Origin of the sequence: Streptomyces sedi, from assembly GCF_006335015.1 — a bacterium.
Taxonomy (GTDB): Bacteria; Actinomycetota; Actinomycetes; order Streptomycetales; family Streptomycetaceae; genus Streptomyces; species Streptomyces sedi.
In genome coordinates this window covers 168,139-225,809 of record NZ_VDGT01000010.1, presented here as the reverse complement: position 1 = coordinate 225,809, position 57,671 = coordinate 168,139, and the positions used below count along the sequence as shown (strand labels likewise).

The 57,671-nt window shown below is 73.1% G+C and carries 48 protein-coding genes and 1 tRNA gene (2 of these 49 only partly in view); 38 read left to right on the top strand and 11 right to left on the bottom strand.

From position 1 onward, the window contains the following. From trpC to FH715_RS15555, 9 genes are all read left to right on the top strand, one after another. Positions 1-144, top strand: partial view of an indole-3-glycerol phosphate synthase TrpC gene (gene trpC / locus FH715_RS15595; RefSeq protein ID WP_139645628.1) — the 3' portion only. It extends 663 nt beyond the left edge of the window; 144 of the gene's 807 nt are visible here — the last part of the coding sequence; its start codon lies off the left edge, out of view; its stop codon occupies positions 142-144. Between the two features lie 6 nt (positions 145-150). Further along, positions 151-369: a tryptophan biosynthesis modulator TrpM gene (gene trpM / locus FH715_RS29545; protein WP_139645626.1), complete on the top strand. Its 219-nt coding sequence runs from the start codon at positions 151-153 to the stop codon at positions 367-369. 223 nt (positions 370-592) lie between these two features. Beyond that, positions 593-1,834 carry a tryptophan synthase subunit beta gene (gene trpB / locus FH715_RS15585; protein WP_139645624.1) on the top strand — a complete coding sequence of 414 codons (1,242 nt, stop codon included), beginning with the start codon at positions 593-595 and terminating at the stop codon, positions 1,832-1,834. Continuing rightward, the gene (trpA, locus tag FH715_RS15580) at positions 1,831-2,667 is read left to right on the top strand and encodes a tryptophan synthase subunit alpha (RefSeq protein WP_139645623.1); all 837 of its coding nucleotides are present in this window, start codon (positions 1,831-1,833) and stop codon (positions 2,665-2,667) included. Before trpB ends, trpA begins: the two co-directional genes overlap by 4 nt. Positions 2,668-2,719: 52 nt before the next feature. After that, the gene (locus tag FH715_RS15575; protein WP_139645621.1) at positions 2,720-3,937 is read left to right on the top strand and encodes a DUF1266 domain-containing protein; all 1,218 of its coding nucleotides are present in this window, start codon (positions 2,720-2,722) and stop codon (positions 3,935-3,937) included. 184 nt (positions 3,938-4,121) lie between these two features. Beyond that, positions 4,122-5,162, top strand: a complete 1,041-nt coding sequence (locus tag FH715_RS15570) for an NAD-dependent epimerase/dehydratase family protein (protein ID WP_139645619.1) — start codon at positions 4,122-4,124, stop codon at positions 5,160-5,162. Between the two features lie 299 nt (positions 5,163-5,461). Beyond that, positions 5,462-6,136, top strand: coding sequence for a glycosyltransferase family 2 protein (locus FH715_RS15565; RefSeq protein ID WP_139645617.1), 675 nt, complete (start codon positions 5,462-5,464; stop codon positions 6,134-6,136). Then, complete coding sequence (locus FH715_RS15560) at positions 6,133-6,798, top strand: TIGR04282 family arsenosugar biosynthesis glycosyltransferase (RefSeq protein WP_246108761.1); 666 nt, start codon at positions 6,133-6,135, stop codon at positions 6,796-6,798. Before FH715_RS15565 ends, FH715_RS15560 begins: the two co-directional genes overlap by 4 nt. After that, complete coding sequence (locus FH715_RS15555) at positions 6,795-7,451, top strand: class I SAM-dependent methyltransferase (protein WP_139645615.1); 657 nt, start codon at positions 6,795-6,797, stop codon at positions 7,449-7,451. Before FH715_RS15560 ends, FH715_RS15555 begins: the two co-directional genes overlap by 4 nt. A 66-nt stretch (positions 7,452-7,517) precedes the next feature. On the opposite strand, the gene FH715_RS15550 is transcribed toward FH715_RS15555, so the two are convergent. Continuing rightward, positions 7,518-9,011, bottom strand: coding sequence for a hypothetical protein (locus FH715_RS15550; RefSeq protein WP_425472719.1), 1,494 nt, complete (start codon positions 9,009-9,011; stop codon positions 7,518-7,520). 78 nt (positions 9,012-9,089) lie between these two features. Here FH715_RS15550 and FH715_RS15545 point away from each other — a divergent pair, with 78 nt between their 5' ends. The 4 genes from FH715_RS15545 to FH715_RS15530 all read left to right on the top strand — a co-directional run bounded on the left by FH715_RS15545 (position 9,090) and on the right by FH715_RS15530 (position 17,398). Further along, complete coding sequence (locus FH715_RS15545) at positions 9,090-9,830, top strand: DsbA family protein (protein ID WP_170184736.1); 741 nt, start codon at positions 9,090-9,092, stop codon at positions 9,828-9,830. A 90-nt stretch (positions 9,831-9,920) separates the two neighbouring features. Further along, positions 9,921-11,033 (top strand): prolipoprotein diacylglyceryl transferase, encoded by a 1,113-nt coding sequence (lgt, locus tag FH715_RS15540; protein ID WP_139645613.1) that lies wholly within the window; start codon positions 9,921-9,923, stop codon positions 11,031-11,033. 355 nt (positions 11,034-11,388) lie between these two features. Then, positions 11,389-15,945, top strand: a complete 4,557-nt coding sequence (gene gltB / locus FH715_RS15535; RefSeq protein WP_139645611.1) for a glutamate synthase large subunit — start codon at positions 11,389-11,391, stop codon at positions 15,943-15,945. After that, positions 15,938-17,398 (top strand): glutamate synthase subunit beta, encoded by a 1,461-nt coding sequence (locus tag FH715_RS15530; RefSeq protein WP_139645609.1) that lies wholly within the window; start codon positions 15,938-15,940, stop codon positions 17,396-17,398. Before gltB ends, FH715_RS15530 begins: the two co-directional genes overlap by 8 nt. A gap of 142 nt (positions 17,399-17,540) precedes the next feature. Here FH715_RS15530 and FH715_RS15525 read toward each other — a convergent pair whose 3' ends face one another. Then, positions 17,541-18,161, bottom strand: coding sequence for a hypothetical protein (locus FH715_RS15525; RefSeq protein ID WP_139645608.1), 621 nt, complete (start codon positions 18,159-18,161; stop codon positions 17,541-17,543). A 470-nt stretch (positions 18,162-18,631) separates the two neighbouring features. Here FH715_RS15525 and FH715_RS15520 point away from each other — a divergent pair, with 470 nt between their 5' ends. Beyond that, positions 18,632-20,242, top strand: coding sequence for a protein kinase domain-containing protein (locus FH715_RS15520; RefSeq protein WP_139645606.1), 1,611 nt, complete (start codon positions 18,632-18,634; stop codon positions 20,240-20,242). A 45-nt stretch (positions 20,243-20,287) separates the two neighbouring features. On the opposite strand, the gene FH715_RS15515 is transcribed toward FH715_RS15520, so the two are convergent. Both FH715_RS15515 and FH715_RS15510 read right to left on the bottom strand, forming a co-directional pair. Continuing rightward, positions 20,288-20,665, bottom strand: a complete 378-nt coding sequence (locus FH715_RS15515; RefSeq protein ID WP_139645604.1) for a VOC family protein — start codon at positions 20,663-20,665, stop codon at positions 20,288-20,290. Positions 20,666-20,721: 56 nt separating this feature from the next. Continuing rightward, the gene (locus FH715_RS15510) at positions 20,722-22,800 is read right to left on the bottom strand and encodes a serine/threonine-protein kinase (RefSeq protein ID WP_139645602.1); all 2,079 of its coding nucleotides are present in this window, start codon (positions 22,798-22,800) and stop codon (positions 20,722-20,724) included. Positions 22,801-22,986: 186 nt separating this feature from the next. On the opposite strand from FH715_RS15510, the gene FH715_RS15505 reads away from it, so the two are divergent. After that, the gene (locus tag FH715_RS15505) at positions 22,987-23,352 is read left to right on the top strand and encodes a chorismate mutase (protein WP_139645600.1); all 366 of its coding nucleotides are present in this window, start codon (positions 22,987-22,989) and stop codon (positions 23,350-23,352) included. A gap of 283 nt (positions 23,353-23,635) precedes the next feature. On the opposite strand, the gene FH715_RS15500 is transcribed toward FH715_RS15505, so the two are convergent. Further along, on the bottom strand, positions 23,636-24,109 hold the full coding sequence (locus tag FH715_RS15500; protein WP_139645598.1) for a hypothetical protein: 474 nt from the start codon (positions 24,107-24,109) through the stop codon (positions 23,636-23,638). Between the two features lie 265 nt (positions 24,110-24,374). Here FH715_RS15500 and pepN point away from each other — a divergent pair, with 265 nt between their 5' ends. From pepN to pyk, 4 genes are all read left to right on the top strand, one after another. Continuing rightward, positions 24,375-26,879 carry an aminopeptidase N gene (gene pepN / locus FH715_RS15495; protein ID WP_139645596.1) on the top strand — a complete coding sequence of 835 codons (2,505 nt, stop codon included), beginning with the start codon at positions 24,375-24,377 and terminating at the stop codon, positions 26,877-26,879. A 190-nt stretch (positions 26,880-27,069) separates the two neighbouring features. Continuing rightward, a complete protein-coding gene (locus FH715_RS15490; RefSeq protein ID WP_139645594.1) occupies positions 27,070-28,569 on the top strand; it encodes a pyridoxal phosphate-dependent decarboxylase family protein in 1,500 nt (499 codons plus the stop codon). After that, positions 28,556-29,983 carry a lysine N(6)-hydroxylase/L-ornithine N(5)-oxygenase family protein gene (locus FH715_RS15485; protein WP_139645592.1) on the top strand — a complete coding sequence of 476 codons (1,428 nt, stop codon included), beginning with the start codon at positions 28,556-28,558 and terminating at the stop codon, positions 29,981-29,983. The genes FH715_RS15490 and FH715_RS15485 overlap by 14 nt, the downstream gene beginning before the upstream one ends. Before the next feature lie 239 nt (positions 29,984-30,222). Continuing rightward, positions 30,223-31,656 carry a pyruvate kinase gene (gene pyk / locus FH715_RS15480; protein WP_139645590.1) on the top strand — a complete coding sequence of 478 codons (1,434 nt, stop codon included), beginning with the start codon at positions 30,223-30,225 and terminating at the stop codon, positions 31,654-31,656. Positions 31,657-31,684: 28 nt separating this feature from the next. Here the strand turns inward: pyk and FH715_RS15475 are convergent. Continuing rightward, a tRNA-Leu gene (locus FH715_RS15475) sits at positions 31,685-31,767 on the bottom strand. A 102-nt stretch (positions 31,768-31,869) separates the two neighbouring features. On the opposite strand from FH715_RS15475, the gene FH715_RS15470 reads away from it, so the two are divergent. The 7 genes from FH715_RS15470 (at position 31,870) to FH715_RS15440 (ending at position 38,825) form a co-directional block, all read left to right on the top strand. Beyond that, entirely contained in the window at positions 31,870-32,553 is a 684-nt protein-coding gene (locus FH715_RS15470; RefSeq protein ID WP_425472718.1) for an ANTAR domain-containing response regulator, read from the top strand. Between the two features lie 377 nt (positions 32,554-32,930). Continuing rightward, the gene (locus FH715_RS15465) at positions 32,931-34,076 is read left to right on the top strand and encodes a branched-chain amino acid ABC transporter substrate-binding protein (protein WP_342782176.1); all 1,146 of its coding nucleotides are present in this window, start codon (positions 32,931-32,933) and stop codon (positions 34,074-34,076) included. 96 nt (positions 34,077-34,172) lie between these two features. Beyond that, a complete protein-coding gene (locus FH715_RS15460) occupies positions 34,173-35,096 on the top strand; it encodes a branched-chain amino acid ABC transporter permease (RefSeq protein ID WP_139645585.1) in 924 nt (307 codons plus the stop codon). Continuing rightward, positions 35,093-36,532 carry a branched-chain amino acid ABC transporter permease gene (locus tag FH715_RS15455; RefSeq protein ID WP_139645584.1) on the top strand — a complete coding sequence of 480 codons (1,440 nt, stop codon included), beginning with the start codon at positions 35,093-35,095 and terminating at the stop codon, positions 36,530-36,532. The genes FH715_RS15460 and FH715_RS15455 overlap by 4 nt, the downstream gene beginning before the upstream one ends. Continuing rightward, positions 36,529-37,662: an ABC transporter ATP-binding protein gene (locus FH715_RS29325; RefSeq protein WP_139645582.1), complete on the top strand. Its 1,134-nt coding sequence runs from the start codon at positions 36,529-36,531 to the stop codon at positions 37,660-37,662. Before FH715_RS15455 ends, FH715_RS29325 begins: the two co-directional genes overlap by 4 nt. A gap of 8 nt (positions 37,663-37,670) precedes the next feature. Further along, positions 37,671-38,435 carry an ABC transporter ATP-binding protein gene (locus tag FH715_RS15445; protein WP_246108767.1) on the top strand — a complete coding sequence of 255 codons (765 nt, stop codon included), beginning with the start codon at positions 37,671-37,673 and terminating at the stop codon, positions 38,433-38,435. Positions 38,436-38,600: 165 nt separating this feature from the next. Beyond that, complete coding sequence (locus FH715_RS15440) at positions 38,601-38,825, top strand: hypothetical protein (protein ID WP_139645578.1); 225 nt, start codon at positions 38,601-38,603, stop codon at positions 38,823-38,825. A gap of 22 nt (positions 38,826-38,847) precedes the next feature. Here the strand turns inward: FH715_RS15440 and FH715_RS15435 are convergent, their stop codons facing one another. Both FH715_RS15435 and FH715_RS15430 read right to left on the bottom strand, forming a co-directional pair. Beyond that, positions 38,848-39,384, bottom strand: a complete 537-nt coding sequence (locus tag FH715_RS15435; protein WP_139645575.1) for a PaaI family thioesterase — start codon at positions 39,382-39,384, stop codon at positions 38,848-38,850. A gap of 20 nt (positions 39,385-39,404) precedes the next feature. Next, complete coding sequence (locus FH715_RS15430; protein WP_139645573.1) at positions 39,405-41,687, bottom strand: FdhF/YdeP family oxidoreductase; 2,283 nt, start codon at positions 41,685-41,687, stop codon at positions 39,405-39,407. Positions 41,688-41,849: 162 nt separating this feature from the next. Here FH715_RS15430 and polA point away from each other — a divergent pair, with 162 nt between their 5' ends. From polA to FH715_RS15400, 6 genes are all read left to right on the top strand, one after another. Beyond that, positions 41,850-44,552: a DNA polymerase I gene (gene polA / locus FH715_RS15425; RefSeq protein WP_139645571.1), complete on the top strand. Its 2,703-nt coding sequence runs from the start codon at positions 41,850-41,852 to the stop codon at positions 44,550-44,552. Positions 44,553-44,681: 129 nt separating this feature from the next. After that, positions 44,682-46,184 (top strand): lytic transglycosylase domain-containing protein, encoded by a 1,503-nt coding sequence (locus FH715_RS15420; protein WP_246108759.1) that lies wholly within the window; start codon positions 44,682-44,684, stop codon positions 46,182-46,184. A gap of 366 nt (positions 46,185-46,550) precedes the next feature. Beyond that, entirely contained in the window at positions 46,551-48,065 is a 1,515-nt protein-coding gene (rpsA, locus tag FH715_RS15415; RefSeq protein ID WP_139645570.1) for a 30S ribosomal protein S1, read from the top strand. Positions 48,066-48,229: 164 nt separating this feature from the next. Next, positions 48,230-49,177, top strand: a complete 948-nt coding sequence (locus FH715_RS15410; protein ID WP_139645568.1) for a proteasome assembly chaperone family protein — start codon at positions 48,230-48,232, stop codon at positions 49,175-49,177. A 14-nt stretch (positions 49,178-49,191) separates the two neighbouring features. Beyond that, positions 49,192-49,794: a dephospho-CoA kinase gene (coaE, locus tag FH715_RS15405; protein WP_139645566.1), complete on the top strand. Its 603-nt coding sequence runs from the start codon at positions 49,192-49,194 to the stop codon at positions 49,792-49,794. A gap of 62 nt (positions 49,795-49,856) precedes the next feature. Next, positions 49,857-50,213 carry a hypothetical protein gene (locus tag FH715_RS15400; RefSeq protein ID WP_139645563.1) on the top strand — a complete coding sequence of 119 codons (357 nt, stop codon included), beginning with the start codon at positions 49,857-49,859 and terminating at the stop codon, positions 50,211-50,213. A 33-nt stretch (positions 50,214-50,246) separates the two neighbouring features. Here FH715_RS15400 and FH715_RS15395 read toward each other — a convergent pair whose 3' ends face one another. Continuing rightward, a complete protein-coding gene (locus tag FH715_RS15395) occupies positions 50,247-51,491 on the bottom strand; it encodes an FUSC family protein (protein WP_139645561.1) in 1,245 nt (414 codons plus the stop codon). Positions 51,492-51,677: 186 nt separating this feature from the next. Next, on the bottom strand, positions 51,678-51,911 hold the full coding sequence (locus FH715_RS15390; RefSeq protein WP_139645559.1) for a hypothetical protein: 234 nt from the start codon (positions 51,909-51,911) through the stop codon (positions 51,678-51,680). A 105-nt stretch (positions 51,912-52,016) separates the two neighbouring features. Between FH715_RS15390 and FH715_RS15385 the strand changes: the two genes are divergently transcribed. From FH715_RS15385 to FH715_RS15360, 6 genes are all read left to right on the top strand, one after another. Beyond that, a complete protein-coding gene (locus FH715_RS15385) occupies positions 52,017-52,661 on the top strand; it encodes a nucleoside/nucleotide kinase family protein (RefSeq protein ID WP_211367658.1) in 645 nt (214 codons plus the stop codon). A 108-nt stretch (positions 52,662-52,769) separates the two neighbouring features. Further along, complete coding sequence (locus FH715_RS15380; protein WP_139645557.1) at positions 52,770-53,210, top strand: DUF6224 family protein; 441 nt, start codon at positions 52,770-52,772, stop codon at positions 53,208-53,210. A gap of 146 nt (positions 53,211-53,356) precedes the next feature. Beyond that, positions 53,357-53,806 carry a type II toxin-antitoxin system PemK/MazF family toxin gene (locus FH715_RS15375; protein ID WP_211367656.1) on the top strand — a complete coding sequence of 150 codons (450 nt, stop codon included), beginning with the start codon at positions 53,357-53,359 and terminating at the stop codon, positions 53,804-53,806. 38 nt (positions 53,807-53,844) lie between these two features. Next, entirely contained in the window at positions 53,845-55,368 is a 1,524-nt protein-coding gene (locus FH715_RS15370) for a 3'-5' exonuclease (protein WP_139645555.1), read from the top strand. 111 nt (positions 55,369-55,479) lie between these two features. After that, on the top strand, positions 55,480-56,196 hold the full coding sequence (locus FH715_RS15365; RefSeq protein ID WP_139645673.1) for a PIG-L deacetylase family protein: 717 nt from the start codon (positions 55,480-55,482) through the stop codon (positions 56,194-56,196). A gap of 393 nt (positions 56,197-56,589) precedes the next feature. Beyond that, positions 56,590-57,231 carry a M23 family metallopeptidase gene (locus FH715_RS15360; protein WP_139645553.1) on the top strand — a complete coding sequence of 214 codons (642 nt, stop codon included), beginning with the start codon at positions 56,590-56,592 and terminating at the stop codon, positions 57,229-57,231. Positions 57,232-57,271: 40 nt separating this feature from the next. Here FH715_RS15360 and FH715_RS15355 read toward each other — a convergent pair whose 3' ends face one another. Then, a protein-coding gene (locus tag FH715_RS15355; protein WP_139645551.1) for a hypothetical protein crosses the window boundary here: on the bottom strand, positions 57,272-57,671 show its 3' portion. 227 nt of this gene lie beyond the right edge of the window; the window shows 400 of its 627 coding nt (coding positions 228-627); the start codon falls outside the window, past its right edge — the gene reads right to left on this strand; the stop codon is at positions 57,272-57,274.

Sequence of the window (57,671 nt, the reverse complement as noted above, 5' to 3'; positions counted from 1 at the left end):
CCGCACGACCTGATCGCCTACGCCAACGAGGGCGCCGACGCCGTGCTGGTCGGCGAGTCCCTGGTGACCGGCCGCGACCCGCGCACGGCGGTCGCCGACCTGGTCGCCGCCGGTGCCCACCCCGCCCTGCGGCAGGGGCGCTGAGAGAGCGTGTCCGCCGTCCCCTCCGCCGAGCGCGTTCCCGCGCCGCCCCGAGACCGCCGCGACCGCGCGGTCGGGCGGATAGCGGTGCGCGGCGCCAGGGGCGCGCGACCGCGCGGTCCGCGCGGGCCCGCGCGCCGGGTGCTCGGCCGTCGGGTGCGCTACCACATCGGCTGCGAGCCGGGTCAGATCAGCGGTCGCCGATGGCAGGCCGCCCCCGGGGCCTGACCGGCCCCCGCCCGTCGGGCGCCCTCCGTCGTCGGGGGACGCGCGACGCGCACGCCCCGTTGAACGGCGCCGCGCCGTTCCCGCGCCCCCTCCCGCGCCACCGCGCGCTCCGGCGTCCCGCCGAGCGCCGCGGGCGCGCCACGGGGTTCCCCTTTCGCTTTCGTTCCGTCTCGCTTCGCGCGCCTCCCCAGGTCGCGCGCTGTCCCGGAAGGCAGATCCACCCATGTCCGCCGAGTACTTCCATCCCGACCACGAGGGCGAGGTGCCCGACGCCCGCGGGTACTTCGGTGCCTTCGGCGGCACCTTCGTCCCGGAGGCCCTGCGGGCCGCCATGGACGAGGTCGCCGACGCCTACGAGAAGGCGAGGAACGACCCCGCCTTCGTCGCCGAGCTGGACGACCTGATGGTCAACTACGCCGGCCGCCCCAGCCCGCTGACCGAGGTGCCCCGGTTCGCCGGGCACGCCGGTGGCGCGCGGGTCTTCCTCAAGCGCGAGGACCTCAACCACACCGGCTCCCACAAGATCAACAACGTGCTGGGCCAGGCCCTTCTGACCCGCCGGATGGGCAAGACCCGGGTGATCGCCGAGACCGGCGCCGGGCAGCACGGCGTCGCCACCGCGACCGCCTGCGCGCTCTTCGGCCTGGAGTGCACCATCTACATGGGGGAGATCGACACCGAGCGTCAGGCGCTCAACGTCGCCCGGATGCGGATGCTGGGCGCCGAGGTGATCGCCGTCTCCTCGGGGAGCCGCACCCTGAAGGACGCCATCAACGAGGCGTTCCGCGAGTGGGTGGCCACCGTCGACGAGACCCACTACCTCTTCGGCACCGCGGCCGGGCCGCACCCGTTCCCCGCGCTGGTGCGGGACTTCCACCGGGTGATCGGCGTCGAGGCCAGGCGGCAGATCCTGGAACGGGTCGGGCGGCTGCCCGACGCCGTGGTGGCCTGCGTGGGCGGCGGCTCCAACGCCATCGGCCTCTTCCACCCGTTCGTGGCCGACGCCGGCGTGCGGCTGGTCGGCTGCGAGGCGGCCGGCCACGGCGTGGAGTCCGGGGAGCACGCGGCGACACTGACCGCGGGCGAGCCCGGCATCCTGCACGGCTCGCGCTCGTTCGTCCTCCAGGACGACGAGGGCCAGATCACCGAGCCGTACTCGATCTCCGCCGGCCTCGACTACCCGGGCATCGGCCCGGAGCACGCCCACCTCAAGGCGAGCGGGCGGGGCGAGTACCGCCCGGTCACCGACGCCCAGGCGATGGAGGCGCTGCGGCTGCTCTCCCGCACCGAGGGCATCATTCCGGCCATCGAGTCGGCCCACGCGCTGGCCGGCGCGCTCGACCTCGGCCGCGAGCTGGGCCCGGAGGCCGTGCTGGTGGTCAACCTCTCGGGCCGCGGCGACAAGGACATGGACACCGCCGCCCGGTACTTCGGGCTCTACGACGGCGAGGAGAACGACCGGTGAGCGAGCAGCAGGCGGCAGGCGGACGACTCGACCTGCTGAGCGCCACACTGGCCGACACGGCCGCGGCCGGCCGCGCCGCGCTGGTGGGCTACTACCCGGCCGGCTTCCCCACGGTGGACGGCGCGGTGCGCGCCGCGACCGCCATGGTGGAGGGCGGCTGCGACATCGTCGAGATCGGGCTGCCGCACAGCGACCCGGTGCTCGACGGCCCGGTGATCCAGACCGCCGACGACATCGCGCTGCGCGGCGGGGTGCGGATCGCCGACGTGCTGCGCACGGTGCGCGAGGTGCACGCGGCGACGGGTGTCCCGGTGCTGGTGATGACCTACTGGAACCCGGTGGACCGCTACGGCCCCGAGCGTTTCGCCGCGGAGCTGGCCGAGGCGGGCGGCGCCGGGTGCATCCTGCCCGATCTGCCGGTCGAGGAGTCGGACGCCTGGCGGAAGGCGGCCGAACAGCACGCCCTCGCCACGGTGTTCGTGGTCGCGCCGAGCAGCAGGGACGAGCGGCTGGCCACCATCACGGCGGCCGGCAGCGGCTTCGTCTACGCCGCCTCCCTGATGGGCGTCACCGGCGGCCGGGCGGCCGTCAGCGCCCAGGCGGCCACCCTGGTCGAGCGGACCAGGGCCACCACCGAGCTCCCGGTCTGCGTCGGCCTCGGAGTCTCCAGCGAGGCGCAGGCGGCGCAGGTCGCCGGGTTCGCGGACGGGGTGATCGTCGGATCCGCCTTCGTCAAGGTGGTGCTCGACCACGAGGGCGACGAGGCCGGCGCGCTGACACGACTGCGCGCCCTGGCCGGCGAGTTGGCGCGGGGCGTGCGCTCCGGGCGCTGAGGCGCGCGGTGGCGTGAACCCCTCCGTCGGGGCCGACCGGTACAGTCGCTCCATGGGGATCGAGGGGACCACGGAGGACATAGCCTGGCAGCCGCCGACCACCGTGGAGGAGCGGCTCTACCAGGCGGGACTCCAGGCGGACTGGCCGGCGTACTTCGAGGTTGTGGCGGGCACCGACCTCTTTCTGCCCACGTCGCGCGAGCTGGCGGACGCGGTGCCGGGACGGCTGCGGTTCAGCCCGTTCCACCACCCGGAGGTCAAGGGGCTGTGCCTGCCCGTCTTCACGCGGGGGATGCTGCCGACGCCCGCCGACGACGGGGTCTTCGAGCGTTCGTCGCTGGCCGACCTCGCCAAGTACTGGCCGCGTCCGGCGCGTTGGCTCGCGGTCAACCCCGGCACCCCGGTGGAGACGCTGCTGCCCGCCGAGCCGCGCAAGTGGAAGCGGCAGGCGAAGCACGGCGCCGAGGAGCGTCAGCTGAAGACGCTCTGGACGGGGCACCGCGGCGGCCCGATGGCACACGGTCTGGCCTGCGGCGCGCTGCTGATGGTCAACAACGCGGCCATCTGGAACCACATGGGCTGGCAGGGCGGCGGCTACACCGAGGAGAAGGAGCTGCTGCGCTCCTGGTGGGGCGTGGGGAGCAGGGCGCAGTGGCAGGGGATACTGCGACGGCTGCTGGGCGGTCAGGTGATCTCGCCCGCCTGGGAGTTCGTGCTGCGGGTGCGGCAGGCGATGGTGCAGGAGTACGGGACGACGCCGAACCCGGTGGCCTGGCGGGAGGCGGCCGAGCGGGTGTTGCTCTCCCGCACCGCCGAGGTGGTGGACCGCACCGGCCGGCCGCCCGAGTTCGACCTGGACGCCGACATCGCGCTGGCCCACGAGCTGATCGGCCAGGTGCTGCGGTACGAGTCGCGGTTCCGCGCCGACGGGCTGCTGACCGACGACGGCTGCGTGCGTTCCGTCCTCGCCTGGGACATGGGGCGGGCCTCCTGCATGGCGCGTTGGGGCCTGGGGGCGCGTTTCGCGGAGCTGAACGAGACGGAGCAGGCGGTGCTGCGGGCCGGCGAGGGGGCGCGCCAGGTCTACGACTCCTGGGGCGAGTTCGCCGCCGGCTATGTGCTGGGGCGCTGTCTGCACTTCGACAGCGAGGAGTTCGGCGACTGGTACACGGAGATGGTCGACGTCTTCCGCATCCTGACGACCGATCCGGAGAGCCCCTGGCTGAGCGTCCCCTGGGAGCAGCCGGCGGTCGACCTGACCGAGCGCTGACGGCGGAGCGCGCGCCCCGGGCGCGCGCCGGACCGCGCCGCGCGCCGGCGCTGCGGGACCGTTCCGCGCGCCGGTGCCGTCGAGTCGCCCGTGGCGCCGGGGAGTTCGCCCGGCCGGCGGTCGACTCGCGCGCGGTGCGCGGAGATCCGCCGGTATCGCCCGACAAGGGCCTAGCGTGACCGTTATGCGTGTACTGGTCACCGGAGGAGCCGGTTTCATCGGCTCGCACATCGTGGAAGAGTTGCTGGCCGCCGGCCACGAGCCGACGGTGCTCGACATCCGGCCGCCCGTGCCGGGCGAGCCCTTCGAGCAAGTCCCCTGGGTCCGCGCGGACATCCGCGACCCGCAGGCGCTGGCCCGCGCGCTGCCGGGGATGGAGGCGGTCTGCCACCAGGCCGCCATGGTCGGTCTCGGCAAGGACTTCTCGGACGCGCCCGAGTATGTCGCCGTCAACGACCTGGGCACAGCGGGGCTGCTGGCGGCGATGGTCGACGCCGGGGTGCGCGACCTGCTGCTGGCCGGCTCGATGGTGGTCTACGGCGAGGGCCGTTACGACTGCCTGCGGCACGGCCAGGTCAGGCCGGGGCCGCGCCGGGTAGCCGACCTGGACGTGGGGCGCTTCGAGCCGCCGTGTCCCGAGTGCGGCGCGCCGCTGGTGCCGGGGCTGGTCGAGGAGGACGAGCCGGTCGACCCGCGCAGCGTCTACGCCGCCACCAAGCTGGCCCAGGAGAACCTGGCGTCGGCGTGGGCGCGGGACGTCGGCGGGCGGGCGACCGTGCTGCGCTACCACAACGTCTACGGCGACCGGATGCCGCGCGACACGCCCTACGCGGGGGTCGCGGCGTTCTTCCGTTCCGCGCTTGAGGCGGGCGAGCCGCCGCGGGTCTTCGAAGACGGCGCGCAGCGGCGGGACTTCGTCCATGTCACGGACGTCGCCAGGGCCAACGCGGTGGCGCTGGCCGCCCTCGCCGACCGGCGCGCCGGCAGCGTGCGCGCCTACAACACCGGCAGCGGGCAGCCGCACACCGTCGGCGAGCTGGCCGCCGCGCTGTCGGCGGCGCGCGGCGGCCCGGCGCCCCAGGTCACCGGCGACTTCCGGCTGGGGGACGTGCGCCACATCACCGCCTCCTCGGCCCGGCTCCACAAGGAGCTGAACTGGTCGCCCCGGGTCGAGTTCGAGGAGGGCGTGACCCGCTTCGCGAACGCCCCGCTGCGCGCCGTCTGAGCCCTCAGCTCCCCGCCCACCCCCGCCGGCCGTGAACCACCCGGCGGGGGTGGGATTTTCATGTCGGTCACCGGTCCGGGCGTCGTTCCGGGGGAGAAAAACCACCGCTTCGAGTGGCGCGGCCGGCGCGTTGGCCCACGCGTCCCCCACCCGCCCCGGGCGGCGGGCCACACTCCCCGGCACGCGTGCGCCCGCCGCGCGCCGAGGGATGCCCGGAGGGCGCCGACCGCGACGCGGGGAATCGAACGCCGGGTTTTATCAGCGGTGTTGTCCAGGTATACGGCGTATGTCTTCGTAGGGTGTGCCGGGTGACCAACCATTCATCCCCGCAGGGCGACCTGGTGCTGCCCTGCCTGAACGAGGCCGAGGCCCTGCCGTGGGTCCTCGACCGGGTCCCCGAGGGCTGGCGGGCCGTCGTGGTCGACAACGGCTCGACCGACGGCTCCGCGCGGATCGCCGAACGGCTGGGAGCCCACGTGGTGTTCGAGCCGCGCCGCGGCTTCGGCGCCGCCTGCCACGCCGGGCTGCTGGCCGCCACCGCCGAGCTGGTGGCGTTCTGCGACTGCGACGCCACCCTCGACCCGGGCGAACTGCCGCGGGTCGCCGCCCCGGTGGCACGCGGCGAGGCCGACCTGGTGCTGGCCCGCCGCCGCCCGACCGACCGGGGCGCCTGGCCGCTGCACGCCAGGGTCGGCAACCAGGCGCTCTCCCGGCTGGTGCGCCGCCGCACCGGGCTGCGCCTGCGCGACCTCGGGCCGATGCGGGTCGCCCGCAGGGAGCCCCTGCTGGCCCTGGACCTGACCGATAGGCGCAGCGGCTACCCGCTCCAGATGGTGGTGGGCGCCGTCGACGCCGGCTGGCGGGTGGTGGAGACCGAGGTGCCCTACCGGCCCCGCGTCGGCGCCTCCAAGGTGACCGGCACCTGGCGCGGGACCTGGCACGCCGTGCACGACATGCGGGAGGTACTGAAGTGAGCACTTCGCCGGCCGGCCCCACGCTGCTGGTCATCGCCAAGGAACCCGTCCCCGGGCGGGTCAAGACCCGGCTGACGCCGCCGTTCACCCCCGAGGAGGCGGCGGCTCTCGCCGAGGCCGCGCTCGCCGACACCCTCGCCACGCTGCTGCGGGTCCCCGCGTCCCGCCGGGTGCTGGTGCTCCAGGGCCGCACCGGGCCCTGGCTGCCGCCCGGCTACGCGGTGGTGCCGCAGTGCGGCGGCGGCCTCGACGAACGGATCGCGGCGGCGTTCGCCGGGTGTACCGGGCCCACCCTGTTGGTGGGCATGGACACACCGCAGCTGACCCCGGGGCTGCTGGCCCCGGCCACCGGCTCCGACAGCTGGCCGCCGGGGCGTGCCTGGTTCGGCCCCGCCGAGGACGGCGGTTTCTGGGCGCTCGGCTTCGCCGAGCCGCGCCCCGACCTGGTGCTCGGCGTGCCGATGTCGACGCCCGACACCGGCCGCCTCCAGCGGCGGCGGCTGCGCGAGGCCGGCCTCGACGTGCGCGCCCTGCCGCCGCTGCGCGACGTCGACACGGCCGCCGACGCGGCCGAGGTCGCCGCCGCGCGGCCGGGCGGCCGGTTCGCCGCCGCCCACGCGCGGCTGGCGCCCGGGCCGGTGGCGGGGGGCCGGAGCCGATGACGACGACGGCCGCGACCACGACCGCCTGGTCGACCGACCCCTACACGCTGGCGCTGCGCGCCGGCCGGGGCCCGCTCTTCCTGCGCCGCGCCGACGGCCACCGGCTGCGCCTGGAGGTCGAGCGCTGGTGCGCCCGCCCCGACGCCGCCGACCGCACCGTGCTCGACCGCTGCGTGGGCACCGTGCTCGACGTGGGCTGCGGCCCCGGCCGCATGGTGGCGGCGCTGACCGGGCGGGCCGCCAGGGCGCTCGGCATCGACACCGCGTGGGCGGCCGTGCGGCACACCCGCGACCACGGCGGGATCGCGCTGCACGCCTCCGTCTTCGACGCGCTCCCCGACGAGGGCGGCTGGGACAGCCTGCTGCTGATGGACGGCAACGTGGGCATCGGCGGCGACCCGCCGACGCTGCTCCGCCGCCTGGGGCAACTCGCCACGCCCGGCGGCCTGCTGCTGGTGGAGGCGGCCGGCGCCGAGGTGGACGAGCGCTTTCTGGCCTGGCTCGACAACGGCAGGGGCGGCACCAGCCCCGCGTTCCCCTGGGCCGTGGTCGGCGCCCGGGCGCTCTGCTCCCACGCGGAGGTCGCCGGCTGGGACCCGGTCGCCCACTGGACGGCCGGGTCCCGCGCGTTCCTCGCGTTGCGCCGGGGCTGACCCCGAAGACCCCGGTCCGCCCCGGCGGGCCGGGGACGACCCTCCGGCGGGCCGGGGGCCACTGGTCTACCAGGTGGTTCGGTAGAGGTGGTTGACCAGCAGCGCCATCACCACCTGCGCGGCCAGCCACCACCGCGCGCGCCTGGGCGGCAGCAGCGCCGTCAGCGGCAGCAGCCACATCACGAACGGCAGCCAGATCCGCTCCGTCTCCGCCTTGCTCATCCCCGACAGGTCGGCCACCAGCAGCGCGCCCAGCGCCGCGCCCGACAGCACCACCAGCGCCCGGTACCCGCGCACCGCCGGCCGGCCCGGCGCCAACTCCCGCAGCGCCCCGGTTAGTCGGGGGCCCCACTGCCACAGCGCCGCCGCCGTCGCCAGCCCCACCGTCAACACCTGGGCGGCGAGGTTCGCCCAGACGAAGTAACCGTAGGGGCGTTGCCCGCCGGCGCCCGCGAAGTAGCGGTCCACCAGCACCGTGTACCCCTCGTACCACCAGAAGCCGCCCGCCGTGAAGACCGCCACCCAGGCCGCCACCCCCAGCAGCACATAGGGCACCGGCCGCCATGTCCTGGTCAGCGCCAGCACCGCGACGCCGACCAGCGCCATCAGCGTCAGCCCGTAGGACAGGTAGCACAGCAGCCCGAAGAGCAGCCCGGAGCCGAGGGCCGCCCCCCGCCAGCGCCACCCGGGACCGTTCCGCACCCCGCGCCCCGCCAGCGCCAGCAGGGCCAGCGCCCACGCGGCGACCGCCGCGAAGTACGCGTCGGCCGAGACCCCCAGCCAGACCGCCGCCGGCGCCAGCACCAGGAACGGCGCCGCCCGCCGCGCGAGCCGCTCCCCGGAGAGCAGCCGCACCGTCAGCAGCACGGCGGCCGGGATGGTCGCCGCCCACACCACGCAGAACATCGACGCCCAGATCCCGCCGTGCAGCCCGACCCGGTCCAGCAGCGCGAACGTCAACGTGGCGCCCGGCGGGTGCCCCGCCACGTGCGCGGGCCAGTTGTCCACCGCGTCGATCGGGATGCGCGCGACGAACCCGTCGAGGAAGTGCCCCCACCCCGGCATCGCGTTGACCTCGCCGACCGAACGCAGATACTCGTGCTTGGTCTCCAGGTTGTTGACCACTCCCCGGTACCAGCCGTCGATCCAGGCCAGCGTCAGCAGCCAGCCCATCGACCCCGCCCAGCTGGCCGCCAGCAGCCAGCGCCACGGCAGCCGCCGCGCCAGCGCCGGCCCGTAGAGCACCCCGAGCCCGGCCAGCAGCAGCGCCGGCACGGTGCCGGGGCCCACGTGCGGCGCCCAGCTGGCCAGCAGCGGCGGCGACTGGAGGCGCAGCCGGTCGCCGTCGTTGAGCGCCGTGCCGATCACCGCCGAGGCGGCGAAGAGCACGGCGGCGACCGCCGCCGCCACGCACTCCCCGCGCCACCCGGCGTCCGGCGGCTCGGGCACCGGTGGCTCCACCGCCTCCACCCGCGTACCGAGGGGTTCTCTGGGCGGCTGCCGCACGCCCGCTGGCTCAATGCTCGGAGATCTCACACCGGGACAAACGAGACGAACCATCCCGCGTCACCGGAGGGCCCAGCCGGATGCGCCCGTTCCGGGGCGTGTCCTGGCCGCCCCGGTGTCGTTTGGCCAGGGGTGAGCGCACGGAATCGAGAGGCACAGCGCAGCGCCAGGGAGCGACTGCGGGAGGAACGCGAACGGCAGCGCGCCGGAGAGCGGCGGCTGCGGCTGGTGAAGATCGGCGGCATCGCCGCGCTGGTCCTGGCCATCGCCGCCGGGGCCGGCTTCCTGGCGGCCGGCAGCGGCAGCGACGACGACAACGCGGGCCCCGCCGCCGAGCCCATCTCCGTGGGCGAGCGCGAGGCGCCGGCGGTGCTGACGGTCTACGAGGACTTCCGCTGTCCCGCCTGCGCGCAGTTCGAGAACGCCTTCCGCTCGACGATCGACGAGCTGACCGGGTCCGGCCAGCTGCGCGTCGACTACCACCTGGTCACCATCATCGACGGCAACATGCGGGGCAACGGCTCCCGCTACGCGGCCAACGCCGCTGCCTGCGCCCGTGACCAGGGGGCCTTCCCCGAGTACCACGACCTGCTCTTTCAGAACCAGCCGGCCGAGACGGACGACGCGTTCGCCGACAAGTCCCGGCTGATCGACCTGGCCAGGGACATCGACGCGCTGGACAACGAGACGTTCCGCTCCTGCGTCCAGGACGGCACCCACGACGACTGGGCCAGCCGCTCCAACGCGGACTTCCTGGACGGCGACTTCAACGCGACCCCGACGGTGCTGCTCGACGGCGAGCGAATGGGCCAGGGCGGCGACCCGCTGACGCCGGAGTTCCTCCGCGACAGCGTGACGGGGACGGCCGGCTGACCCTCGGCGGGTCCTCGCGGGTGCGTTCAGGCGTACGGGGCGGGCTAGTTCAGCCCCCGCGCGCGGCCCGGTGGTAGCGTCGGCTGCACCATGGAGATCCTTGCCTCAATCCCCAGTCCGGGCACCAGCGAGATCGAGCTGGGGCCGCTGCCGCTGCGTGGCTACGCGGTATGCATCATCATCGGCGTCTTCCTCGCCATCTGGCTGGGCGGCCGGCGGTGGACGCAGCGGGGCGGGCAGCCGGGCACCGTCGCCGACATCGCCGTCTGGGCGGTGCCGTTCGGCCTGATCGGGGCGCGGATCTACCACGTGGTCACCGATTACCAGCTGTACTTCGACGAGGGCCGCGACCCGGTCGACGCCTTCAAGATCTGGGACGGCGGCATCGGCATCTGGGGCGCGATCGCCGGTGGGGCGCTGGGCGCGTGGATCGCCTGCCGCCGCCGGGGGATCGCGCTGCCGCCGATGGCGGACGCGATCGCGCCGGGGATCGCGTTCGCCCAGGCCATCGGCCGCTGGGGCAACTGGTTCAACCAGGAGCTGTACGGGCGCGAGACCGACCTCCCCTGGGCCGTGGAGATCGACAACGGTCTGGACACCGGCACCTTCCACCCCACCTTCCTGTACGAGTCGCTGTGGTGCGTGGGCGTCGGCGTGCTGGTCATCTGGGCCGACCGCCGCTTCCGGCTCGGCCACGGGCGTTCGTTCGCGCTCTATGTCGCGGCGTACACGGTGGGCCGGTTCTGGATCGAGTACCTGCGGATCGACGAGGCCCACGAGTTCCTCGGGCTGCGGCTCAACAACTGGACCTCCATCGCCGTCTTCCTGGGCGCCGTCGCCTACATGGTGATCTCCGCCCGCCGCCACCCCGGCCGCGAGGAGAACGTGGAGCCCGCGCCGGACGACCCGACGGCCCCGGAGGCCGAGGAGTCCGCCGAGCCGAGGGGCGCGGGCGAGCCGCGCGGCGCCGAGGCCGAGGGCGAGGGCGACGAGTCGGGGAGCGCCGGCTCCGGGGGTGTCGGCCGGGGCAAGGGGCTCGGCAAGAGCGCGGACGCGGAGGCGGCCGACGGCGCCGCCCCCGCCGCGACCGGCTCCCGGACCGCCGACGAGAAGGCCGGCGACGAGAAGGCCGAGGACGAGGGGAAGGCCGAGGGCGGGAAGGCCGACGAGGAGAAGAGCGTCAAGGCCGCCACCGAGAAGTAGCCCCCGGACCTCGACCCCCGCCGACGCCGCCCGGTACCCTCCGGGCGGCGTTGACCTGTTCGGGGCATTCGGGGCCTTCGGCAGGTCCGCTTGTTTCCCGTGGGTTTCACTTCGTTGACGGCGGGCATGTGCCAGTACGCCCTCAGGACATCGGCGTCCTTCGGCACCCAGCGACCACGAGGCCCGAAACGGCCCATAACGTCGCTACCACACACGCAGAAGTCCGTATCGTGGACTGTGCTATCCGCTTCCCGGGAATCGGGTCATCGTGTAATCTGCACGAAAAATTAACGAACGCCAGGGCCAACGTCGTCCCTCGTAAGTCACAGCGACCAAGACGACGACGGGAGAGCCGATGCGTTCTGCGTCCCACCCGGTCAAGCAGGGGATGTACGACCCGCGCCAGGAGCACGACGCGTGTGGCGTCGGCTTCGTCGCCACCCTCACCGGCGAGCCCAGCCATCAGCTGGTCGACCAGGCACTCGCCGTCCTGCGCAATCTCGAACACCGTGGGGCCACCGGCTCGGACCCGGACACCGGCGACGGCGCCGGCATCCTCCTCCAGATCCCGGACGCCTTCCTCCGGGAGAACGTCTCCTTCGCGCTGCCGGTCGCCGGCGGCTACGCCGTGGGCATGGCGTTCCTCCCCACCGACGAGGCCGAGCTGGCCACCGCCGTCGCCCGGGTCGAGGAGATCACCGCCGAGGAGGGGCTGACCGTCGTCGGCTGGCGCGAGGTGCCGACCGCCCCGCAGCTGCTGGGCGCGGCGGCCCGCGCGACGATGCCGACGTTCCGGCAGCTCTTCGTCGCCGACGGGCGGGACGGCCGCACCGGCATCGAGCTGGACCGGATCGCCTTCGCGCTGCGCAAGCGCGCCGAGCGCGAGGCCGGGGTCTACTTCCCCTCGCTCTCCAGCCGGACGCTGGTCTACAAGGGGATGCTGACCACCGGGCAGCTGGAGCCGTTCTACCCGGACCTCTCCGACCGCCGCCTGACCAGTGCCGTCGCACTGGTCCACTCGCGGTTCTCCACCAACACCTTCCCGTCCTGGCCGCTCGCCCACCCGTACCGCTTCGTGGCGCACAACGGCGAGATCAACACCGTCCAGGGCAACCGCAACTGGATGCGCGCCCGGGAGTCGCAGCTGGCCACCGGCCTCTTCGGCGACCCGGAGCGGCTGTCGCGGGTCTTCCCGGTCTGCACGCCCGAGGCGTCGGACTCCGCGACGTTCGACGAGGTGCTGGAGCTGCTGCACCTCGGCGGGCGCTCGCTGCCGCACGCGGTGCTGATGATGGTCCCCGAGGCGTGGGAGAACCACCCGTCGATGGACCCCGCCAGGCGGGCGTTCTACCAGTACCACTCCACGCTGATGGAGCCCTGGGACGGCCCGGCCTGCGTGACCTTCACCGACGGCGTCCAGGTCGGCGCCGTGCTGGACCGCAACGGGCTGCGCCCCGGCCGCTACTGGGTCACCGACGAGGGCTTCGTCGTGCTCTCCTCCGAGGTCGGCGTCCTGGACATCGACCCCGCCAGGGTGGTGCGCAAGGGCCGCCTCCAGCCGGGCCGGATGTTCCTGGTGGACACCGCCGAGCACCGGATCATCGAGGACGACGAGATCAAGGAGCGGCTGGCCTCCGAGCACCCCTACGGGGAGTGGCTTGAGGACGGCCTGATCGACCTGGCCGACCTGCCGCAGCGCGAGCACGTGGTGCACACCCACGCCTCGGTCGCCCGCCGGCAGCAGACCTTCGGCTACACCGAGGAGGAGCTGCGGGTCCTGCTCACCCCGATGGCGAGGACCGGCGCCGAGCCCATCGGCTCGATGGGCACCGACACCCCGATCGCCGCGCTCTCCGACCGGCCACGGTTGATCTTCGACTACTTCACCCAGCTGTTCGCGCAGGTCACCAACCCTCCGCTGGACGCCATCCGGGAGGAGCTGGTCACCTCGCTGCTCTCCTCGCTCGGCCCCCAGGGCAACCTGCTGGAGCCGACCGCCGCCTCCTGCCACAGCGTGACGCTGCCGTTCCCGGTGATCGACAACGACGAGCTGGCCAAGCTCATCCACATCAACGCCGACGAGGAGCTGCCCGACTTCGCCTCCACCACGCTCTCCGGGCTCTACCGGGTCTCCGGCGGCGGCGCGGCGCTGGCCAGGCGGCTGGACGAGATCTGTGCCGAGGCCGACGCGGCGATCGCCGAGGGCGCGCGGATCGTCGTGCTCTCCGACCGGCACTCGGACGCCGAGCACGCGCCGATCCCCTCGCTGCTGCTCACCTCGACCGTGCACCACCACCTGATCCGCACCAAGCAGCGCACCCAGGTGGGGCTGCTGGTGGAGGCGGGCGACGTGCGCGAGGTGCACCATGTGGCGCTGCTGATCGGCTACGGCGCCGCCGCCGTCAACCCGTACCTGGCGATGGAGTCCGTCGAGGACCTGGTCAGCCGGGGCACCTATCTGCCGGGGTTGGACGCCGAGACCGCGATCGGGAACCTGATCAAGGCGCTCGGCAAGGGCGTGCTGAAGGTGATGTCCAAGATGGGCATCTCCACGGTCGCCTCCTACCGGGGTGCGCAGGTCTTCGAGGCGATCGGGCTGGACGCGGCGTTCGTCGACCGCTACTTCCACGGCACCACCACCAAGATCGGCGGCGCCGACCTCGACGTGGTGGCCCGCGAGGTCGCCGCCCGGCACGCCGCCGCCTACCCGGCCTCCGGGGTGGCGCCGGCACACCGCACGCTGGAGATCGGCGGCGAGTACCAGTGGCGGCGCGAGGGCGAGCCGCACCTCTTCGACCCGGAGGCGGTCTTCCGGCTCCAGCACTCGACGCGCGAGGGCCGCTACGACGTCTTCCGCCAGTACACCTCGCGGGTGAACGAGCAGGCCGAGCGGCTGATGACGCTGCGCGGGCTGTTCCGGCTGCGGGAGGGCGAGCGGCCGGCGGTGCCGCTGGACGAGGTCGAGCCGGTGAGCGAGATCGTCAAGCGGTTCTCCACCGGCGCGATGAGCTACGGCTCCATCTCGCGGGAGGCGCACGAGACGCTGGCCATCGCGATGAACCGGCTGGGCGCCAAGTCCAACACCGGGGAGGGCGGCGAGGACCCGGAGCGGCTGGTCGACCCGGAGCGGCGCAGCGCGATCAAGCAGGTCGCCTCCGGCCGGTTCGGCGTGACCAGCGAGTACCTGGTGCACGCCGACGACATCCAGATCAAGATGGCGCAGGGCGCCAAGCCGGGCGAGGGCGGCCAGCTGCCCGGCCACAAGGTCTACCCGTGGGTGGCCAGGACCCGGCACTCGACGCCGGGCGTCGGCCTGATCTCGCCGCCGCCGCACCACGACATCTACTCGATCGAGGACCTGGCGCAGCTGATCCACGACCTGAAGAACGCCAACCCGGCGGCCCGCATCCACGTGAAGCTGGTCTCCGAGGTCGGCGTGGGCACCGTCGCCGCCGGCGTCTCCAAGGCGCACGCCGACGTGGTGCTGATCTCGGGACACGACGGTGGCACCGGCGCCTCGCCGCTGACCTCGCTGAAGCACGCGGGCGGGCCGTGGGAGCTGGGCCTCGCCGAGACGCAGCAGACCCTGCTGCTCAACGGGCTGCGCGACCGGATCGTGGTGCAGACCGACGGGCAGCTGAAGACCGGCCGCGACGTGCTGATCGCCGCGCTGCTCGGCGCCGAGGAGTACGGCTTCGCGACGGCGCCGCTGGTGGTCTCCGGCTGTGTGCTGATGCGCGTCTGCCACCTGGACACCTGCCCGGTGGGGATCGCCACGCAGAACCCGGAGCTGCGGGAGCGGTTCACCGGCAAGCCGGAGTTCGTGGTCAACTTCTTCGAGTTCATCGCCGAGGAGGTCCGCGAGCTGCTGGCCGAGCTGGGCTTCCGCAGCCTCGACGAGGCGGTCGGCCACGCCGAGCTGCTGGACGTCTCGCGGGCCGTCGACCACTGGAAGGCGCAGGGCCTGGACCTGGAGCCGCTGCTCCACGTCCCCGAGCTGCCGGACGGCGCGCACCGCCGGCGGGTCGTCGAGCAGGACCACGGCCTGGCGAAGGCGCTGGACAACGAGCTGATCAAGCTGTCCGCCGACGCGCTGTCCGCCGAGCGCCCCGAAGACGCCCAGCCGGTCAGGGCGCAGGTCGCCGTCCGCAACATCAACCGCACCGTGGGCACCATGTTGGGCAACGCGGTCACCCGCCGCTTCGGCGGGGCGGGGCTGCCGGACGGCACCGTGGACATCACCTTCACGGGCTCCGCCGGCCAGTCGTTCGGCGCGTTCCTGCCGCGCGGGGTCACCCTGCGGCTGGAGGGCGACGCCAACGACTACGTGGGCAAGGGCCTCTCCGGCGGCCGGCTCGTGGTCAGGCCGGACCGGGGGGCCGACCATCTGCCCGAGTTCTCCACCATCGCGGGGAACACCATCGGCTACGGCGCGACCGGCGGCGAGATCTTCCTGCGGGGCCGGGTGGGGGAGCGGTTCTGCGTGCGCAACTCGGGCGCCACGGTCGTCGCCGAGGGCGTCGGCGACCACGGCTGCGAGTACATGACCGGCGGCCGGGCCGTGGTGCTCGGCGACACCGGGCGGAACTTCGCGGCCGGCATGTCCGGGGGCGTGGCCTATGTGGTCGATCTCGATCCCGATCTGGTCAACCACGGAATGGTCGCGATCGAACCGTTGGTGGCCGACGATCAGGAGTGGCTGCGCGACGTGCTGCGCCGCCACGCGGAGGAGGCCGGCTCCACCGTCGCCGACCGGCTGCTCAAGGACTGGGACAGCGCGCTGGTCCGGTTCAGCAAGATCATGCCCACCACCTACAAGGCCGTGCTCGCCGCCAAGGACGCCGCCGAGCGGGCCGGACTCAGCGAGTCCGAGACCCACGAGAAGATGATGGAGGCGGCGACCCATGGCTGACCCGAAGGGCTTTCTCACCACCGGCCGCGAGGTCGCCGAGACCCGCCCGGTCGACGAGCGCGTCAGGGACTGGAACGAGGTCTACGTCCCCGGCTCGCTGCTGCCGGTCATCACCAAGCAGGCCGGCCGCTGCATGGACTGCGGCGTCCCGTTCTGCCACAGCGGCTGTCCGCTGGGCAACCTGATCCCCGAGTGGAACGACTACGCCTACCGGGGCGACTGGGCCGCCGCCAGCGAGCGGCTGCACGCGACCAACAACTTCCCCGAGTTCACCGGGCGGCTGTGCCCCGCGCCCTGCGAGTCGGCGTGTGTGCTGGGCATCAACCGCCCGGCGGTCACCATCAAGAACGTCGAGGTGACCATCGTCGACAAGGCGTGGGAGGCCGGGGACATCACCCCGCAGCCGCCCGAGCGGCTCTCCGGCAAGACCGTCGCCGTGATCGGCTCCGGCCCCGCGGGCCTCGCCGCGGCCCAGCAGCTGACCCGCGCCGGGCACACGGTCGCCGTCTACGAGCGGGCCGACCGGATCGGGGGACTGCTGCGGTACGGCATCCCCGAGTTCAAGATGGAGAAGCGGCACCTCAACCGCCGCGTCGAGCAGATGCGGGCCGAGGGCACCAAGTTCCGCACCGAGGTGGAGATCGGCCGCGACGTGGACGCCGCCAAGCTCCGCCGCCGCTACGACGCCGTGGTGATCGCCGCCGGCGCGACGGCCGCGCGCGACCTGCCCGTTCCCGGGCGCGAACTCAACGGCGTGCACCAGGCGATGGAGTACCTGCCGCTGGCCAACAAGGTGCGGGAGGGCGACCTCACCCGGGCCCCGATCTCCGCCGAGGGCAAGCACGTGGTGGTCATCGGCGGCGGCGACACCGGCGCCGACTGCGTGGGCACCGCGCACCGGCAGGGCGCCGCCTCCGTCACCCAGCTGGAGATCATGCCGCGCCCGGGCGAGGAGCGGCCCTCCCACCAGCCGTGGCCGACGTTCCCGATGCTCTACAAGGTGACCTCGGCGCACGAGGAGGGCGGCGAGCGGGTCTACTCCGTCTCGACGACCCACTTCGAGGGCGACGAGGAGGGCGACGTCCAGTGGCTCCACCTGATCGAGGTGGAGTTCGTGGACGGCAAGCTGGAGCAGAAGGCCGGCACCGAGCGGCGCATCCCCGCCCAGCTGGTGACGCTGGCGATGGGCTTCACCGGCACCGACCAGGAGAACGGCCTGGTGCGGCAGTTCGGCCTCGAACTGGACGGCCGGGGCAACATCGTGCGCGACGCCAGCTACGCGACCAGTGCCGACGGCGTCTTCGTCGCCGGGGACGCCGGGCGCGGCCAGTCGCTGATCGTCTGGGCGATCGCCGAGGGCCGCGCGGCGGCACGCGGCGTCGACCGGTATCTCACCGGCCAGTCCACGCTGCCCTACCCGGTCCGGCCGACCGACCGCGCGTTGGCGGTCTGAGCCCTACCGACCGTCCGGACGGCCCGCCGGCCGTCCGGTGAGAGCGTGCCGTACAACGGGGTACGGACACAGCCGGCGCCCGCCCCTCCCCGACCGAGGGCGGGCGCCGGCATGTGCGGGTGAACGCGGCGACGGCCGCCCGTCAGCCGGCGTCCGGCTCGGCGACGGTCACCTCTTCGCCGGTGGTCGCGTCGACGACGGTCCGGTCGCCCAGCTCGGTCTCCAGCTCGACGGGCGCCTCGTCCAGCACCATGACCTCGGCGCACATGTCGACGGACGGGTCGGCCTCGGCCCAGCCGCCCACGATCACCAGCTCGTCGGTCTCCGCCACCCAGGCGCCGAAGTCGGCGTCGCACTGGCCGTGGCCGATCTCGACGGTCAGCTCCTCGTTGGTCGACTCGGCCGGCAACATGCCGGTCACCGAGGCGAGTTGCTCGGCGGGCTCGGCCGGAGGCACGGGCTCGGGCCAGCTCTCGGCGACCTCCCGCGCTCTGGCGTCGAAGGCCGCGGCGTCCGCGTCCTCGGCGTCGCCTTCCTCGCCGCCGCCCTCGGCGTTCTCGTCGCCCTGTCCGTCCTCGCCGTCCTCCGCGCCGTCCCCGGAACCGTCCTCGGACGGGGAGCCCGCGTCGTCGCCCGCGTCGTCGGGCGCGCTCTGCGACGGGTCGTTCGGCCGGCTCTCGTCGGAGTCGTCCGAGTCGGAACCACAGCCGACCAGCAGCAGGCCGGCGACCGCGACAGTGGGCACGATCATCTTGTTTCGCACGACGTACCTCCCTTTGCGTGTGCCGTTCTGACGTGACAGGGACCGATCAGGTTCCGTTTCTCGTCCTCGGCCGCCGAAGAACGGCCGACACACGGCCCGCCGGCGCCGGTGTGGACCCGGTCCCGGCGGGCCGCCGCCGCCCTCGGCGACGCGCGGAGCGGTTCCGGTGCCGGGGCGCGCGCTGTTCCCGGGGACGGTTCCCGGCCGTCCGTCCGCAGGGGTGAGGCGCGCGGGGAGGGGCGGGAGCGGTACCGTTCGGCTTGCCCGCACGGTTGCGGCCGTCGACGGCCGTTCCGCCGTGGCCGGAAGAGACGGTGGGGCGCCGCGCCGTGCCCTCCGCGTGCGAGAGTGGTCCGGACGCGGAGGCGGCAACGGATGTGCCCGACAGCCGTGTTGGCCCATTCCGAGCGCATCGAGAGGGTAGCGAGAGCAGTGGTTTTCCTGACGTCACGGGGGACAGGGAGCAGGGCGTGAAACCGTTGGAGCCCACGGATCCGCGTGAGTTGGGCGGGTACCGGTTGTTGGCGCGCCTCGGGGCCGGGGGGATGGGCCGGGTCTATCTGGGCCGGGCACCTGACGGGCGGACCGTCGCGGTGAAGCTGATCCATCCGCACTTCGCGTTCGAGCCGGAGTTCCGGCGCCGTTTCCGCCAGGAGGCCGCCGCGGTCCAGCGGGTCTCCGGCGAGTGGACCATGCCGGTGCTCGGCGCCGACACCGAGGCCGAGGTGCCGTGGCTGGCCACGGGGTTCGTGCCGGGGCCGGCGCTGACCCGCGCGGTGGACGAACTGCACGGCGCGCTCCCCGAGTTCTCCGTGTGGCGACTGGCCGAGGGGCTGGCCAGGGCGCTGATGGCCATTCACGGCGCGGGCGTGACACACCGTGACCTCAAGCCGTCGAACGTGCTGATCACGCTGGACGGCCCGCGCGTCATCGACTTCGGCATCGCCCGCGCCGCCGACGGGGCCGTCGCCACCCGGACGGGGGTGGCGATCGGCTCGCCCGGCTACATGTCGCCCGAGCAGGTGCGCGGCGAACGCCTCACCTTCGCCAGCGACATCTTCGGCCTCGGCGCCGTGCTGGCCTACGCCGCCAACGGCGAGGGGCCGTTCGGCACCCGCGACTCCGCCGCCCACTCGCTGATGCACCGCGTCGTCGCCGAGCCACCGACGCTCGACGGGCTCACGGGCGCGCTGCGCGACCTGGTGGAACGCTGTCTGGCCAAGGAGGCCGCCGACCGTCCCGAACCCCAGGAGATCGCGGAGGAGGCCGAGCGCCACCAGGACCCGGACGGCGCGGAAGGCGTGTGGCTGCCGCCGGCCCTGACCGCGCAACTCGGCAAGGAGGCGGCCCGGTTGCTGGCCCTCAGCGGCCCGACCGACACGCTGGTCGCCGGCTCCTCGACCGGCTTCGACGCCGGGGCCGCACCGTATGTGCCGACGACGCCGGCGTCCACGGACGACCCCACGCCGCGACCGGGCGCGCCACGGGGCGACTTCGGCTCGCCGTTCACCGTCCCTGACGCGCACGCGGCGCCCACCGAGGCAGCCACGCCCGCGGCTCCCGTCGCCTCGCTGGCCCCCGCCGAGCCCGCGACGCCTCCGCCGCCGGCCGCCCGCTCGACCCCCGCCGCCCCCGCGTTCGCCACCGTGTCCGCGCACGCGGCCCCCACGGAGATCGCCACCCCGCCGCCGGGCGACGCCGCGCCCCCGAGCGCGTCGGCGCCCGTGTCTGAGCCCGAGCCCGTGTCGGCGCCCGTGCCCGAGCCCCGTCCGCTGGCCGCCGAGGCGCCGCCGTCGGAGGCCCCCACCCGGACGCCGCCTCAGCGGGAGGGGCACGGCCGACAGGGCGGGCCCGAGCTCTCGCCGAAGTCGAAGACCGTGATGGGCTGGCTGCAGATCGTCTTCGGCGTCCTCGGTCTCGGCCGCTTCTACTCCGGTCACTGGGGCATCGGACTCCTCATGTTCTTCACCGCCGGCGGCGCCTTCTTCTGGGGGTTCGTCGACGGGATCCTCATCCTGAGGAGCGACGAACGCTACGACGGCAAGGGCCGGCTCATGACGAGACGACGCGAGGAACCCTGACGGCGGGCCGGGCGGGCCGGGCGGGCACCGCTCCGTCCGGCGGCCTCAGCCCTGGCCGTAGCAGAGGCAGAACGGATGGCCCGCCGGGTCCGCGTAGACCCGGAAGCCGACGGTCTCCCCGCCGCTGTCGTGGAGAAACGTCGCGCCGATGGCCAGCACCGCGGCCTCGGCCTCCGGCATGTCGGCGAGGGTCGGCACGTCGAAGTCGAGGTGCAGCTGCTGGGGGTGCTCCGGATCGGGCCAGGCCGGAGGCCGGTAGTCCTCCGCCCGTTGGAAGGCGAGGCGCCGGCCGTCGGGGCCGGTCAGCGTCACCCACTCCGGCCGGGAGGTGTCCGGCTCACTGCCGAGAATCCTCCCGTAGAAGCGGGCGAGGGCGGCCGGGTCGGGACAGTCGAAGACGACGCACTGGAGGGTGGCGATCATGCGGGCAGGGTAGTGGGCGCCACTGACACTCGGCCTCGGCTGCGTGTCCCCGGCCGTCAGTCCGCGAAGACGAAGGGGTCCACGGCGATCTCCTCGACGGCCAGCTCCGCCGCGTCCCAGTCGGCGAGGATCTCGGCGTAGGTCCCGTCCTCGACCAGCGTCGAGAGCGCCTCGACGAGGGCGTCGCGGATCTCCGGCTGCCCGCTGCTGACCGCGATGGCGCGGTCGAACAGCTCGAACGGCTCGCCCACCGCCAGCCCGGCGGCCCCGATCTCCTCGTCCAGCGCCATGGCGGCGCCCTGGAGCATGAGCGCCGCGTCCGCCTGGCCGGAGGCGACCGCGTCCAGCGCCTCCTCCACGTAGTACTGGTCGGAGGTCTCGGGCGGTGACGCGCAGCCGGCCTCCTCCGACCATCCGCCCAGCCGCTCCTCCAGGAAGAAGGTGTGCCAGGAGGCGAAGGTCGCGCCGCACAGCTCGCCCAGCGTGTCGGGGCCGCCCTCGGGGACGACCAGCACCCAGCCCTCCCGCAGATGGCCGACGAGGTCCAGGTTGACGGCGGGCGCGACGTCCCGGTCGACCATGAACGCGCCCCAGCCGATGTCCTCGATGTTCATGCCGCCGCTCAGCTCGGTCGACATCTGCTGCAGGATGTCGCCGTTCATCGTGCGGTACTCGAACTCCACGCCGAGCAGCTCGCCCGCCGCCGCCGCCAGGTCCGGCTCGATCCCCGTGTACGCGTCGTCGTCCGTCGGCGAGAAGAACGGCGGGTACTCGCCGCCGGTGCGGACCGTGATCACCCCCGACTCCTGGACGCTCGCCGGCAGCAGGTGGTGCAGCGGCGCCTCCGAATCGCCGGCGCCGCCGTCCCCGTCGCCGCCGGAGCCGTTGGCCGAGCCGTCGTCCGAGCCGTCGTCCGGGTCCCGCGCCGGATCGGAGACGACGGGGTCCTCACTGGGAGAGCCGCCCGCGTCGGCGCCGTCGTCGGAGGTGCGGTTGAGCGTCCAGCCCAGCGCGGCGGCCAGCACGGCGGCGGCAGCCGCCGTCGCCACGATCAGCGGCGTCCGCCGGCGGCCTCCGCCGGGGGCGGACGGCGAGTCGCCGAACGCCGTCACGGTGGGCGCGTCGGGCGGCGGAGTGGGACGGTTCTCCCGGTCGACCGCCGGCGGGGCCGCGGGCGGGGGCGGCGTCGCGGGCGCCGGGTCGACCGTGGTGGCCGACGGGCCGTCCAGCGCGAGCAGCCCCGCGGCCTCGCGGCCCAACAGGGAGGTCAGCGTGGCCGGCAGCCACAGCCCGCTCTCCGCGTCCACCGCCGCCCGCCCCCGTTCGGCCGTCGCCTCGACGACCTCCGCCACCGAGGGCCGCTGCTCCGGGTCCTTGACCAGGCAGCGGGCGACCAGCTCCCGCAGGGCACCACTCAACGGGCCGTCCTCGGGGCCGAGTTCCGGCTCCTCGTGGACCACCCGGTAGAGCACGGTGTGCACCGGCGCCCCGCCGCCGGAGAACGGCGCCTCCCCCGTGGCGGCGAAGCCCAGCACGACGCCGAGCGCGAACACGTCGGCCGCGCCCGACAGCGCCTCGTCGCGGATCTGCTCGGGCGGCATGTAGCCGGGCGAGCCGACCAGCGAGCCCGTCCGCGTCACCATGCTGGCGTCGGCCGCCCGGGCGATCCCGAAGTCGATGACCCGGGGGCCGTCCAGCGTGACCAGCACGTTCGACGGCTTCAGGTCGCGGTGCACCAGACCGGCCGCGTGGATGTCGGTGAGCGCCCTGGCCAGACCGTGGGCCAGCGACCAGACCGTCTCCTCGGGCAGCGGCCCGAAACGGTCGACCACCTGGTGGAGCGAGGGCCCCGGCAGATACCCGGTCGCGACCCAGGGCACCTTCGAGTCCGTGTCGCTCTCCAGCACCGGGGCCGTCCACTCGGCGCTCACCCGCCGGGCGGCGTCGACCTCGCGGCGGAAGCGGCGCCGGAACTCGGGGTCGGCGGCCAGCGACGCGTGGATCAGCTTCACGGCCGTCAACCGGCCACCCGGCCCACGCCCCAGGAAGACCTCGCCCATCCCGCCGGCGCCGAGCCGCCCCAGCAGCCGGTAGGGCCCGACGGAGCGCGGATCGGCGGGGTCCAGTGGTCTCATCGCTCCGCCTCGGGTTCGTCCGGTGATGGATCAGCCTGTCTCGGGCCTCCACATCCTAGGTCGTCTCGCTCAACGCGTGGGAGCAGGCGGGCGGTTGGCGCACGTCCGCCGGCCCCCGCCCGCCGCGTCCCGGGTGCGGGGCGGCCACCTCCCTGGGCTCCGGCCCTCCCGCATAGGGTGGTGGCCATGGAGAAGAGCAGCGACGGGCCAGGGGCGCCCGCCGGTCTTGACGAGAGTGTGCGCACCGAGCTGGTGTCGTTGCGCGACAGCATCGACAACATCGACGCGGCCGTGGTGCACATGCTGGCGGAGCGCTTCAAGTGCACCCAGCGGGTCGGCCGCCTCAAGGCCGACCACGACCTCCCCGCCGCCGACCCGGCCCGCGAGGCGCGCCAGATCGCGCGGCTGCGCGAGCTGGCGGGGAGCGCCAAGCTCGACCCCGCGTTCGCCGAGAAGCTGCTCAACTTCGTGATCGCCGAGGTGATCCGCCACCACGAGACCATCGCCGGCGAGCGGCAGTCGGGCGAGCGCGACGCCGACGGGCCGCGCTGACGGGTCCGGAGTCAGGCGACTACTCACGTGCGTGGCTTGGGTGGGTTGTCGTCCTCGGCCCGCTGGTGGGTTGCTCGCGCAGTTCCCCGCGCCCCTGTTTTGGGTTGGCCTGGTGGGTCGGGTGCGGGTTCACGTGCGGTAGGTGGCGGCCTGCTTGGGGGCGCGGGGAACTGCGCGGTGCATGCGTGGCGGGCCGCAGGCGACTACGGTGCGGCACCGGCAAGGTGGGTTGTCGTCCGCGGCTCGGTGCCATGGGTGGCGGGGCGAGAGCGACGACGTTCCCTCACCGCACCGCGCCCTCCGGCCAGAGGACCCGCACGGGCAGGTGGACCCGCTGCGCGTAGGCGACCACGTCCGCCGCGCCGCCGAAGCCGCGGGCCGGCTCGCCGTCCCAGACCGCCAGCAGCCGGTCCACCTGCCCGATCATCACCTCGCTCGACGTCATGAACGCCCGCTCGTCCGCCGCGGCCAGCTCCGTGCGGTGGACCGTGTCCGCGGCGGCCAGCAGGGCGTCGAACTCCGCGTGGTGCCACTCGGGGAGCCACTGCCGGTAGTCGTCGGCGGGCAGCACCACCTCAAGACGGCCGCCGGCCTCCAGCACCGCGCGCGCGAACCAGCTGTCCGGCCCGTCGGCGACGCAGGAGACGCCCACCAACGACCCGGGCGCGGCGCGCGCCACCTCGGCCGCGAGCCCCTCGCGCACCTGGGCCGCGACAGCGTCCGACAGCCCACGGTGGCCGGTTATCCCTATGCGCATCTGACTTCCTCACCTGCTGAACGGGCCGACCACGACCCCGCGCCCCCCGGCGCGGCCCGGTCGGCGTCCGGCTTCCGGAACGGTGTCCCCCCGGGTGTTGCCTACGGTGGCCGGAACAGTAGCCCAGCGCACTGACACTCCCCGCGTCCGGGGCACCACTCCGGGGCTCAACACGCATGGCGGCGGGCGGAGTTCGCCCCACGCGCCGGGCCCGGCGCCCACAACCCGCTGGGCCCGCCCCCGCGCCGTGGGGCAGCATGGCGCCATGGCCACACTGACCCGTCTCGAAGCGGAAGCCCGCGCCCGGCAGCTCACCGTCGAGCGCTACACCCTGGACCTCGACCTCACCCTGGGCGACACGGTCTTCGGTTCGACCACCACCGTCGCGTTCACCGTCCGCGAGGCCGGCGACACCTTCGTCGAGCTGCGCCCCACCACCCTGCGCTCGGCCCTCCTCGACGGCCGGGAGCTGGACCCGGACGGCCTGGCCGACGGCCGGCTGCCGCTGACCGGACTGGCCGAGGGCGCGCACGAGTTGACCGTGGTGGCCGAGATGCCGTACTCGCGGACCGGCGAGGGGATGCACCGGTTCACCGACCCGGCCGACGGGCTGACCTATCTGTACACCATGTGCTGCATGACGGAGGCGCCCAAGGTCTTCGCCGCCTTCGACCAGCCGGACCTCAAGGCGGTCTTCGAGGTCGCCGTCACCGCCCCCGAGGAGTGGACGGTCCTCGGCAACGGCCGCGCCACCCGCGAGGCCGACCGCCCCGGGCGCTGGCACGTCGCGCCGACCCCGCCGATCTCGACCTACCTGCTCGCCGTCGTCGCCGGCCCCTACCACTCGGTGACCACCGAGCACGCCGGGCTGCCCTTCGGCCTGCACACGCGCCGTTCGCTCGCCGCCCATCTCGACAGGGACGCCGACGAGCTGTTCGACATCACCCGCCGCTGCTTCGACCGCTACCACGAGATCTTCGAGGAGCCCTACCCGTTCGACTCCTACGACCAGGCGTTCGTACCGGAGTTCAACGCCGGCGCGATGGAGAACCCGGGGCTGGTCACGTTCCGCGACAGCTATGTCTTCCAGTCGGCCGTCACGGAGACCGAGCGCGAGGTGCGCGGCGTCGTCGTCGCGCACGAGATGGCCCACATGTGGTTCGGCGACCTGGTGACGCTGCGCTGGTGGGACGACGTGTGGCTGAACGAGTCGTTCGCCGAGTACCTCGGCTACCAGGTGCTCCACGAGGCGACGCGCCACACGCCGTGGACCGAGTTCGCCGTGGTCCGCAAGTCCTGGGGCTACGACGCCGACCAGCGGCCCTCCACCCACCCGGTCGCGCCCGCCCCCGAGGCCGTGCCGGACACCGCATCCGCCTGGCTCAACTTCGACGGCATCTCCTACGCCAAGGGCGCCTCCGCGCTGCGTCAACTCGTCGCCTGGCTCGGCGAGGAGACCTTCCTCGCCGGGATCAACGACCACTTCGCCCGCCACCGCTTCGGCAACGCGACGCTCGCCGACTTCATCGACGCGATGGCCCGCGCCTCCGACCGCCCCGTCCACGCCTGGGCCGACGCCTGGCTGCGCACCTCGGGGCCCGACACCCTCGCGCCGCGCACCGCCGAGGGCGGCGACGACACCTGGCGGCTCCAGTTGGCGCACCACGGTGGGCGCCCGCACCGACTGCGCCTGGGCGCGTACGACATCGACCCGACCAGGCCGGAACGGGTGCTGCCGCGCGCCCAGTACGACGTGGAGCTGGAGGCGGCCGACACCACATCGGAGCACGCCTTCCCCGGCGGACGCCCCGACCTGCTGATCGTCAACGACGGCGACCTCAGCTACGCCAAGATCCGTCTCGACGAACGCTCGTGGGCCACCGCGCTGCGCACCCTCTCCAGCCTGCCCGACCCGCTCAGCCGCACCGTGGTGTGGACCGCCGCGCGTGACATGGTCAGGGACGGCGAACTGGCCCCGTTCGACTACCTGGAGGCGGCCCGCCGCCATCTGCCGTCGGAGAGCGCCAACGTGATCGTCAGCGGCGTGCTGGGCTTCGCCGGCGGCGCGCTGGCAGGGCGCTACCTGCCGGACGACCGCCGCGCCGAGGCGCTGGGGCTGGTGCGGGAGATCGCCGACCGGCTGCACGCCGGGGCCGGCGGGGACCCGACGCGGCTGCTGATCGCGGCGCGCGCCGCGATCGACGCGGCCGACGCGCCGGACGGCCCGCTGGCGTGGTGGGACGCCGGCGCGCTGCCCGGCGGGCCCGAGTTGGACCGGGACCTCCGCTGGCGGCTGCTGCACCGGCTGGCCGTGCTCGGCGCCACCGACCGGGCGGCGATCGACGCCGAGGCCGCCGCGGACCCCGGTTCCACCGGCGAGAAGGGCGCCGCGCGCTGCCGCGCCGCGCTGCCCGACGCGGCGGCCAAGGAGGCCGCCTGGGCGGACATGTTCGACGGCCAGGACCGGCTCTCCAACTACCTGTTCTCCGCCACCGCCGAGGGCTTCTGGCACGCGGAGCAGCGCGAACTGCTGGCCGGTTACGTTCCGCGCTACTTCCCCGCGGCCACCGCGCTCGCCCAACGCAGGGGCCACGCGCTGGCAGTGTCGGCGGGGCGCGACTGCTTCCCGCACCCGTTCACGGACGCCGCCACGCTCGCCCTCGGCGAGGAGTGCCTGGCCTCCGGGGCGCCGACGCCGGCGCTGCGCAGGGCGCTCGCCGACGAACTCGACGACCTCGCCAGGGCGTTGCGCGTCCGCGCGGCGGGCTGACGCGGAGAGTGACGGGACCCGGCGCGCCGGGTCCCGGTTAGGCATCCCTTACCACCTGGCGGGGTGGTCCGCCGAAACGCTTCGCTCTATAGGGGGAAAGCGCGGCGAAGTGACGGGTGGGGAACGAGGGAGCGCATAGCGTTTGGCTGTCCGCCCGATCACCCTCCGTCGTCGTTGGAGAGCCCGCCTCATGTCTGCCCCCACCCCGCTCGACCCGACGCTGCTCGCCGGCGGCTGCGCGGGGCCCGCCGCGCTGCGACCGCTGTTGGAGACGGTGCTGACGGCGCTCGCCGACGGCGCGGCCGAGCGGTGCGGGCCGCTGCCGGCCGGCGGGCCCGACGCGCCGGAGGCACACGTCGGGGGCACGGTGATCCCGGAGCGCGGCACCGGCGCGCACGAGGCGCTGGGCGCCCTGGTGCACGCGCTGGCGCGCGGCGCGGCCGACCCGGCCGACCCGCACTGCGTCGCCCATCTCCACACCCCGCCGCTGGCCGTGGCGACCGCCGCCGACCTCGCCGCCAGCGCGCTCAACCCCTCGCTCGACTCCTGGGACCAGGCCCCCGCCGCCTCCGCACTGGAGGCCAGGGTCACCGCCGAACTGGCCGCGCTGGTCCACCCGTCGGCGCCCGCCCCTGACGCGCTGGTCACCACGGGCGGCACCGAGTCCAACATGCTGGGCGTGCTGCTGGCCCGCGAACGCCACCCGGCCGCGCCGCGCGTGGTCTGCGGGGAGAACGCGCACCACAGCACCCGGCGCGCCACCTGGCTGCTGGGCCTGCCCCCACCCCTGACCCTGCCCACCCCGCGCGGGGTGCTCGACCCGGCGGCCGTGCGCGCCGCCGTCGAGGGGCTGCCGCCGGGGGAGCCGGTCCTGGTGGTGGCCACCGCGGGCACCACCGACAGCGGCGCCGTCGACCCGCTGCCCGCGCTGGCCGACGTGGTGGCCGGCGCGCGCCGCGACCGCCCGGCCGGCCTGCACGTGGACGCGGCGTACGGCGGCCCGTTGCTCTTCAGCCCGCGCCACCGGGAGCTGCTCGCCGGCGTCGAGCGCGCCGACAGCGTCACCCTCGACCTGCACAAGCTCGGCTGGCAGCCGATCGCCGCCGGCCTGCTCACCGTGCCCGACAGGGGTGCCCTGTTACCCCTGACGCACCGGGCCGACTATCTCAACGCCGACGACGACACCGAGGCTGGCCTCCCCGACCTGCTGGGGCGTTCCCTGCGCACCACCCGCCGCGCCGACGTCCTCAAGATCGCGGTCACCCTGCGCGCCCTCGGGCGCTCCGGGCTCGCCGGGCTGGTGGACGACGTGCTGGCCGCCGCCAGGCTGCTGGGCCGGCGGATCGCCGAGGAGCCGAAGTTGACGTTGCAGGCCGCGCCCGCCCTCAGCACGGTCCTCTTCCGCCCGGCCGGGGCCGGCGACGACCGCGTCGCCGCGATCCGCCGCCGGCTGCTCGCCGACGGCAGCACCGTGCTCGGCCGCGCCTGGGCTCCGGACGCCGAAGGCCGGCGCCGGCTCTGGCTGAAGGCCACCCTGCTCAACCCCCGGGTGCAGGAGAGCGATCTGACCGCGCTGCTCAAGCTCGTGCTGGAGCGGGCCGCCGAGCCGGCCGCTCCCGCTCGCCCCGCCCCACGCTCCTCCCTCCTCTCCCTCCCTGACCAAAGGAAGCCGCCGGATGACCGCCGCTGACCCCCGTTACCCCCTCGACCTCGTGGGGGTGGGCATCGGACCCGCCAACCTCGCCCTGGCCGCGCTCGCCGACGACCAACCCGACCTGCGCACCGCGTGGTACGAGCAGCGCCCCGAGTTCCGCTGGCACGCCGGGATGCTGATCGAGGGCACCACCCTCCAGGTGCCCTTCCTCGCCGACCTGGTGACGCTCGCCGACCCGACCAACCCCTGGTCTTTCCTCAACTACCTGCGCCACCAGGGGCGGCTCTTCCCCTTCTATCTCTCCGAGCGCTTCCACTGCCCGCGCGCCGAGTACGACGACTACTGCCGCTGGGTGAGCGAGCAGCTGTCCTCGCTCCACTTCCACCACCGGGTGGACACCGTCAAATGGAACGCGCAGCACGAGGTCTTCGACATCGACCTCACCCCGCTGGCCGCCGGGGGCGAGAGCCCCGCGATCGCCCGGGTGCACGCGCGGAACCTGGCGGTCGGCATCGGCACCGCGCCCCATGTCCCCGAGCCGCTGCGGCCGTTGATCGACGCCGAGGCCACCGCCCCGGTGATCCACGCCTCCGACTACCTGGAGCACCGGAGCCGGCTGCTGGCGGCCGGTCACATCACGGTGATCGGTGGCGGCCAGTCGGGCGCCGAGGTCTTTCTCGACCTGCTGCGCCGCAGGTCCTCCGGGGCGGAGCGGCTGCACTGGATCAGCCGCAGCCCGGCGTTCTCGCCGATGGAGTACAGCAAGCTGGGGCTTGAGCACTTCACCCCCGACTACACCCGGTACTTCCGCGAGCTCTCCGAGCCCGTCAGGGACCAACTGCTGCGCGACCAGTGGCAGTTGTACCGGGCGGTCGACCAGGAGACGCTGGGCGAGATCCACGACGAGCTGTACCGCAGGACCGTCACCCACGGCTGGCCCGACGCGGTGCTCAGCCCCGGCGTGGCCGTCCGCACGGCGGGCCGCGTCGGCGCCCACCAGCTGGAGCTGCACCTGGACCACCAGCCGGGCGGCGGTCGCAGCCGGCTGCTGACCAACGCCGTGGTGCTGGCGACGGGTTACCGCGAGCGCCCGCTCAACTCGCTGCTGGCCGGCCTCGACGCCGACCTCGGCCGGGACGCGGCCGGCCGTCCGCTGGTCGACGAGGACTACCGGCTGTCGCTGGGCCCGAAGATCGGCGGCAGCGTCTTCGTGCTCAACGCGGAACGCCACACCCACGGCGTCGGCGCGCCCGACCTGGGCCTGATCGCCCACCGCGCCGCCACCATCGTCAACGCCCTGTCCGGCGAGCCGCGTTACCGGCTGCCGGACCGTTCGGCGTTCACCACCTTCGGCGCGCCGGTCCAGCAGCCGGTGGGTGCGGAGCCGGAGCGGCGCGACCCCGGCGGGTTCCCTGGCACGCTTCCCCCGCCCCGGAGCATTCCGGTCTGACCGGCGCACGGGTTTCGCCGACGCGACGGCCGGGCAGAGCTGTTCCGGCCGACGCCCGTTCATGGCGGAACGCGGGCAAGTCCCCGCCGCCCGGGAAAGAGAAACGATAAGGCCGCCGAAAGCTCATCAGAGCGCCGTTGCGCTCATTCTGTTGCTTGTCGGTCTCTTGTGAAAAGCCGGCCTTCCCCTCGTCACTTCTCGATAGCCTGGTACTGGCGGGTAACTCCTAGGGTTACTCCATGCGCCGAGCGAAAATCGTCTGCACCCTGGGCCCCGCGACCGACTCGCTGGAACGGATCACCGAGCTGGTGGAAGCCGGAATGGACGTGGCCCGTCTCAATCTCAGTCACGGCGCTCACCGCGAGCACGAGCTGCGTTACCAGCGTGTGCGCCGAGCGGCGGATGCTTCCGGGCGAAGCGTCGGAATTCTCGCCGATCTCCAGGGCCCGAAGATCCGACTCGGGGTCTTCGCGGAAGGCCCCGTTCTGTTGGAACGGGACGACGAATTCACCATCACCACCGAGGACGTGCTCGGCGACCACCGCCGCTGCGGCACCACCTACGGCGGGCTCGCCCAGGACGTGACGGCGGGGGAGCGGGTGCTGGTCGACGACGGCCGGGTGACGCTCCAGGTGGTGGAGACGACCGAGACCGAGGTGCGCACCCGCGTGGTCGAGGGCGGCCTGGTCTCCGACCACAAGGGCCTCAACCTGCCGGGCGTCGCGGTCTCCGTGCCCGCGCTCTCCGGCAAGGACATCGAGGACCTGCGCTGGGCGCTGCGCACCGGTGTCGACATCGTGGCGCTCTCCTTCGTGCGCTCCGGCGACGACATCAAGGACGTGCACCGGGTGATGGCCGAGGAGGGCCGTTTCCTTCCGGTGATCGCCAAGATCGAGAAGCCGCAGGCCGAGGAGAACCTGGTCGACATCGTCGACGCCTTCGACGGGCTGATGGTCGCCAGGGGCGATCTGGGCGTCGAGGTGCCGCTGGAGGCGGTGCCGCTGGTGCAGAAGCGCGCCGTGCGGCTGGCCAAGCGCAACGCCAAGCCGGTGATCGTGGCCACCCAGATGCTGGACTCGATGATCGACTCCTCCCGCCCGACCAGGGCCGAGGCCTCCGACGTGGCCAACGCGGTGCTGGACGGCACCGACGCGGTGATGCTCTCCGGCGAGACCAGCGTGGGGCGTTACCCGGTGGAGACGGTCCGCACCATGAGCAGGATCGTCGAGGCGGCGGAGAACGAGCTGCTGGCCGAGGGACTGACCCCGCTGGCGGACGCGGAGAAGCCGCGCACCCAGGGCGGCGCCGTGGCCAGGGCCGCCGCCGACATCGGGGACTTCCTGGACGCGGGGCTGCTGGTCGCCTTCACCCAGAGCGGGGACACCGCGCGCCGGCTCTCCCGCTACCGTTCGCCGATCCCGCTGGTCGCGTTGACTCCCGACCCGCTGACCCGGGCCCAACTCAGCCTCACCTGGGGCGTGGAGGCCCGGCTCGTGCCGACCGTGCGGACCACGGACGAGATGGTGGCCGTCATGGACGACGAGCTGCTGCGGATGGGGCGCTGCCGGATGGGCGACGTGGTGGTGATGACGGCCGGCTCGCCGCCGGCGACGCCTGGCTCGACCAATCTGGTGCGGGTCCACCACGTGGGCGAGGACGACTCCCCGCGCTGAGCGCGTCGGGCGAGCGGGTGAAGTGGGGTGCCGGGTGCGGGATTCGAACCCGCAAGCCCTCTCGGGCAGAGGTGTTTGAGACCTCCGTGTATGCCATTCCACCAACCCGGCCGGCGCCACGGAAGTCTACCGGCTCCCGGCGGGTGCCGGCGACCGACCGGTGACTGGGTAGGCTCGGGGGTGGCCCCAGCTGGCGGAGAACCGAGGAGCAACGTGAGCACCCCCGACGTCCCTGACGAGCGTGACACCCCGGCCGGTCTCCCCGACGCGTCCGCCGCCGAGGACGGCGCCCACGTGCCGCCGCAGACCACCCGCGTGGTGATCGCCGAGGACGAGGCGCTGATCCGCCTCGATCTGAAGGAGATGCTGGAGGAGGAGGGCTACACGGTCGTCGGGGAGGCCGGGGACGGGCAGCGGGCCGTGGAGCTGGCCCGCGAGCTGAACCCCGACCTGGTCATCCTGGACGTGAAGATGCCGGTGATGGACGGCATCTCGGCGGCGGAGAAGATCGCCGCGGACTCCATCGCCCCCGTGCTGATGCTGACCGCGTTCTCGCAGCGCGACCTCGTGGAGCGGGCCAGGGACGCGGGCGCGATGGCCTATCTGGTCAAGCCGTTCAGCAAGAGCGACGTGGTGCCGGCGATCGAGATCGCCGTCTCGCGCTTCCAGCAGCTGAGCAGCCTCGCCGGCGAGGTGGCCGACCTGACGCAGCGGCTGGAGACCCGCAAGCTGGTGGACCGCGCCAAGAGCGTGCTCCAGACCGAGTACGGGCTCACCGAGCCGGCCGCGTTCCGCTGGATCCAGAAGACCTCGATGGACCGCAGGCTCTCCATGCGGCAGGTCGCCGAGGCCGTCATCGAGGACGCCGAGGAGAAGCGGCAGAAGCCGCAGAAGTGAGCGGGTGACCGCCCCGCCGTCTGTTAACTCCCCGTTAATTCTCCCCCTCGCGCCCCCCGAGGCGCGTTCCCGCCGTTCCGCGCCGGCGCGTTCGCCGGCGGGAGCGTGCCCCGAGGCGCGCCCCAAGGGGCGGGGGGTGTTTCGGGCCTCGGACGGGTGTCCGCCCCGTCCGCTCACCGGGTCGTTATGTTCTGTTTCCGGCATGTGCCGGAGGTCACAGGGCGATCACATCTGTTCCCCTCCAGTGTTCGTGCAGCTCGCGGGGCAATAGATTCCGCTGCACGCCGCACCAGAGTGCGTGGTGCATGGACGTCGTGCGGTGCCGACATGGCTGGGCTCGTTCCAGGGGGTTTTACCTAGTGCTCAACAAATCCATCGTGCGACTGGCGATACCGGTGGCCGCCGGCGCGCTACTCCTCACCGCCTGTGGCAGCGACGACGACGGTGGCGGCGGTGGCACCACCTACAAGATCGCCTTCCAGGGTCCGCTCTCCGGGCAGAACGTCGCGCTCGGCGAGAACATGGAGAACGGCATCGAGCTGGCCATCAACGAGGCCAACAGCAGCGGCGACTTCGACTTCACCATCGAGTACCTCCCCGCCGACGACCAGGGCGCCGAGGGCCAGGCGACCGCCGCGGCCCAGTCCGCCATCGACGACCAGGACGTGATGGCCGTCGTCGGCCCCGCGTTCTCCGGGCCCACCTTCGTGGCCGCCCCGCTCTACGGCCAGGCCGGTCTCGCCACGGTCTCCTCGTCGGCGACCAACCCGACCATCACCGAGGAGGGTTTCCCGACCTTCCTGCGCGCCGTGCCCAACGACAACGCCCAGGGCGGCGCGATGGCCAGGTACCTGGCCGAGCAGGACGGCGTCGAATCCGTCATGGTCATCGACGACGTCACCCCGTACGGCGAGGGCCTGGCCGACGTGGCGATCGAGGAGTTGGAGGCCGCCGGCCTCCAGGCGCAGCGCGAGAGCGTTCCCGCGGACACCGTCGACTACGGCGGCGCCGCGCGCACCGTCACCTCCTCGGGCGTGGACGCGCTCATCTACGCGGGTTACTACGAGGCGTTGGCCCCGTTCGCCACCCGCCTCGCCGAGAGCGGCTTCGAGGGCATCGGCATCTCGGGCGACGGCTCCAACGACGACGAGTTCATCAACCTGGCCGGTGGCGCCGCCGAGGGCTGGTTCCTGACCTGCCCCTGCACCGACGCCTCCGCCGAGGACGCGACGCAGGACTTCGCCGACCGCTACCAGGAGGAGATCGGCGAGGCGCCGGGCACCTACTCCGCGGAGAGCTACGACGTCGCGAACATGATCATCCAGACCATCGCCGACCTGAACGGCGACGTGAACCGCCAGTCCGTCTACGAGGCGCTGGCCGGCGGTGAGTACGAGGGGCTGACCAAGACCTTCTCCTTCACCGACACCGGTGAGTTCGAGAACGAGTCGATCTTCCTCTACCAGGTCGAGGAGGGCGTCCGCGGCTACGTGGGCAACATCGACGAGCTGATCGCCGGCTGACACGCCGTGAGGGCGATGGCGGGGCGGCTGTCCACGGCCGCCCCGCCTGCCTGAGACCACCCTCCGCCGCCTGTCCCCACAAGGAAAGTTCCGTCCATGTCCCTTTCCGATAGCTGGGACGTCCTAGTCCTCGGCTTGGTGCTCGGCTCCCTGTACGCCGTCATCGCCATCGGCTACACGCTCGTCTACGGCGTGTTGCAGCTGTTGAACTTCGCGCACAGCGAGGTCTTCATGGCCGGTGGGTTCGGCGGCGTGATCGCGCTCACGATCTTCGAGCCGGCCGTCGACCCCTCCGGTGCGCAGTCCGTCGTCTACGTACTCCTCGGCATAGCCGCGGGAGCCGTCCTGGGCGGGGTGATCGCCTTCGGACTCGAAAAGGCGGCGTACCGACCGCTGCGGAGACGAAACGCGCCACGCCTGGTCTTTCTGATCACCGCGATCGGCGCGTCCTTCTTCCTCTACAACCTGGCGGGCAAGCTCTTCGGGCGCTACCCGATCGCCATGCCGACCATGTACGAGAACAAGACGGTGTTCACCGTCTTCGGCACCAGCGTCAGCGTGACCCAGCTGCTGATCGTCGGCACCGCCCTGGTGATGCTGGCGGCCGTCGACGTCATCGTGAACCGCACCAAGCTGGGCTCCGGCATCCGGGCGGTCGCCCAGGACCCGGAGGTCGCCGCGCTGATGGGCGTCGACATCGACAAGGTCGTCTCCCGCACCTTCGTGCTGGGCGGCCTCCTCGGCGGTGTCGCCGGGTTCCTCTTCGGCACCAACCTCCAGGTCGAGTACACGATGGGCTTCCTGCCCGGCATCACCGCGTTCGCCGCGGCCGTGCTCGGCGGGATCGGCAACGTGCGGGGCGCGGTCCTCGGCGGGCTGCTGCTCGGCGTGGTCGAGGCGTTCACGGTGGAGATCTGGAGCGACGCCTGGCGCTATGTGGGCGCCTTCGCCGTGCTGGTCCTGGTGCTGATGTTCCGCCCGACCGGTCTGCTCGGTGAGCGCGTGGGGAGGACGGCATGAGTCACGGAGTGACGACGGAGAAGAAGACCCCGTCGGCGGCGAGGCTGCGCAAGCAGTCCTGGTATCAGCAGCCGCGCTACAGGCGGCTCGCCGCCATGGTGACCACCGCGGTCGTGATGGCCCAGGTCACCGGCGTGCAGGGCGCGCGCAACGACCTGTTCTACGCGCTGGAGGAGAACTTCACCGGCACCGGTATCTGGATCTGGCTGGGGATATTCCTGGCGATCTGGGCGGTCCGGGAGTTCCTCCACGGCTGGCTGCGCGGACTGCTGGACCGCGTCAAGGAGATGGCCGCCCCGCCCGCCGACGGCGCGGCGGGGAAGACCCCGCCCCCGGCAGGTCTCCCCGGTCTGGTGCGGCGCGCGGCCGACGGCTCGCGTTCCCTGAACGGGCTCTTCCGCACCCACCGCGGCTACCAGCTGGGCGGGATGGCGGCGCTGCTGGTCGTGCTGATCCTGCTGCCGCTGATGGTCAGCACCTTCTGGCAGCAGGTGATGGTCGACCAGATCGGCATGTTCCTGCTGATCGCGATCGGCCTGAACGTGGTGGTCGGCTGGGCCGGCATGTTGGACCTCGGCTTCATCGCGTTCTTCGCGATCGGCGCCTACAGCGCGGCGTTCTGGACCGGCGGGCTGCCGGTCGAGCCGCCCGTCGAGCTGAACAACTTCCTGGTGATCCCCGTCGCGGTGGTCACCTGCCTGCTCGCCGGCCTGCTGCTGGGCGCGCCGACGCTCCGGCTGCGCGGCGACTATCTGGCCATCGTCACCCTGGGCTTCCACGAGATCGTCTATCTGACGGCCAAGAACTGGACGGAGTTCACCGGCGGCACCCGGGGCGCCTCGTCGGACCGGTTCTCGATCGACCTGGGCTTCTGGTCCTACGAGTGGGGCCTGGACCCCGCGCCCTACTACTGGCTGCAACTCGCCTTCATCGTGGGCGTGCTGTTCCTCTTCCTGCGGCTGGAGCACTCCCGGGTCGGGCGTGCCTGGACCGCGATCCGGGAGGACGAGGTGGCCGCCGCCTCCACCGGCGTCGACACCGTCCGCTTCAAGCTGCTGGCGTTCGCCATCGGCGCCTCCACCTCCGGCATCGCCGGCGTGATCTACGCCAGCAAGCTCGGCTTCATCAACTCCGAGATGTTCCTGGTGCTGCTGTCGGTGCTGGCGCTGTCGTACGTGGTCTTCGGCGGGATGGGCTCCATTCCCGGGGTGCTGCTCGGCACGGCCATCCTCGTGTGGCTGCCGGAGTACCTGCGGGACAGCGTCGACCCGCAGGACCGCTACATGTATCTGGGCGGTCTGCTGGTGGTCATGATGATCTACCGTCCGCAGGGCCTGTGGCCCTCGCGGCGCAGGCAGCGGGAGCTGCGGATGTCCCAGGAGGGCACCGGCGCGGCCGACGCCCTGGGCGCGCAGCCGGGAGGTGCGCAGGGATGACGACCGAGACCACTGGGCAGAAGGGCGCACGGACTCCCGCGTCCGGCGACGACGTGATGCACGCGACCGGGGTGACGCTCCGCTTCGGCGGCCTCACCAGCCTCAACGAGGTGGAACTCCGCGTCGGCCGGGGCGAGATCCTGGCCGTGATCGGGCCGAACGGGGCGGGCAAGACCTCCCTGTTCAACTCGCTGACCGGCGCCTACCACCCGCAGGAGGGCCGGATCAGCTTCCGGCCGAGGGCCGGCGGCGAGCACGAGCTGCGGGGCCGCAAGCCCCACAAGGTCAGCCGTCTCGGCGTGGCCAGGACGTTCCAGAACATCCGGCTCTTCGGCGCGTTGACCGTGCTGGAGAACGTCAAGATCGCGGTGGAGACCCGGCAGAAGACCGACCCCGTCTCGATCATGCTGGGGCTGCCCAACGCCCGCAGGGACGAGCGGGAGAGCGACGCGAAGGCGCACGAGGTCCTCTCGTTCGTCGGCCTGGAGCACCGGATCAACGAGCTGGCGTCCTCGCTGAGTTACGGCGAGCAGCGGCGGCTGGAGATCGCGCGGGCCCTGGGCACCCGTCCTGAGCTGCTGCTCCTGGACGAGCCGGCGGCCGGCACCAACCCGACCGAGAAGCGGGACCTGGAGCGGCTGATCCGGCGGATCAACACCGAACTCGACGTCAGCGTGCTGCTGATCGAGCACGACATGCGGCTGGTGATGTCGGTTGCCGACCGCGTCGCGGTGCTCAACTTCGGCAAGAAGATCGCCGAGGGCAGCCCCGCCCAGGTCCAGCAGGACCCGGCCGTGGTGGAGGCGTACCTCGGGGTCCCGACGGACGCCGAGGAGTCCGAGGCCGTCGCCGAACTGGTCGCTGAGCAGGCCGAGCACGCGGAGGCCGCCCGCCAGGCGGAGGCCGAGGCGGTGTCCGAGGGCGAGGAGGCATCCGAGGACGGCGACGAGGCGGGGGCCGGCGCCGTCGACCCGGCGCGTCCCGACGCCGACGCCGACGCCGAGGGCGATGCCGGAACCGGTGCCGACGCCGACGCGGAGGCCGACGCCGGGGAGAGCAGCGAGACCAGCGGCGGGGGCGACCGGCCCGAACGGTCCGCCGACGCCGCGCGCGAGGAGGACCGAGGGTGAGCACCGACCTGGACAAGGACACGCGTCCGGACGCGGGAGACGGCGCCGCCGACGGCCCGCCGCCGCTGCTGGAGCTGCGTGACCTGCACGTCTCCTACGGCGCCATCGGCGCGCTCAAGGGCGTCAGCCTCACCGTGCCCGAGGGGCAGGTGGTGGCCCTGCTCGGCGCCAACGGCGCGGGCAAGTCCACCACGCTCAAGGCGGCCTCCGGCATGCTGGCGCCGCGCTCCGGCGAGGTGCTGCTGCGCGGCGAGCGCGTCGACGGCATCAAGTCGCACGAGCTGGTGCGCTTCGGGATCGGCCATGTCCCCGAGGGACGCCGGGTGTTCGCCCGGATGACCGTTCTGGAGAACCTGAAGATGGGGGCCTACCGGCTCCGTCGGCCCGATCCGGCCGACCTGGAACGCGTCTTCACGCTCTTCCCCCGGCTGGCCGACCGGCGCAAGCAGGTCGCCGGCACCCTCTCCGGCGGCGAGCAGCAGATGCTGGCCATCGGCCGCGCCCTGATGGGCAAGCCGGAGCTGCTGCTGCTCGACGAGCCCTCCATGGGGCTGGCGCCGCTGATCGTCCAGCAGATCTTCGAGATCCTCAAGGAGATCAACGAGCAGGGCACCACCCTGCTGCTGGTCGAGCAGAACGCCTCCCAGGCGCTCCAACTCGCCAACTACGGCTATGTGCTGGAGACCGGCGCCGTCGTGATGGCCGACCGCGCCCCGGCGCTGCTCTCCGACCCCCGGGTGCGCGCCGCCTACCTGGGCGAGGCCGTGGAGTAACGGGCCCGACCGCGAGCGGTGCGCGGGCGGTGGCCGACCCCGGGTCGGCCACCGCCCGCCGCCGTCCGCTCCCGGAACGCGAGACCGTCCCGGTTTCTCGACGGGGCTGTCACACCGGCCGCCCGGCCCTGTCCGACGGCCGCCGAAACGATCTAGCGTGCGGGCATGAACAGGTGGACCTGCGCACAGTGCGGAAGCGACGCCTGGGAGGAGGGATTCTTAAAACAGCCTTACACGCGCCCGCGCTTCGGCCGCTGGGTCTCCGGGCCGCTGGAACGCGACGCCTTCGGCACCGCCAAGCTGTTCGGACGGCAGCGCTGGATCATCGACGCCTGGCGCTGCATGGTCTGCAGCCGACTCGACCTCTACGCCCGCCGACCCGACGGCTGAGCCCGGCGACCGTCCGAACCCCTCAGACCCCTATCCCCCCGGCCGCGCCATCCGCCTCGCCCTCCGAGGGGGCCGAATCCGCCTCCGCCGGCGCCGCGTTCTGCTGGGCGGCCGGGCGCAGCGCGCAGGTCAGCCGGGCCGTGCAGACGCGCTTGCCGCGGTCGTCGGTGATCACCACCTCGTAGGTGGCGGAGGTGCGGCCCGCGTGCGCCGGGGTCGCCACGCCCGTGATCGTCCCCGTGCGCACCGGTCGGTGATGGGTACAGCTGAGGTCGACGCCCATCGCGATCTTGTGCGGCCCGCCGTGCAGCATCGCCCCCACCGAGCCGAGCGTCTCGGCGAGCACCGCGGAGGCTCCGCCGTGCAGCAGGCCGTACGGCTGGGTGTTCCCCTCCACCGGCAGCGTGCCCACCACCCGCTCGGGGCCGGCCTCCAGAACCACGAGGCCCATACGGGATCCCAGGTCACCGGCGGAGAAGAGCGCCGGCAGGTCGATGCCGAGCCCCGACCACTCGTCGACGACGTGGGGGGAGAACAGAGTGTCACTGGTTTCGCCCATGGGCGCCGTTCTATCAGCTCTCACTGACAACGCGTCCCGGGGGTGAGACGGATCACCACGGACTTGCTGACCGGCGTGTTGCTGCTCTCCGCCGTGGCGTCCAACGGCACCAGCACGTTGGTCTCCGGGTAGTACGCCGCGGCGCAGCCCGGCGCCGTCGGGTAGTGGACCACCCGGAAGCCGGGCGCCACCCGTTCCGTCCCGTCCGTCCACTCGCTGGTCAGGTCGACGAAGTCGCCGTCGGACAGCCCCCGTTCGGCCGCGTCCCCGGGGTTGACCAGCACCACCCTGCGCCCGCCCCTGATCCCCCGGTAGCGGTCGTCGAGGCCGTAGATCGTGGTGTTGTACTGGTCGTGCGAGCGCAGCGTCTGGAGCAGCAGCCTGCCCTCGGGCACCTTCGGGTAGGTCACGGGACCCGCCGTGAAGTGGGCGAGCCCCGTGGCGGTGGGGAAGCGCCGCTCGTCGCGCGGCGCGTGCGGCAGGGTGAAGCCGCCCGGAGCGGCGACCCTGGTCTCGAAGTCCTCGAACCCCGGCACCACCCGCGCGATACGCGCGCGGATCGCCGCGTAGTCGGCCTCGAACTCCTCCCACGGCGTGGCGCTGCCCGCGCCCAGCACCCGGCGGGCCAGCCGGCAGACGATCGCCGGCTCGGAGAGCAGCGCGTCGGAGGCGGGCCGCAGCCGGCCCCGCGAGGCGTGCACCTGCCCCATCGAGTCCTCCACGGTCACGAACTGCTCGCCGCCCGCCCGCACGTCGCGCTCCGTGCGCCCCAACGTCGGCAGGATCAGCGCCCGCGCGCCGGTCACGCAGTGCGAACGGTTCAGCTTGGTGGAGACATGCACCGTCAACCTGGCGCGCCGCATCGCCCGTTCGGTGACGTCGGTGTCCGGGCTGGCCGCCACGAAGTTCCCGCCCATCGCGAAGAACACCCTGGCCCGCCCGTCGCGCAGCGCGCGGATCGCGTTGACCACGTCGTGGCCGTGGTGGCGCGGCGGCTCGAAGCCGAACTCGTCGCGCAGCGCGTCCAGGAACTCCTCGCCCGGCCGCTCCACGATGCCCATCGTCCGGTCGCCCTGCACGTTGCTGTGCCCGCGCACCGGACAGACCCCCGCGCCCGGGCGACCGATATTGCCGCGCAGGAGCAAGTAGTTGACCACTTCCTTGATGGTCGGGACCGCGTGCTGGTGCTGGGTCAGCCCCATCGCCCAGCACACCACCACGCTGTCGGCCGCCAGCGTCATCTCCAGCGCCCGCTCGATCTCCTCCCGCGCCAGCCCGGTGGCCGCCAACGTCTCCTCCCAGCCGGTCGCCAGCGCCGCCTCGGCCAGCTCCGCGTAGCCGTGGGTGTGGCTGTCGACGAACGCGCGGTCCACGGCGTCCCGTTCGACGATCAGCCGGTTCAGCATCCGGAAGAGCGCCTGGTCGCCGCCGAGCCGCACCTGGAGGAAGAGGTCGGTCAACGCCGTGCCGCCGCCGACCAGCCCGCGCGGCGTCTGCGGGTTCTTGAACCGTTCGAGCCCGGCCTCCGGCAGCGGGTTGACGGTGATGATCCGCGCGCCCCCCGCCTTGGCCCGCTCCAACGCCGATAGCATCCTCGGGTGGTTGGTCCCCGGGTTCTGCCCGGCGACCACGATCAGGTCCGCCCGGTAGAGGTCCTCCAGGAGCACACTGCCCTTGCCCACACCCAGCGTCTCCGTCAGCGCCGCGCCGGAGGACTCGTGGCAGAGGTTGGAGCAGTCCGGCAGGTTGTTGGTGCCGAACTCGCGGGCGAGGAGCTGGTAGAGGAAGGCCGCCTCGTTGCTGGTGCGCCCCGAGGTGTAGAAGACGGCCTCGTCCGGCGATTCCAGCGCGGTCAACTCCTCGGCGACCAGGTCGAACGCCTCGTCCCAGCCGATCGGCCGGTAGTGGCTCGCGCCCTCCGCGAGATACATCGGCTCGGTCAGCCGGCCCTGCTGCCCCAGCCAGTAGCCGGAGCGCCCGGACAGCTCCTCCAGCGAGTGCTCGGCGAAGAACGCGGGCGTGACCCGGCGCAGCGTCGCCTCCTCGGCGACCGCCTTCGCGCCGTTCTCGCAGAACTCGGCGCGGTGCGGCTTGTCGGGCTCCGGCCACGCGCAGCCGGGACAGTCGAACCCGTCCCGCTGGTTGACGCGCAGCAGCGTCAACGCGGTGCGCCGCGCCCCCATCTGCCGCTGGGCCATCCGCAGGCTGTGCCCGACGGCCGGCAGCCCGGCCGCCGCGTGCCGCGGCGCGCCGACGTCGGGGGCGTCCTGGACCGGGTCATCGCCGGGCGGCTTCGCTGTCATCGCTGCTTCAACCTCGACTCCGCTGGGGTCCGATCCGCCGGCCGCGGCCCGGCCGGCGCGACGTCCGGCCGGGCCGCGGCTGGCGGGCGTCGACGGCCGTCGTCCGCCCGATCGTCCCACGGCGGGAGAGGAGTGTCAGTGGTCCGTGGCAGGATCGACGACGTGGTTGAGAACGCATCGCAGAGCACCCAGACGCCCCGCCTGCTCCTGTTGGACGGGCATTCCCTGGCCTACCGCGCCTTCTTCGCCCTTCCGGCGGAGAACTTCACTACGGCCGTCGGCCAGCCGACCAACGCGATCTACGGGTTCGCCTCGATGCTCGCCAACACCCTGCGTGACGAGGCGCCCACGCATCTGGCCGTCGCCTTCGACGTCTCGCGGAAGACCTGGCGCTCCGAGCGGTACGCGGAGTACAAGGCCACCCGTTCCGCGACGCCCGACGAGTTCAAGGGCCAGGTCGAGCTGATCGGCGAGCTGTTGGACGCGATGCGGGTGCGCCGCTTCGCGGTGGACGGCTTCGAGGCGGACGACGTGATCGCCACCCTCGCCACCCAGGCGGCGGGGGAGGGGTTCCAGGTCTCCATCGTCACGGGCGACCGGGACGCGTTCCAGCTGGTCACCGAGCAGATCACCGTTCTCTACCCGACCAAGGGCGTCTCCGAGCTGACCCGCTTCACCCCGGAGAAGGTCCTGGAGAAGTACGGCCTCCCGCCCGCCCGTTACCCGGACTTCGCCGCGCTGCGCGGAGACCCCTCGGACAACCTCCCCGGCATCCCCGGCGTCGGTGAGAAGACGGCGGCCAAGTGGATCAACCAGTTCGGCTCGCTCGACGACCTGGTGGCCCGCGCGGACGAGGTGAAGGGCAAGGCCGGCCAGTCCTTCCGCGACCACGTCGAGTCGGTCAAGCTCAACCGCGTCCTCACCGAGCTGGACCGCGAGGTCGAGCTCGGCTGCCTCCCCGCCGAGCTGGCCCGCGAGCCGTTCGACACGGCGGCGGTCACCGGACTGCTGGAGGCCCTGGAGTTCCGCAACGCCAACCTTCGCGACCGGCTCTTCTCCGTCGACCCGGGCGCCGCCGAGAGCGAGGTCTCCGTCGCCGAGGGCGTGGAGATCGACGGCGAGCTGCTGGCCGAGGGGGCGCTCGCGCCCTGGCTGGAGGCCAGGGCCGGCGCGCCGCTCGGCGTGGCGACGCGCGACAGCTGGCAGTTGGGCGCCGGCTCCGTCGCGGCGGTCGCGCTGGCGGCGGCCGACGGGCCGGCCGCCTGGTTCGAGCCGCAGGCGCTGGGCGCGGCGGACGAGGCGGCGTTCGCGGCCTGGATCGCCGACGCCGAGCGCCCCAAGGTGCTGCACGGCGCCAAGGAGGTCTTCCGGGTCTTCGCCGAGCACGGCTGGCGGGTGGACGGCGTCACCATGGACACCGCGCTCGCCGCCTACCTGGTCCAGCCGGGCCGGCGCTCCTTCGCTCTGGACGGCCTGAGCGTCGAGTTCCTCGGCCGCGAGCTGGCCAGGCCGGCCGAGGACAACGGCCAGTTGGCCTTCGGCGCCGACGACGAGGCCGAGGCCGAGACCCTGATGCGGGAGGCCCGCACCATCCTCGACCTGGGGGAGCTGTTCGTCGGCCGGCTCGCCGAGGTCGGCGCCGCCGAGCTGCTGACCGACCTGGAGCTGCCGGTCTCCGCGTTGCTGGCCAGGATGGAGCGCGCCGGCATCGCGGCCGACCGCCCCCATCTGGTGGCGCTGGAGGAGCAGTTCGCGGTCGCCGTCCGCCAGGCGGTCCAGGAGGCGCACGCCTCCGTCGGCCACGAGTTCAACCTGGGCTCGCCCAAGCAGCTCCAGGAGGTCTTCTTCGGTGAGCTGGGCCTGCCCAAGACCAAGAAGACCAAGACGGGCTACACGACGGACGCCGACGCCCTGCTCTGGCTCGCCGGCCAGACCGAGCACGAGCTGCCGGTGATCATGCTGCGCCACCGTGAGCAGGCCAGGCTGCGGACCACGGTCGAGGGCCTGATCAAGACGGTCGCCGCCGACGGCCGCATCCACACCAGCTTCCAGCAGACGGTCGCCGCCACCGGCCGTCTCTCCTCCACCGAGCCCAACCTCCAGAACATCCCGGTCCGCACCGACGAGGGGCGCGCCATCCGGGGCGGCTTCGTCGTCGGCGAGGGGTACGAGACGCTGCTCACCGCCGACTACAGCCAGATCGAGCTGCGGGTGATGGCGCATCTCTCCGAGGACGAGGGCCTGATCGAGGCGTTCACCTCCGGCGAGGACCTGCACACCACCGTCGCCTCCCAGGTCTTCTCGGTGGACAAGGACGCGGTGGACGCGGAGATGCGCCGCAAGATCAAGGCCATGAGCTACGGCCTGGCCTACGGCCTCTCCGCGTTCGGGCTCTCCCAGCAGCTGGCCATCGCCCCCGACGAGGCGCGCAAGCTGATGGACACCTACTTCGAGCGCTTCGGCGGCGTGCGCGACTACCTGCACCGGGTGGTCGAGGAGGCGCGGGTCGTGGGGTACACGCAGACGCTGATGGGCCGCCGCCGCTACCTCCCGGATCTCGGCAGCACCAACCGCCAACGCCGCGAGATGGCCGAGCGGATGGCGCTCAACGCCCCGATCCAGGGCACCGCCGCCGACATCGTCAAGGTCGCCATGCTCCGCGTCGACCAGGCCCTGGCCCGGGAGGAGTCGCGCAGCCGGATGCTGCTCCAGGTGCACGACGAGATCGTGCTGGAGATCGCGCCGGGCGAGCGGGAGCGCGTGGAGGAGTTGGTGCGGCGCGAGATGGCGGGAGCGGTCCAGTTGCGCGCCCCCCTCGACGTCTCGGTCGGCGCCGGCGTGAGCTGGGAGGCCGCGGCGCACTGAGCGCCCCCGCCACGCGCACACGTTCGCCACATCGTCACACCACCCTCTCCCGCCGTTCCCGTCCCGGGAACCAACGGTGGTCTAGCGTCGTCGGTCACGGAGGGAGAGCGTCAACGAGGGGAAGCAGGCGTGGGGTTGCGCATCAGCAGGATTCGCAGGGGTGTCTCGGGATCGGCGGTGGCCGCCGCCGCGATGGCGGCCCTGACCGCCTCTCAGGCGTCCGACGTCCTCGGCCAGGACAGCGCGCCGCCGCAGCGGCCCGAGCGCTCCTCGGCCGAGGAGCCGTCCCCGGAGAGCCGGGGGCCGGTCGAGCTGCCGTACCACACCGACCTTCCGCCCCTGGACGGCGTCGAGCCGGGCGAGGGCGCCGAGGAGGGGCAGGGCGGCGGCGACCGCCTCTCCGACGAGGCCGGCATCCCGGCCACCGTGCTCGACGCCTACCGCCGGGCGGCGGCCAGGGTGGCGGAGACCGATCCGGGCTGCCGCCTCGACTGGGAGGTGCTGGCCGCGATAGGCAAGGTCGAGTCGGGTCATGCCAGGGGCGGTGACGTCACCGCCGACGGCACCACGGTCAACCCGATCCTCGGCCCCGTGCTCAACGGCGACGGCTTCGCGAACATCTCCGACACCGACGGCGGTGCCTACGACGGCGACGCCCGCTACGACCGTGCCGTCGGCCCGATGCAGTTCATCCCCTCGACCTGGGCGCGTTGGGGCGCGGACGGCAACGGCGACGGCGACTCCGACCCGAACAACGTCTACGACGCGGCCCTCGCGGCGGGCAACTACCTCTGCGCCAACAACCGCGACCTGTCGGACTCCGACGACCTCGACCAGGCCCTGCTGAGCTACAACCGTTCCTGGGACTACGTCCGCACGGTCCGCTCGTGGCTGGACTTCTACCGCGAGGGCACCCAGGAGGTGCCCGACGGCCAGGGGAGCCTCCCCGGCTCGCCCGGCCCGGGGAACCCGGACGCCGCCGACCTTCCCGTGGAGCGCCAGGACCGCGGCGGCGACCCCCGCCCGCAGCGCCCCGACCGGGACGGGGGCGCCGACTCCCGCCCGCCGTCCGAGTCCGAGGGCGAGGTCCGTCCGACGGACCCGGGGGAGAACGAGCCCGAGCGGCCGGAGGACCCGGACGTGCCGGAGGAGCCGGACGAGCCCGGCGATCCGGATGAGCCCGGCGATCCGGATGAGCCCGGTGACCCGGATGAGCCCGGTGACCCGGAGGACCCGGAGGAGCCGGAAGATCCCGACGAGCCCGGCGAGCCGCAGTGCCCCGAGGACCCGGACGCGCCGGGAGACCCGGAGGACCCGGACGCGCCCGGCCAGCCCGGCGAGGGCGACGGTGACGAGACGCCCGAGGACCCGGAGCAGCCGGAGAACCCCGACGACCCCGGGAGCCCGGAGCAGCCGGGCGAGGGTGACGAAGGCGAGGACGGCGAGGACGGCGAGTCGGGTGGCGAGGACGGCGACGAGGGTGGGGAGTGCCCCGACCCCGAGGACCCGGACGGCGACCCGGAGAACCCCGACGACCCCGAACAGCCAGGTGAGGGCGAGGAGAACGAGGAGGAGGCCGGCGGCACGCCGGACGGGGACGCCCCCGCCACGGTCACCCGCCGCACCGCGTGAAGTGTCCGGAAAGCGTCCGGTCGCCGCGTCCCGCACGGCGCGGCGGCCCGGACGGGCACCGGACGGTCACGAACCGTCGGGGAAAATGCGCCGGGTTTGGCCCAATAGCGCCCCTCGTGGGGCGAACCGCGCATTGACCCTGATCGGATGCCCCCGTATGCTATAAGACGCGCTGCGGACTTGCGCGCCTCGGACGGAGCAGGTCGCGCTCGCATCCGCTGTATGTCCTCTCGGTTGGTGAGGCGTGTTTCGGGTCCCTCGGGGCCGGGAGCCGCGCTTCTCAGGCTGTCCGGCTACGGCAGGTGCGATATTGGTCTTCGGCGTAGCAGTGCCTACCAATATGTCCGTACCGGAGCCCTTTACCACATGACGAGCAGCACCGAGACCACCGCGACCACGCCGCAGGTAGCGGTCAACGACATCGGTTCCGAGGAAGCCTTCCTCGCCGCGATCGACGAGACGATCAAGTACTTCAACGACGGCGACATCGTCGACGGCGTCATCGTGAAGGTCGACCGGGACGAGGTCCTGCTCGACATCGGTTACAAGACCGAGGGGGTCATCCCCTCGCGCGAGCTGTCGATCAAGCACGACGTCGACCCCAACGAGGTCGTCGCCGTCGGCGACGAGATCGAGGCCCTTGTTCTCCAGAAGGAGGACAAGGAAGGCCGCCTGATCCTCTCCAAGAAGCGCGCCCAGTACGAGCGCGCCTGGGGCACCATCGAGAAGATCAAGGACGAGGACGGCATCGTCACCGGTACCGTCATCGAGGTCGTCAAGGGCGGCCTCATCCTCGACATCGGCCTCCGTGGCTTCCTCCCGGCCTCCCTGGTGGAGATGCGCCGGGTCCGGGACCTCCAGCCCTACGTGGGCAAGGAGCTCGAAGCCAAGATCATCGAGCTGGACAAGAACCGCAACAACGTGGTCCTGTCCCGCCGTGCCTGGCTGGAGCAGACCCAGAGCGAGGTCCGCCAGACCTTCCTCACCACCCTCCAGAAGGGCCAGGTGCGCTCCGGCGTCGTCTCCTCCATCGTCAACTTCGGTGCCTTCGTGGACCTGGGTGGCGTGGACGGCCTGGTGCACGTCTCCGAGCTGTCCTGGAAGCACATCGACCACCCCTCCGAGGTCGTCGAGGTCGGCCAGGAGGTCACCGTCGAGGTGCTCGACGTCGACATGGACCGCGAGCGCGTCTCCCTGTCGCTGAAGGCCACCCAGGAAGACCCGTGGCAGCAGTTCGCCAGGACGCACCAGATCGGTCAGGTCGTGCCCGGCAAGGTCACGAAGCTGGTGCCGTTCGGCGCGTTCGTCCGGGTGGACGAGGGCATCGAGGGCCTGGTCCACATCTCCGAGCTGGCCGAGCGCCACGTGGAGATCCCGGAGCAGGTCGTCCAGGTCAACGACGAGATCTTCGTCAAGGTCATCGACATCGACCTGGAGCGTCGTCGGATCAGCCTCTCGCTGAAGCAGGCCAACGAGAACTTCGGCGCCGACCCGATGGTGGTCGAGTTCGACCCGACCCTGTACGGCATGGCGGCGTCCTACGACGACCAGGGCAACTACATCTACCCCGAGGGCTTCGACCCGGAGGCGAACGACTGGCTGCCCGGGTACGACAAGCAGCGCGAGGAGTGGGAGCGCCAGTACGCCGAGGCGCAGACGCGCTTCGAGCAGCACCAGGCGCAGGTCATCAAGTCCCGCGAGGCGGACGCCCAGGCCGAGGCCGAGGCGGCCGGTGGCGGCGGCGGTGGCGGCGGCCAGCAGTCGGGCGGCGGCTCCGGCGGCGGCTCGTACTCCTCCAGCCCCTCGGAGGACTCCGGTGCCCTGGCTTCCGACGAGGCGCTCGCCGCGCTGAGGGAGAAGCTGGCCGGCGGCCAGAGCTGACCCAGCCCCCACGGGGCTGAAACACCCGTGCACGAGGGCCCGTCTCCCCTGGGAGGCGGGCCCTCGGTGTTTCCTCCCGTGTCTTTCCGGGGCATGGTGGAATGCCCCGGCGGGCGGGGGCGTTGACCCGTCAGACGCGAGACAACGGAAGGGGAACGGGGACAGTGCGTGATCCACAGGAGTTGTACGCGTGGGAGCCCGACGGGATCGCCCGGGTCGAGGAGGCGGTCGGCGCCCCGGACAGCGCGGGGCCCGTGCTGCTGTACCACTTCGAAGGGTTCATCGACGCGGGGGACACCGGGGGCCAGCTCGCCGAGCAGTTGCTCGAACTGCCCGGTGTGACGGTGGCCAGGTTCGACCATGACCGGCTGGTCGACTACCGGGCCCGACGCCCGTCCATGACCTTCAACCGCGACCGGTGGACGTCCTTCGAGCAGCCGTCGTTGGAGCTGCGACTGGTCAGGGACGCGACCCACCAGCCGTTCCTCCTGCTGACCGGTCCGGAGCCGGACACGGAGTGGGAGGGGTTCGCCGCGGCCGTGCGGCACCTGGTGGAGCGGCTGCGGGTGCGGCTCGCGGTCAGCTTCCACGGCATCCCGATGGGCGTCCCGCACACCAGGCCGGTGGGGCTCACCCCGCACGGCAACCGCGCGGAGCTGGTGCCCGTGGGGCGTTCGCTCTTCGACGAGGCGCAGGTGCCCGGCAGCGCGGCGGCGCTGGTGGAGCTGCGGCTGGAGCAGGCGGGGCACGACGTGCTGGGCGTGGCCGCGCATGTGCCGCACTACATCGCCCGTTCCCGCTACCCGGACTCGGCGCTGGTGGTGCTGGAGGCGATCACCGCGGCCACGGGGCTGGTGCTGCCGGAGGCGGTGCACACGCTGCGGGTCTCGGCGTTGAAGACGCAGGACGAAATCGAACGCGAGCTGGCCGAGGGCGAGTCGGACCTGGTGGCCGTGGTGCGCGGGCTTGAGCAGCAGTACGACGCGGTCGCCGGGGCCGCGACCAGGAGCAGCCTGGTGGCCGAGCCGGTGGAGCTGCCGTCGGCCGACGAGTTGGGCGAGGTCTTCGAGCGCTTTCTCGCGGAGCGCGAGGACGGCGACGGGCAGGCGTAGCGTAGCCTGCGGCCATGGTGGCTGTGGGGCTGACCGGTGGCATCGGCGCCGGCAAGAGCGAGGCGGCGCGCGCCCTCGCGCGCCGGGGCGCGGTGATCGTGGACTCCGACGTGATCGCCCGCGAGGTGGTCGCGCCGGGGACGCCGGGACTGGCGGCGGTGGTCGCCGAGTTCGGTGACGAGGTGCTGACGCCGGACGGCGCGCTGGACCGCGAGCGGCTGGGCCGTGTCGTCTTCGCCGACGCGGAGCGCCGCCGCGCGCTCAACGCCGTGGTCCACCCGCTGGTGGCGCGCCGTGCGGCGGAGCTCCAGGAGGCGGCCGGTCCCGACGCGGTGGTGGTGCACGACGTTCCGTTGCTCGCGGAGGAGGGGCTGGCGCACCGCTATCGCGCGGTGATCGTGGTGGACGCCTCGGACGCGACGCGGTGGGTCCGGCTGACGGAGGGGCGCGGGATGAGCGAGGCCGACGCGAGGGCGCGGATGGAGGCGCAGGCCGGCCGCGAGGAGCGGCTGGCGGTCGCCGACTTCGTGTTGGACAACGACGGCACGTTGGAGCAACTCGACGCGAGGGTCGAGGAGTTGTGGCCCCGGCTGGTGGCGCTCACCGAGTCGGAGTGAGCGGCTGTGAGGTGGTCCCGTACCGTGGCGCGGAGGGTGCCCGGGGGACTACCGTGGGTCGCATGGACCTTGATTCGGCCCTTGCCCTGGTGACCGCTGCGGCGGGCAGCGTCGCCACGGAGGCGGGGCGGCACGCGTGGGATTCGTTACTTTCCCTGACCCGTCGCATCACGGGCCGGCCGGAGCCGGTCGACCCGGCCGACGAGGACTCGGTGCGGGTGTTGGTCGGGAGGATCTCCGATCGCGCCGAGGCGGACGAGGAGTTCGCCCACCAGCTGCGCGACTGGGCGCGGACGCACCAGACGCTGGTGGACGCGCGACAGTCGCAGGTGCGCAACGAGATCTCCGGGGACGCGAGGATCACCGGCCCGGTCGTCCAGGCGCAGGACATCACGGGACCGATCACCTTTGGTCCCTGAGCGTCACCGGGCGTTCGGAAGCGACACGGAGCCTCAGCCGGTGCGTTGGCGCTGGAAGCGGCGCTCGACACGGCCGCGGACGCCGCGCATCCGCCGGCGCACGCGGTGCATCCGGGGGTTGCGTTCGCGTTCCTCGCGGGAGACGCGGTCCAGCTCCGCGGCCAGCTTGGTGGAGCGCTTCTCGCTGTCCAGCTCGTCGAGGAGCCGGTCGACCTCGGCGAGCATCGAGCCGTGCCACTGCCACTGCTTGGGGTGTTCCTGCACCCTGGCCAGGAGCAGTTGGGCGACGTGCTCCCGGCTGATCCTGGCCGCGTCCAGCTCGATCTCCAGGAACGCCTCCGCCTCGTCGGCGTCGCTGCTGAGCGGGCTGGTGATCAGGGTGGCGTAGCTGTCGACCGCGCCGGCGAGGTTGCTCAGCAGCTCCCGCACGGCGGGGGCGACATCCTCGGCGAAGAGCGGCTGGTCGCCCCGGAGCGCCGAGAGGTCGGTGAGGTTGCGGGAGAGGGTGCGCAGGATGACCGCGCAGACCTCCAGGGTGTCGAGGCCGGTGCGCAGCACGATCCTGGTCAGCACCGGCTCCTTGGCGCGGGGGTTGAAGCGCAGGCTCTCCTCGGCCTGGGTGAGCGAGGCGTCGACCTGGGCGACGTCCTGGTCGAGCTGGCGCGCCTCCTCCAGCTTCTCGGAGAGCGTCTTCAACCGGGGCTCGCGCTCGCTGGCCTCCTCGCTCAGCCGCATCAGCAACTGGCGCATCCGCCGGGCCTGTTCCTCGATGTCGTCGCCCGCGGAGCGCACCCAGACGGGTGGGACGAAGACCAGGTTGAACAGCAGCCCGACGACGGCGCCGATCACGGTCTCCACGACCCGGTCCAGGGCGGTCTCGGCGACCTGGGTCACGCCGAGCACCAGCATCGCGCTGATCGCGACCTCGGGAACGAACTCGCTGACCCGCACCAGGTGGCCGGCGGTCAGCGCCGAGAGGATCAGCAGTCCCAGGCTCCACCAGCTGAGGCCGACCACCGAGCTGAAGGCGGAGGCCAGCAGCACGCCCGTCACCACGGCGTTGACGCGCCGCACCCCGGTGGTGATGGTGGCGTAGAGGGTGACCTGCACGACCAGGAGCGCGGTGAGCGGTGCCAGCAGCGGGGCGGTCACGTCCGTCAGCCAGAGAGCGGCCATGTAGGCGAGGGTCGCCGCCGCGGCGGACCGGACGGTCTGGATGCCCACGGGCTCGGCACGCCGCTTGGCGAGGTCGATGATCTGCTCGGAGACATCCGGCATCTGTCTCCCCTTTCGCTCCTCTGTGGTGTTTTCGGAAAACACCTGACAAAAGATGTCATCTGACGGGTTCAGAGGAGCGAACCCCGGGGAGGTCTGCGCGTCCCGGTCGCCGGAACGGGGGGAGTGGCGGGGCGAGTGGCGGGGGTGACGGGGTGTCGGGTGGCGGCGCGTCCCGGGGCGGCCGGCTCAGGGCGGGGTGGTGAGCCGCATCAGGGTGAGCATCTCGCTCTGGAGCTCGGCGGTGAACGGCTCGTCCTCCGGCCGTTCGTCCTGCCCCATCGGGACGGCGAGCCGCCCGCCTCCCGTCATCCACGCGTTGAAGGCGCGCATCAGCAGGATGAACTGGTCGGCCGGTAACCGGGCGCGCAGCGCCTCCACATAGGGGACGAGCTGCGGGGGATCGGTGGCGTCTTCGGTCATGGATCTATCGTGCGGTGCCGGGCGCGTGGAGGGAAGAACGCGCCCGGGCGGTGAAGCGAGCGCCGGCTTGTGCGCCTGGGCGTGGGACTCGGCGATGATGGGGCCATGCGACTGGAGGCGATCACCGGGGAGAGGCTGGCCGCCGCCCTCGCCGAGGGAGTCCTCGGCTCCGGCGACGCGCCGGAGGCGTGGCGGCGGGTCCTGGTCGACGGGGCGCCGGCGGCCGGTGGCGGCCGGCTGGCCCACGCGGTCGCCGACGAACTGCGGGTGCGGGGGCGTTCCGCGCTGGTGGTGGACGCGGCCGGCTTTCTGCGTGCGGCCTCGCTGCGTTTCGAGTTCGGGCGACGGGACCCGGACTCCTACCGGGAGTCCTGGCTGGACGAGGGCGCGCTCTGGCGCGAGGTGCTGACACCCCTGGACCCGGGAGGCAGCGGCCGGGTGCTGCCCGACCTCTGGGACGCCGAGCGCGACCGGGCCACCCGCAGCGGCTATGTCACGCTCCCCCCGGGCGGCGTGCTGCTACTCCACGGCCCCTTTCTGCTGGGGCGATGGTTTCCCGCCGATCTGACCGTCCATCTCGCGCTCTCCGAGGGGGCGTTGGCCCGGCGCACCCCGGAGGACGAGCGCTGGACGCTGCCGGCCTTCGCCCGGTACGCCGCCGAGCACGGCCCGTCGGAGGCCGCCGATGTGGTGGTGCGCATGGACCATCCCGCGCGCCCGGCGTGGACGGGCATCCGGGGGCGCGCGTGATCGCCGCGCGCGCCCGGGCGTGAAGTGGTCCACCGGGGTCCCGTCCGGTCCGGAAACTGACACACTGGGTGTCGCACCATCAGCGCACAGTGATCAGGGAGTTGGGGCGTGGACGACACGGTCAGGCCGTACACCAGAGACGAAGTGCTGCACGCCGTGGCGCTGATCAAGGCTCATCTCGCCGAGGACGAGGAGGGGGTGCGCGCCCTTCAGGACGAGTCGGACGAGAGCGCCCGGCAGTGCGCGCGGTCCATGTTCGCCCTGGCGCATCTCATCGTCTTCGGGCAGGTCATCCCGGACATGTGGGTGGTGCGTCAGAAGCTCGACTTCGGTGACACCGGACGTGTTCCCGAACTCAACCTCGCCATCCACGTGTTGAAGCGCATGGAGGAGCGGGTCGCGCTCGCCCATGTCCACCCGGTGGTGGGAGCCCTCTCCGCGGGTGACGTGATGGACCTGATCGTGCAGTGCACCGGGACCAGCATGGCCGACGTGCCGCGCTTCCTCGACGGCGTCAGGGAGCGTGTCCTGCACTCGATGGAGCCCTGAGCGCGGGCACGACCGGCCGCGTCACGGGACGGAGTCGGCGTCGCGCACCACCTCCAACTGGGCCCGGGGCGGCCGGATTTCGACCGTTCGCCACGGTAGGGACCGCCACTGACAGCGGCGCGAGGCGACGGCGATACCGTGGGCGCATGGACAGCACCCAGTCAGACGAGATACATGGCCGCTACGGCACCGCCGCCACGGTCGAGGTCGAGCCGCGCGGGATCGGGCAGGTGCGCACCGCGTACGCGCCGGAGCCCGACGGAGACCCCGACCCGGGCGAGATCGTCTGGACCTGGGTGCCCTACGAGGAGAACGACGGCCGGGGCAAGGACCGCCCGGTGCTGGTGGTGGCGCGCGAGGAGGGCCGGGAGACGCTCCTGGCCGTCCAGTTGACCAGCCAGGACAGGGACCACGACGACGAGTGGCTGCCGTTGGGCTCCGGCCCCTGGGACCGCACCGGCCGTGACTCCTGGGTCCATCTGGACCGCGTGCTGCGCGTCCACCCCGAAGGGATGCGTCGGGAGGCGTGCGCGCTCGACCGCGCGCGGTACAACCGCGTCGTGCACAACCTCCAGGCGCGCCACGGCTGGCGCTGAGCCCCGGCCCGCGCTCCCATCCGCCCCCCGGAACTCCCATGCGACCCGACACATCCGATTCTTTCGACGGCCCCGCCTCCCCGGGCGACCCCGGCACCGGCGCCGTCCCCCGTCCGCATCCCCTGCACGGCCACCGCTATGTGGTGCTCGACTGCGAGACCACCGGCTTCGACCCCGAACGTGGCGACCGCATGGTCTCGCTCGCCCTGGTCACCGTCGTCGACGGCCGGATAGCCGACCGCTGGACCAGCCTGCTCGACCCCGGCCGCGACACCGGTCCGGTCCACATCCACGGCATCACCAAGGCGGAGAGCACCACCGCGCCTCGCTTCGCCGACGTGCTGCCGGAGATCGACCGCCGGCTTCAGGGCGCCGTGCTGGTGGCCCACAACGTCGGCTTCGACCTGCGCTTCCTCGCCATGGAGCTGGAGCTGGCCCACGCGGGCCCGCCCCCGACGACCAGCCTCGACACCCTCACGCTGGCCCGCCGCTACCTCCCCGAGCTGGCCAACCACCGGCTCGCCACGTGCGTCGCCTCCCTCGGCGTCCCGCACCGGGCACACCGCGCCGACTCCGACGCGGAGGTCACCGCCGTGCTGCTGCTGCGGCTGCTGGACCGCGCCGCCGAGGACGGGCACACCGGCCTCGAAGGGCTCGTCGAGCCCAGCGAGGAGGTGCTGCGCCGCGAACGCCGCAGGCGTGCCCGGTGCGACGCCGAGACGCCGGGCCTCAGCGCCGCCCACCGCGACGCGCACGAGGTGATCGCCGCCTGGCGCGGCGGCGTGGGCGCCTGGCACGCGGCGCTGCGCACGCTCCAGGCCGAGGGGTGCCCGGAGGCCGGACGGCTGTGGGGCTGGTTCGGCGGCACGCTCACCACGCCGACCCCCGCGTTCGGGCGCCCGCGCCCGGAGGGGGCGCGCGAGGCGCTGCGCACCGCGCTCGACCTGCTGCTCGACGATCCGGGGACCCGCAGGGACGACGTGGCGCAGCCGGTGGCCTGGCTGGCCGCGCTGGACCAGGGCGCGGAGAGCCCCGACCACCTGCTCGGTCTCTTCCCCGGCACCGCCGCGGCGATCGCCGCCCTACCGGACTGCGGTCGCTGCTGGTCCTGCGCCACGCTGGGCCTTTGCGCCACGGGGAGCGCGGGCGCCGCCCTGGTCTCGCACTACGGCTCCGACCCCGCCTGGGCCGACGAGCTGGCCTCGCTGCTGCCGGTGCTGCGCACCGCCGGCGACCTGGCCGCGCTCGGCCGCGCCGCCCGCTACGCCGGCCAGGGGCTGGAGCGCCGGGGGCGCGTGGAGGAGGCGATGCGCCTGTGGCAGTGGGCGGTGGACGAGGGGGCGCGCGACCCCGTGGTCTTCAACCGGCTCACGCTGTGCCACGAGCGCCTGGGCGACGACCGCGCCGCGCTGGCCCTGTGCGAGAGAGGGCTCACCCACCGTCGCGACGAGGGGGCGCGTGCCGTGTGGGACACCCTGGCGCGGCGCGCGGAACGCTGCCGCGCCCGGATCGCGGGTCTGCCGGTTCCGGCGGTTTCCGAGCCGGAGCCGCTCGAAGGCTGATCGGCTCACTAGGTTCTTCTCCTGGGCGGGGATCGGGCTCCGTGTCCGGCCCCCGCCCGAGGCGACCACCCGACCCTGAGGAGACCGAAGGTGACCGAGCAGCTGAACCCCATGCCCCTGGACTGGCGCCGTGGACTGGCGATCGTGGCCCACCCCGACGACCTGGAGTACGGCGCGTCGGGCGCCGTCGCCGAGTGGGTCGAGGGCGGCAGGGAGATCGCCTATGTGCTGGTTACCAGGGGAGAGGCCGGGATCGACTCCCTTCCGCCCGAGGAGTCGGCCCGGGTGCGGGAGGCCGAGCAGCTGGCAGGCGCGGCGGCCGTCGGGGTGCGGACGGTGGAGTTCCTCGACCACGCGGACGGCGTGATCGAGGCGGGCCCCGCGCTCCGTGCCGACCTCGCCGCCGCCGTGCGCCGGCACCGGCCGGAGCTGCTGATCACGCTCAACCACCGCGACACCTGGGGCGGCCACGCCTGGAACACCCCCGACCACCGGATCGTCGGCCGCGCCGCCCTGGACGCGGCGGGCGACGCGGGGAACCGCTGGATCTTCCCCGAGCAGCTGGGCGAGGGCGGCCTGGAGCCGTGGGACGGGGTCCGCTGGGTGGCGGTGGCGGCCTCGCCGCGGTCGACCCACGCCCAGGCGCTGGGCGACGCGGCGCTGGAGCGGGGCGTCGCCTCGCTCGTGGAGCATCGCGCCTATGTCACGGGGCTCGGCGAGACCGATCCCGAGGGCTACGCGCGGTCGCTGCTGATCGACGGCGCGGAGCGGGAGAGCGGCCGGTTCGGCGGGCGCCGCTGCACCCCGTTCGAGCTCTTCCCGCGCTGATATCCGCGCCCCTCCCGGCCGATACCCGGGTTTCTCGGCGGCCTTTCTGTGGTGCTCGACACAGCGTTTTCGGGGCCTACGAAAACGCTTAGCAGGAAAACGGGACCAAGGTCCCGGGACTTTCGTCACGCGGTGCCAGGGGATTTCGCCAGGGACGGCGAACGACCTTCGGATATGCGGGGCTCAGTGCAGGTCAGCATGGTGGGGATCGGGAAGTTGCCTTCTTCGGATGAAGGCTTCCACGGGCATGTCCAGGGCCTTCAGACTCCCTTTCTCCGCTACGGTCCCGCGTCGTAGGAGAGCTTCTTGTGCCGGGTCGGATATCCCGTTATCAAGGATGTTCACCCGGCTGGTTCCGGTCGGGACGCCCCCGAAAGCGGAGGTTGTTCTTCCATGCCGAACACCCACACGACCACCACCCTGAACCGCGCCCCGAAGTCGCTCCGTGCCCGTGCCGCCGCCGCCGTCGCGGCCGGCGTCTGCGCCACGGTGGCCCTCTCCGGTGCGGCCGTGGCGGCCGAGGGCGCCGGCAAGACCGACGCCCGTCAGGCCACCCAGGCCACCGAGGTCGTCGAGAAGAACCATGCCCCGGCCGCCGAGAAGCCGAAGGCGAGTGACTGGGTGTCGCCGATCTCGGGTGACTACGAGCTGTCGGCGACGTACGGCAACAGCGGTGACCGTTGGACCAGCAAGCACAGTGGTCAGGACTTCGCGGTCCCGACGGGTGCCGAGGTGTCCTCGGTGCACGAGGGGACCGTGGTGAAGGCCGGTGGCAACGGTGCCGGTGACGGTCCCGCGTACGGGAACGCGATCGTGATCGATCACGGTGACGGCACGTTCAGCCAGTACGCGCACCTTTCCGAGGTCGACGTGGCCGTGGGCGATCAGGTGGAGACGGGCGAGAAGATCGCGCTGTCCGGTAACACCGGCAACAGCAGCGGCCCGCACCTGCACTTCGAGATCCGCACCAGCGCCGACTACGGCACCGCCATCGACCCGATGAAGTACCTGCGCGACCAGGACGCCGATGTGTGACCCGGTCGACGGGTGAGACCGACCCGACGGCGCCCCGCGGTCAGAACCCGCCAGGGGCGCCGTCTCCGTCGGCCGCCCTTCGCGCCTCGCACTCCGCGCGGAGCGCCGGATAGGCCCGCGCTATCGCGTCCCGGCACCGCCCGGTGAGCAGCTGACGGCCCTCGGCCCGGCTCTCGCCGGGCGGCAGCGCGTGCAGCAGCTCCGCATGCGGCGCCAGCTGCTGGAGCAGCCACTCCACCTTCCAGCGCGCCAGTTCGGCCGGCTCCAGCTCGGCGACCGAGACCGCGCGCGGCCGGTGGCCCCAGGAGAGCGCGGCGCGGCTCGCGTCCCAGAGGTTCCGGTGGGCCACTGCCCGCTCCGCCAGCTCCGCGTCGGCCAACCGGGGGAGCGCCAGCCGTGCCTCCCGTATCGCCGCGAGCCCCTCCGCCCTGCGCCGGGCC

Bases quoted from the DNA above. Each gene is read 5' to 3' on its own strand.
- coaE (WP_139645566.1), top strand. From the start codon at position 49,192: ATGGTGGCTGTGGGGCTGACCGGTGGCATCGGCGCCGGCAAGAGCGAG.
- pepN (WP_139645596.1), top strand. From the start codon at position 24,375: ATGGCCACACTGACCCGTCTCGAAGCGGAAGCCCGCGCCCGGCAGCTC.
- FH715_RS15440 (WP_139645578.1), top strand. From the start codon at position 38,601: ATGAACAGGTGGACCTGCGCACAGTGCGGAAGCGACGCCTGGGAGGAG.
- FH715_RS15385 (WP_211367658.1), top strand. From the start codon at position 52,017: ATGCGACTGGAGGCGATCACCGGGGAGAGGCTGGCCGCCGCCCTCGCC.
- pyk (WP_139645590.1), top strand. From the start codon at position 30,223: ATGCGCCGAGCGAAAATCGTCTGCACCCTGGGCCCCGCGACCGACTCG.
- FH715_RS15430 (WP_139645573.1), bottom strand. From the start codon at position 41,687: ATGACAGCGAAGCCGCCCGGCGATGACCCGGTCCAGGACGCCCCCGAC.
- FH715_RS15550 (WP_425472719.1), bottom strand. From the start codon at position 9,011: ATGGTTCGTCTCGTTTGTCCCGGTGTGAGATCTCCGAGCATTGAGCCA.
- FH715_RS15510 (WP_139645602.1), bottom strand. From the start codon at position 22,800: ATGAGACCACTGGACCCCGCCGATCCGCGCTCCGTCGGGCCCTACCGG.
- FH715_RS15490 (WP_139645594.1), top strand. From the start codon at position 27,070: ATGTCTGCCCCCACCCCGCTCGACCCGACGCTGCTCGCCGGCGGCTGC.
- FH715_RS15360 (WP_139645553.1), top strand. From the start codon at position 56,590: ATGCCGAACACCCACACGACCACCACCCTGAACCGCGCCCCGAAGTCG.
- FH715_RS15575 (WP_139645621.1), top strand. From the start codon at position 2,720: ATGGGGATCGAGGGGACCACGGAGGACATAGCCTGGCAGCCGCCGACC.
- rpsA (WP_139645570.1), top strand. From the start codon at position 46,551: ATGACGAGCAGCACCGAGACCACCGCGACCACGCCGCAGGTAGCGGTC.
- FH715_RS15365 (WP_139645673.1), top strand. From the start codon at position 55,480: ATGCCCCTGGACTGGCGCCGTGGACTGGCGATCGTGGCCCACCCCGAC.
- FH715_RS15500 (WP_139645598.1), bottom strand. From the start codon at position 24,109: ATGCGCATAGGGATAACCGGCCACCGTGGGCTGTCGGACGCTGTCGCG.
- FH715_RS15370 (WP_139645555.1), top strand. From the start codon at position 53,845: ATGCGACCCGACACATCCGATTCTTTCGACGGCCCCGCCTCCCCGGGC.
- FH715_RS15530 (WP_139645609.1), top strand. From the start codon at position 15,938: ATGGCTGACCCGAAGGGCTTTCTCACCACCGGCCGCGAGGTCGCCGAG.
- FH715_RS15570 (WP_139645619.1), top strand. From the start codon at position 4,122: ATGCGTGTACTGGTCACCGGAGGAGCCGGTTTCATCGGCTCGCACATC.
- FH715_RS15555 (WP_139645615.1), top strand. From the start codon at position 6,795: ATGACGACGACGGCCGCGACCACGACCGCCTGGTCGACCGACCCCTAC.
- FH715_RS15455 (WP_139645584.1), top strand. From the start codon at position 35,093: ATGAGTCACGGAGTGACGACGGAGAAGAAGACCCCGTCGGCGGCGAGG.
- FH715_RS15485 (WP_139645592.1), top strand. From the start codon at position 28,556: ATGACCGCCGCTGACCCCCGTTACCCCCTCGACCTCGTGGGGGTGGGC.
- gltB (WP_139645611.1), top strand. From the start codon at position 11,389: ATGCGTTCTGCGTCCCACCCGGTCAAGCAGGGGATGTACGACCCGCGC.
- FH715_RS15375 (WP_211367656.1), top strand. From the start codon at position 53,357: ATGGACAGCACCCAGTCAGACGAGATACATGGCCGCTACGGCACCGCC.
- FH715_RS15395 (WP_139645561.1), bottom strand. From the start codon at position 51,491: ATGCCGGATGTCTCCGAGCAGATCATCGACCTCGCCAAGCGGCGTGCC.
- FH715_RS15515 (WP_139645604.1), bottom strand. From the start codon at position 20,665: ATGATCGCCACCCTCCAGTGCGTCGTCTTCGACTGTCCCGACCCGGCC.
- FH715_RS15505 (WP_139645600.1), top strand. From the start codon at position 22,987: ATGGAGAAGAGCAGCGACGGGCCAGGGGCGCCCGCCGGTCTTGACGAG.
- FH715_RS15435 (WP_139645575.1), bottom strand. From the start codon at position 39,384: ATGGGCGAAACCAGTGACACTCTGTTCTCCCCCCACGTCGTCGACGAG.
- FH715_RS15390 (WP_139645559.1), bottom strand. From the start codon at position 51,911: ATGACCGAAGACGCCACCGATCCCCCGCAGCTCGTCCCCTATGTGGAG.
- lgt (WP_139645613.1), top strand. From the start codon at position 9,921: ATGGAGATCCTTGCCTCAATCCCCAGTCCGGGCACCAGCGAGATCGAG.
- FH715_RS15460 (WP_139645585.1), top strand. From the start codon at position 34,173: ATGTCCCTTTCCGATAGCTGGGACGTCCTAGTCCTCGGCTTGGTGCTC.
- FH715_RS29325 (WP_139645582.1), top strand. From the start codon at position 36,529: ATGACGACCGAGACCACTGGGCAGAAGGGCGCACGGACTCCCGCGTCC.
- FH715_RS15400 (WP_139645563.1), top strand. From the start codon at position 49,857: ATGGACCTTGATTCGGCCCTTGCCCTGGTGACCGCTGCGGCGGGCAGC.
- trpB (WP_139645624.1), top strand. From the start codon at position 593: ATGTCCGCCGAGTACTTCCATCCCGACCACGAGGGCGAGGTGCCCGAC.